The sequence below is a fragment of the Nocardioides sp. Soil_C_8 genome (assembly GCF_057656315.1).
In genome coordinates this window covers 1,289,788-1,343,404 of the sequence record NZ_JBDGKQ010000001.1, presented here as the reverse complement: position 1 = coordinate 1,343,404, position 53,617 = coordinate 1,289,788, and the positions used below count along the sequence as shown (strand labels likewise).

The window sequence follows — 53,617 nt, the reverse complement described above, 5'->3', positions numbered from 1 at the left end:
GCGGTGCGGCCGAAGCGGTCGGCGAGGTCGAGGAGCGCCTTGGCGACGCGGCCCGGGACGTCGGAGAAGACCAGGTCGGCGACGACGTCGTTGGACTTGCGCAGCCGCGAGGCGAGCTGGGAGAGCAGGCCGCGCGCGACCTGCGGGCGGCCGTCGAGCCAGCGCAGCAGGTCGTCGTGGGAGAGCGAGCCGAAGGAGGCGTCGGTGACCGCGGTGACCGTCGCCGAGCGCGGACCGGGGTCGAAGAGGGACAGCTCGCCGAACATCTGGCCGGGGCCCATGATCGCGAGCAGGTTCTCGCGGCCGTCGGAGGAGGAGCGGCCGAGCTTCACCTTGCCCTCGGTGACGATGTAGAGCTTGTCGCCCGAGTCGCCCTCGTGGAAGAGCACGTCGCCGCGACGGAGCTTGGTCTCGGCCATCGAACCGCCCAGTGCAGTCGCTGCCTCGTCGTCGAGCGAGCTGAACAGCGGTGCCTGCCGAAGCACGTCGTTGTCCACGTCAATCCTCCAAGTGGGGTGCGTCCCGACGGGTGCTGCCCGGGATCGCTGACGATCCTAGCCGTGGTCCGGCTCACAACCGCGACTCCGGGCGGGCGAGGCGCCGTTTGCGCCGGCTTCGGCGGTGTCGGATGCGGACCGTAGGCTGAGCGCGTGCCCGCCCCCGCCCGCAAGGTCGTCGAGATCCCGAAGCCCGACACGTCGCTGGTGCGACGGGCGCGCAAGGTCGACCGGATCCTCGCGGAGACCTATCCCGACGCCCGCGCCGAGCTCGACTTCACCAACCCGTTCGAGTGCCTGGTCGTCACTGTGGTCTCCGCTCAGACCACCGACCGCCGGGTCAACGCGGCCAGCCCCGCGCTCTTCGCGGCCTACCCCACCCCCGAGGCGATGGCGGCGGCGCCGCGCGAGCACCTCGAGCAGCTCCTCGGCCCGCTCGGATTCTTCCGGCAGAAGACCGACGCGCTGCTCAAGCTGAGCCAGGCGCTCGTTGACACCTTCGGCGGCGAGGTGCCTGCGCGCCTCGACGACCTGGTCACCCTGCCGGGCGTCGGTCGCAAGACGGCCAACGTCGTGCTGGGCAACGCCTTCGGCAAGCCCGGCATCACCGTCGACACCCACTTCGGCCGGCTGGCGCGACGCCTCGGCTGGACCGAGGAGACCGACCCGGTCAAGGTCGAGCACGCCGTCGGCGCCCTCTTCCCCAAGCGCGACTGGACGATGCTGTCCCACCACCTCATCTGGCACGGCCGCCGCCGCTGCCACGCCAAGAAGCCCGCGTGCGGCGCCTGCCCGGTTGCCCGCCTGTGCCCGTCGTTCGGCGCGGGCCCGACCGACCCGGTCGAGGCGGAGAAGCTCGTCACGACGCAAGGACCTGCATGAGGAAGCTCCTCCTGGTGCTGGCGCTGGTCGCGTGCGTCGCCGTGGGCGCCGTCGCCTGGTCTTCGATGAGCGACACCGGCCCCATCGACGTACGCCCTCCCGACGTGCAGGTCGACACACCGGCGCTGCGCGAGGCCAAGGCGCGCATCGGCATGGAGGACTGCACGCCCGGCACCGGCGAGCCGGTCGACGGCGGGCTGCCCGAGATGACGCTGCCGTGCCTCGGGGGCGGCCCAGACGTCGAGCTCTCCTCGCTCCGCGGTCCGATGCTGATCAACCTGTGGCAGGCACGCTGCGAGCCCTGCCGCCTCGAGATGCCCGCGCTGGAGGAGTTCCACCAGCAGTACGGCGACCGAGTGCGGCTCGTCGGCATCGACTTCAACGACGTCCACCCCGACGGCGCGCTCGCGCTGGCCGAGGAGACCGGGGCCACCTACCCCTCCATCGCCGACCCGGGCGGTGAGCTGATGGTCGAGGACGCCTTCGCCATCGCCCGGCGCGGGCTGCCCGCGTTCGTCTTCGTCGACGAGTCCGGCAAGGTCGTCGCGCAGGACTCCGGCGGCGTGGAGTCGGTGGACGAGGTCCGCGAGCTGGTCTCCGAGCACCTGGGCATCGACCTGTGACCACCTCTCTCCCGGGCTGGCTCGCGCCCGTCGTGGAGGCGGCCTCCACGATCACCGTCCACGAGCTGACCCGCTTCATGCCGCCCGAGGGCAGCGACCCCCGGCGCGGCGCCGTGCTGATGGTCTTCGCCGACCGCGACGCCGACCCGGCCGCTCCCGACGACCTCGCCCACCGCGGCGAGCTCCTGCTCACCGAGCGCAACCACCACATGCGCTCCCACCCCGGCCAGGTGTCGTTCCCGGGCGGCTCGCTCGACGAGGGGGAGACCCCGGTCGAGGCGGCGCTGCGCGAGGCCCACGAGGAGATCGGGCTGGTGCCGGCCGAGGTCGAGGTGTTCGGCGAGCTGCCCGAGCTGTGGCTCCCGCCCAGCAACTTCGCGGTGACGCCGGTCCTGGGCTACTGGCGCGACCGGGGGGAGGTGCGCATCGAGAGCCCCGACGAGGTCCACGAGATCCACCACGTCGCGATCGCCGACCTCCTCGACCCCGACAACCGCATCACCGTGCGCCACCCGAGCGGCTGGCTCGGCCCCGGCTTCCTCATCGGTCCGCGGCGCGACGTGATCCTGTGGGGCTTCACCGCCGGCATCATCGCGCGGCTGTTCAGCTATCTCGGGTGGGCGCAGGACTGGGACAGGGCGCGGGTGCGTGACCTGCCCGACCACATGCTGCAGGGTGTCCCCAGAGGCACCGACCTCGCGCCCAACACCCCGCACGACCCCGCCCAGAACACCCGGCTCGAGGAGTAGCCCAGCGATGAACGTCCTCGACTGGTGCCTCGTCGCACTCGTGGGGATCTATGCCCTCTCGGGCTACTGGCAGGGATTCATCACCGGCGCCAGCGCCACCGCAGGCCTGCTGCTCGGCGGCCTCGTCGGCATCTGGGTCGCGCCGCTCGCGCTGGGTGACGCCGCGCCGTCGCTGTGGGTCTCGCTGGGTGCGCTGTTCATCGTCATCATCTGTGCGTCGCTGGGCCAGGCGCTCTTCCAGTACGTCGGCGCGCGGCTGCGCGACCGCATCACCTGGCAGCCGATCCGGGCGGTCGACGCCATCGGCGGCTCACTCCTCAGCGCCGTCGCCGTGCTGCTCGTGGCCTGGGCGCTCGGCGTCGCCGTCTCCGGCACCCGCATCGGCGCGGTCACGCCGCTCGTGCGCGAGTCGACGATCCTCGCCGAGGTCGACAAGACGCTCCCGGCCGACTCCGGCAAGGTGCTGCAGGCCTTCAACAACGTGGTCGGCACGACGTTCTTCCCGCGCTACCTCGAGCCCTTCGCGCCCGAGCGGATCGTCGCGGTGCGCCCCGGCGACCCGCGGATGCTGACCGACCCCGACGTGCTCGCGGCCGAGGCCAGCGTCGTCAAGGTCCGCGGCACCAACGGCTGCGGTGGCGGCGTCGAGGGCACCGGCTTCTTCTTCGCCCCGGGCCGGCTGATGACCAACGCCCACGTCGTCGCCGGCGTCACGCGGCCCGAGGTCGAGGTCGGCGGCTCCACGGTCACGGCCTCGGTCGTGCTCTACGACCCCGACCTCGACATCGCCGTCCTGTCGCTGCCCGACACCGGGTCGGCCCCGCTCGCCTTCGACACCGAGGCGCAACCCCGCGACCCCGTCGCCGTGCTGGGCTACCCCGAGGACGGCCCCTACGACGTCGAGTCCGGTCGCATCCGCTCCGAGCAGCGGCTGCGCTCGCCCGACATCTACGGCGACGGCACCGTCATCCGCCAGGTCTTCTCGCTGCGCGCGCTGATCCGGCCCGGCAACTCCGGCGGCCCGATCGTGACGTCCGCCGGCGACGTGGCGGGCATGGTGTTCGCCGCGTCCGTCAGCGACCGCGACACCGGCTACGCCCTCACCGCGGACCAGGTGGCCGAGTCGGCGGCCGCCGGCGTCACGGCGACGTCCCCGGTCGACACCGGCACCTGCGTGCGCTGACCGTCGTACGCCCCCCCGGATCCGGAGGGCGCTCAGGCGTGGATCAGGGCTTGCCCTTGAGCGCCTGCGGGATCTGTCGGCCCTGCTCGATCGCGCGCTCGGGCGCCTTGACCTTCTTGACCTGCCGGAGGCCGATGAAGGCCAGGAGCGCGGCGACGAGGACGTAGAGGCCGAAGACGACGAGGAACGCCCACTGCAGGTCGAGGCCGTCGCCGTTCCAGTGGATGAAGTAGGCGAGCGCGACCGAGAACATGATGATCGCGAGCAGGACGAGGAACGCCGCCCCGGCGAAGAGGCCGATGCCGACACCGCCGCGCTTGACGCTGACCTTCAGCTCGCTCTTGGCGAGCTGGATCTCCTTGGAGATGAGCGAGGAGATGTCGCGCTGCGCGTCCATGACGAGCTTGCCGAGCGTCGGATCGGTGTCCTTGACCGGTTCGTTTGCCATGCGGAGCTGTCCTTCGGTGTACGCCGGGGGTGAGTGCTGCGACCCTACCAACGGGCCTGTCTACACTGGGGTCTCAGGTGAGCCGGGAAGTCTGGTCGGCCCGTGGCGAGTCTGTCCGCGGTGATGCTGCTTCGACCACCCCCGGAAGGACCACCTCGTGATGGCCACGCCCCCCGACCGCTCCCGCCTCGACGACCTGTGGAGGTCCGGCCCCGTCTACAGCGCCAGCGACAGGCCGCTCGCCCGGCTGGTCGCGCGGCCGGTGCGCGAGTTCCTACGCGTGGAGGCGGCCGGCTCGATCCTCCTCCTGCTGGCCGCGGCTGCGGCCCTGGTCTGGGCCAACAGCCCGTGGGCGTCGTCGTACGACACCCTGTGGCACACCCACCTCACCCTCGACGTCGGCCCGCTGCACCTCGACGAGTCGCTCCAGCACTGGGTCAACGACGCCCTGATGGTGATCTTCTTCTTCGTCGTCGGGCTCGAGATCAAGTACGAGCTGGTCAACGGAGACCTGCGTGACCCGCGGACGGCTGCCCTGCCGATCGTCGCGGCGGTCGGCGGGATGGTGGTGCCCGCCGGGATCTACCTCGCGCTCAACCCGCCCGGCAGCGCCGGCAGCGACGGCTGGGGCATCCCGATGGCGACCGACATCGCCTTCGCGGTCGGCGTCCTGGGGGTGCTGGGGCGCCGGATCCCCTCTGCCGCGCGGCTGTTCCTGCTGACGCTGGCGATCGTGGACGACATCGGCGCGATCCTGGTGATCGCGGTCTTCTACACCAGCGACCTGTCGTTGACCTGGCTCGCGATCGCCCTCGGCCTCCTCGGCCTGATGGTCGTCGCGCGCGTGCTGCGGATCTGGAGCCTGGTGGTCTACGCGGTCCTCGGCGTGGGCGTGTGGTTCGCCCTGCTCGAGTCCGGCGTGCACGCCACCCTCGCCGGTGTCGCGATCGGCCTGCTCGCCCCGGCGACTCCGCTGCTCAAGGAGGAGGTCGCCCGCGAGTTCGCGACGAGCGCCCTGGAGGACCGCCACCTCGACGCCGACGAGCTGGCCCGGTTGCGCTTCCTGCTGCAGGAGTCGGTGTCGGTGGTCGAGCGGCTCATCAGCGCGCTGCACCCGCTGTCGGCGTACGTCGTCCTGCCCGTCTTCGCGCTCGCCAACGCCGGCGTCGAGCTGGGAGCCATCGGGGAGGTCTTCACTGAACCGGTGGGCCTCGGCATCGTCCTCGGGCTGGTGCTCGGCAAGCCGATCGGCATCGTCGTGACCTCCTTCGTCGCCGTACGCCTCGGCATCGCGAAGCTTCCCGAGCACACGCCCTGGTCGATGATGGTGGGCCTCGGCGCCGTCGCCGGCATCGGCTTCACGGTCTCGATCTTCATCGCCGGGCTGTCGTTCCCGGGCGCGGAGCTGCTGACCGAGGAGGCGAAGATCGCGATCCTGCTGGCGTCCCTCCTCGCCGCGGTGGTCGGGATCGTGCTCCTGCTCGCCGCCACCCGCAACCGCGTACCTGAGGACGCCGTGGACGGCTGAGGAGCCGATTCCCGTACGCCGCGTCCTCAGATGTCGACCCCCGGACGTCATGCGAACCCGCACCCACAAGTACGGGTTCGCATGACGCAGTCGAGGGACGAGGGAGGGACGAGGGAGGGACGCGGTGGCGGGGGAGGTCAGTCCTCCGCCGGCGCCGAGGTCTCCTTCGACTTGATCAGGTCCATGACCGTCGAGTCGGCGAGGGTGGTCACGTCGCCGACCTCGCGGTGCTCGGCGACGTCCTTGAGCAGGCGGCGCATGATCTTGCCGGAGCGGGTCTTGGGCAGCTCGGGCACGACCATGATCTGGCGCGGCTTGGCGATCGCACCGATCTCCTTCGCGACGTGCTTGCGCAGCTCCTCGACGATGTCCTCGCCGCCGTCGCCGGCGGAGTCGCGGAGGATGACGAAGGCGCAGACCGCCTGGCCGGTGGTCTCGTCCGTCGCACCGACGACCGCCGCCTCGGCGACCTTCGGGTGCGACACGAGGGCGGACTCGATCTCGGTCGTCGAGAGCCGGTGGCCCGACACGTTCATCACGTCGTCGACGCGGCCGAGCAGCCAGATGTCGCCGTCGTCGTCGAGCTTCGCGCCGTCACCGGCGAAGTAGAGGCCCTTCCAGCGCGACCAGTACGTCTCCTTGAACCGCTCGTCGTCGCCCCAGAGCGTACGGAGCATGGCGGGCCACGGCTCCTTCAGCACGAGGTAGCCACCGTTGCCGTTGCCGACGGACTTCGCATCGTCGTCGACCACGTCGGCCGCGATGCCGGGCAGCGCCTTCATCGCCGAGCCGGGCTTGCCGGCGGTGACGCCGGGCAGCGGGCTGATCATGATCTGGCCGGTCTCGGTCTGCCACCAGGTGTCGACGACCGGGCAGCGGTCGCCGCCGATGACCTCGCGGTACCAGACGTAGGCCTCCGGGTTGATCGGCTCGCCGACCGACCCGAGCAGCCGCAGCGACGACATGTCGTAGCCGTCGGGGATCTCGCGACCCTGCTTCATGAAGGTCCGGATCGCGGTGGGCGCGGTGTAGAAGATCGTCACCTCGTAGTCCTGCACGATCTGCCACCAGCGGCCCTTCTCGGGCGTGCCCTCGTACATCACCTGCGTCGCGCCGTTGGCGAGCGGGCCGTAGACCATGTAGGAGTGCCCGGTGACCCAGCCGACGTCGGCGGTGCACCAGTAGACGTCGGTGTCGGCCTTGAGGTCGAAGACCTCCCAGTGCGTGAACGACGTCCCGGTGAGGTAGCCGCCGGTGGTGTGCAGGATGCCCTTGGGCTTGCCGGTGGTGCCGGAGGTGTACATGACGTAGAGGGGGTGCTCGGAGTCGTGCAGCTCGGCCTCGTGCTCGGTGGAGGCGGAGTCGACGACGTCGTGCCACCACACGTCGCGGCCACCCTCTTCTCGGCCGTGCCACGCGACGTCCTGGCCCGTACGACGTACGACGAGCACGTTGCGCACCAGGTCGCCGGTCTTCTCCACCGCCTCGTCGACCGCGGGCTTGAGCGCACTGGCCGCACCGCGGCGGTAGCCGCCGTCGGAGGTGATCACGACGTGGGCCTCGCAGTCGGTGATGCGCGAGGCGAGGGCGTCGGCGGAGAACCCGCCGAACACCACGGTGTGCGGGGCGCCGAGGCGGGCGCAGGCGAGCATCGCGACGACGACCTCGGGGATCATCGGCATGTAGATCGCGACCCGGTCGCCCTTCTTCACCCCGAGCTCGGTCAGCGCGTTGGCGGCCCTCGACACCTCGTCCTTGAGCTGGGAGTAGGTGATGTCGCGGGTGTCGTCCTCGGGCTCGCCGACCCAGTGCAGCGCGACCTTGTCGCCGTTGCCGGCGGCGACGTGGCGGTCGACGCAGTTGACGGCGGCGTTGATCGTGCCGCCGACGAACCACTTCGCGAAGGGCGGGTTCGACCAGTCGAGGACCTGGTCCCACTTCTGGCCCCACTCGAGCCGCTCGGCGGCCTCGGCCCAGAACGCCTCCCGGTCCGCGTCGGCGCGCGCGTAGGCCTCCTCCTTGACGTTGGCGTCGGCGGCCAGGTCGGCCGGGGGCTCGAAGCGCCGGTCCTCGTGCATCAGGTTCGACAGGGTCTGCTCGGACAAGGCTCTCTCCTCGGGCGGGGCAGGGTGCTGGGTCGGGTGCTGCTCAGGGGTGGGACGAGGGGTGGAACGAGGGACGGGGACGAAGGAGGTGACCCCCTCGCCGAACCTACTCCGGCTCGGCGAGGGGGTCACCGGTGCTGCTGATCTCGAGCTGGCGTCAGTGCTGGACGGCCTGCTCGGCGCCGGCGCCGGTGAGGGCGCGGACCTCGAGCTCGGTGAAGCGGTCCTCGGCGGCCGGCTCCCTGGAGGTGATGGTCCCGAGGTAGCCCAGCAGGAACCCGATCGGGATCGAGATGATGCCGGGGTTGTTGAGCGGGAAGATCGACCAGTCGGAGTCGGGGAACAGCGACGTCGGCAGGCCCGACATCACCGGCGAGAAGAACACCAGCCCGACGGCCGCGATGAGGCCGCCGTAGATGCTCCAGGTGGCGCCGCGGGTGTTGAAGCGCCGCCAGAACATGTTGTAGATGATCGCCGGCAGGTTCGCCGACGCGGCGACCGCGAACGCCAGCGCCACCAGGAACGCGATGTTGAGGCGCTGCGCCGGGATCGACAGGGCGATGGCCACCGCGCCGATGACGAACGCGGCGATCCGGGCGACCCTGACCTCGTCCTTCTCGGTCACCGACGAGTCCTTCTTGATGACGCCCTTGTAGAGGTCGTGCGCCACCGAGGAGGAGCTGGCCAGGGTGAGGCCGGCGACCACCGCGAGGATGGTCGCGAACGCGACCGCGGCGATCAGCGCGAGCAGGACCGCGCCGCCCGTGGATCCCTCGCCGCCACCCACGGCCTCGGCCAGGAGCGGGGAGGCGAGGTTCTGGTTGCCGCCGGCGACCGGGTCGACCTGGTCGCGGTCGAGCAGGGCCGCGGCGCCGAAGCCGAGGACCAGCGTCATCAGGTAGAACGCGCCGATGAGGCCGATGGCCCACAGCACCGACTTCCGCGCGTCCTGCGCGGTCGGCACGGTGTAGAAGCGGATCAGGATGTGCGGCAGACCGGCCGTACCGAGCACGAGTGCCAGACCGAGGGACAGGAAGTCGATCTGCGACGTCAGCGTGGCGCCGTACTGCAGGCCGGGCTGGAGGAACGCCTCGCCCTGCCCGGAGTTCTCGGCAGCCGAGCCGAGCAGCTCGGACAGGTTGAAGTCGAACTTCGCGAGCACGAGCACCACGATCAGCGCCGAGCCGAGCATCAGCAGGACGGCCTTGACGATCTGCACGTAGGTCGTGCCCTTCATGCCGCCGACGACGACGTAGAAGATCATCAGCGCACCGACGCCGACGATGGTGAGGTTCTTCAGCGCCTCGCTGTCGACGCCGAGCAGGAGGGCGACCAGCGAGCCCGCACCGACCATCTGGGCCAGCAGGTAGAAGATCGAGACGACGACGGTGGAGATCGACGCCGCCGTGCGCACCGGGCGCTGCTGCATCCGGAAGGCGAGCTGGTCGGCCATCGTGTAGCGACCGGCGTTGCGCAGCATCTCCGCGACGAGCAGCAGCGCGACGAGCCACGCCACGAGGAAGCCGATCGAGTAGAGGAAGCCGTCGTAGCCGTAGAGCGCGATGGCGCCGGAGATGCCGAGGAACGACGCCGCCGACATGTAGTCGCCGCCGATGGCGAGACCGTTCTGGAAGCCGGAGAACGAGCGACCGCCGGAGTAGAAGTCGGTGGCCGTCTTGGTCTGCCGGCTCGCCCAGAAGGTGATGCCGACCGTCAGCGCGACGACGGCGAGGAACAGGCACGTGGTGAGGACCTGGGTGTCCATCAGGCGTCGTCTCCCTTGCGGTAGTCCGCCTCGAGCTGGCGGGCCAGCGGGTCGAGCTTGGCGGCGGAGAAGCGGGCGTACATCCAGGCGAGGCCGAACGTCGTCACGAACTGGAGGAGGCCGAAGACCAGCGCCACGTTGATGTGGCCCCAGAGCTGCGTCGACATGAAGTCGTGGCCCCAGTTGGAGAGGATGACGTACAGCAGGTACCAGGCCAGGAACGCGACCGTGGCCGGGAAGACGAAGCCGCGGTAGCGGCGCCGCAGCTCGGCGAACTCGGGTGTCGCGTGAAGCCGGTCGTAGATGGGGTGGTGGCGCGCGGCCTGCTCTTGCTCTGTCACGGATGGGTCCTTCCGAGCGCGGGATGGCCACCGGGTGTGACCGCCGTCACCGTGACACCGGTCACTCGCCCCGCGGGAGGGGTGCGCGTCGCCGCGTCGGTCGATGGGCGTCGGCCGTCGCCCAGCGGTCGGTGTCGTACGACGAACGGTCGGAGCTCGCACGGGGTGAGGCGTGAGGTCGTGAGGAGAAGTTGACGGCTCCGCCACCGGACCGGCAGGCCGGGCGACACACCGGGAGCCCACGCTCGTCGGCATGAGCACCCCCGCCACGCACCCCCGCCGTACGCGCCGCTGGATCGAGGACTGGCGCCCGGAGGACGCCGAGTTCTGGGAGGGAGGCGGCCGCGCCGTCGCGCGCCGCAACCTGGTCTGGTCGATCTTCGCCGAGCACGTCGGCTTCTCGGTCTGGCTGATCTGGAGCGTCTCGTCGGCGTTCCTGCTCGCCCAGGGCTTCGCCTTCACCCCGCAGCAGCTGTTCCTGCTGGTCGCGCTGCCCAACCTCGTCGGCTCGCTGCTGCGGCTGCCCTACACCTTCGCGGTGCCGAAGTTCGGCGGGCGCAACTGGACGATCGTCAGCGGCGCGATGCTGCTGGTGCCGACGCTGCTGTTCGCGTACGCCGTCCAGGACCCGGCGACGCCCTACTGGGCCTTCTGCCTGATCGCCGCGACCGCCGGCGTGGGCGGCGGCAACTTCGCCTCGTCGATGGCCAACATCAACTTCTTCTACCCCTCCGACAAGAAGGGCGCGGCGCTCGGGCTCAACGCCGCCGGCGGCAATCTCGGCGTCTCGCTGATCCAGCTGCTGCTGCCCGTCATGGTCGGCGGTGCCGGGATCTTCGGCCTCGTGCAGGCCTCGGGCGGCGGCATCCACCTCGAGCGGGCGGCGTACGCCTATGCGGGGCTGGCCCTGCTGGCGACGGCCGCGGCGTGGCTCTGGATGGACAACCTGGCCACCGTGACGTCGTCGCCGCGGGAGCAGATGCAGGTCGTGAAGCAGCGGCAGACGTGGCTGCTGTCGCTGCTCTACATCGGCACGTTCGGGTCGTTCATCGGCTACTCAGCGGCGATGCCGCTGCTGATCCGGCTGAACTTCTGGGTGCCGGAGCCCGCCCCGCTCGGCACCGGCATCTACTTCGCGTTCTACGCCTTCCTCGGCGCCGGCGTCGGCTCGCTGACCCGTCCGCTCGGCGGGTGGATGGCCGACCGCTGGGGCGGCGCGCGGGTCACGCTGGCGTCGTTCGTCGCGATGGTCGTCTTCACCCTCGGCGTGCTCTGGACCGTCAACCAGCTCACGCCCAACCCGGGGGCCGACCCTGCCGTCGCGAGCGGGAACGCCGCGTGGTTCCCGTTGTTCCTCGGGTTCTTCCTCTGCATCTTCGCCGCCACCGGCATCGGCAACGGCTCGGTCTACAAGATGATCCCCGCCCTCTGGAAGGCGTCGGCGGAGCGCGCGACAGCGCCGGGCACGCCGGAACGCGCGGCCGCCCTCACCTCGGCCACCCGTCAGTCGTCCTCCGCGCTCGGCGTGATCGGCGCGGTCGGCGCGGTCGGCGGCTTCCTGGTGCCGCTCGCCTTCGCCGCACCGTGGGTGGGCGACCCGCTGGCGGCGACCCGCGCCGCCTTCACGGTCTTCACCGCCTACTACGTCGGCTGCGCAGCGCTCACGTGGGCGCTCTACCTGCGTCGGCCGGTGCGGGCCCACGGGCTCGCGACCGCGGAGATCTGAGCGGAGGACCCATGACCGAGACCCACTGCCCCTACTGCTCGCTGCAGTGCGGGATGCGGCTGGCGGGACGGCGTACCCCCGAGGTGTCCGCCTGGGAGGAGTTCCCCGTCAACCGCGGGGCGCTGTGCCGCAAGGGCTGGGCCGCGGCCGGGCTGTACGGCGGTCGCGACCGGCTGATCTCGCCGCTGGTCCGCGACCGGGAGACCGGCGAGTGGTCGGCCGTCTCGTGGGACGACGCGCTCGACCGGGTCGCCGACGGCATCCGCGCCGCCCAGGCGGCCGGGGGACCGGACGCGGTCGCTGTCTTCGGCGGCGGCGGTCTCACCAACGAGAAGGCCTACTCCCTCGGCAAGTTCGCCCGGGTCGCGCTCGGCACCTCGCAGATCGACTACAACGGCCGCTGGTGCATGAGCTCGGCCGCCTCGGCCGGGATCCGTGCCTTCGGCCTCGACCGCGGGCTGCCGTTCCCGCTGGCCGACGTCGAGGAGACCGACGTGCTGGTGCTGGTCGGCTCCAACCTCGCCGAGACGATGCCGCCGGCAGCGCGCCACCTCGACCGGCTGCGCGAGCGCGGCGGGAAGGTGGTCGTGATCGACCCGCGGCGCACGCCCACTGCGGACCGCGCCGACCTGCACCTCCAGCCGGTGCCGGGCACCGACCTCGCCCTGGCGCTCGGGGTGCTGCACCTGCTCGTCGCCGCCGGCGCAGTCGACACGTCGTACCTCGACGGGCGGACCACGGGGTGGGATGAGGTGCGCGACTCGGTCGCCTCCTGGTGGCCCGAGCGCGTCGAGCGGGTCACCGGGATCGACGCGCACGAGGTGCGGGCGCTGGCGGCGATGCTGGCGGCCCCCAAGGTCATGGTGCTCACCGCGCGCGGCGCGGAGCAGCACTCGACCGGATCCGACACCGTGCTGGCGTGGATCAACGTGGCGCTCTCGCTGGGGATGGTGGGCCGGCGCGGTGCGGGCTACGGCTGCCTGACGGGCCAGGGCAACGGCCAGGGCGGGCGCGAGCACGGGCAGAAGGCCGACCAGCTGCCCGGCTACCGGCGCATCGACGACCCCGCCGCCCGCGCGCACGTCGCCGGCGTGTGGGGCGTCGACCCCGACACGCTGCCCGGGCCGGGCCGGTCGGCGTACGAGCTGCTCGACGCGCTCGGCACGCCCGACGGGCCGTCGGCGCTGCTGGTCCTCGGGTCCAACATCGTGGTCAGCGCGCCCCGGGCGACCCACGTGACTCAGCGGCTGGAGGCGCTCGACCTGCTGGTGGTGTGCGACGTCGTGATGTCGGAGACCGCGGCTCTCGCCGACGTCGTGCTGCCGGTGACGCAGTGGGCCGAGGAGACCGGGACGATGACCAACCTCGAGGGCCGGGTGGTCCTGCGGCAGCGCGCGATCACGCCGCCGTCGGGCGTGCGGTCGGACCTCGAGGTGGTCGCGGGACTGGCCGAGCGGCTCGGCTCGGTGGCGGCGTTCGCGACGGACCCCGAGGAGGTCTTCGCCGAGCTCGGTCGCGCCTCGGCGGGCGGCCCGGCCGACTACTCGGCGATCACCTACGACCGGATCCGCGACGAGCAGGGTGTCTTCTGGGGCGGCGAGCGGCTCTTCGCCGAGTCCTTCGCGCACCCCGACGGCCGGGCCCGGATGCACGCCGTCGAGCACCGGGGAGCGGCCGAGCAGCCGTGCGCCGACTACCCCGTGCACCTCACCACCGGGCGAGTGCTCGCGCAGTACCAGTCCGGCGCCCAGACCCGGCGGGTGCGCTCGCTGCCCGACGACGGCCCGTTCGTGGAGATGCACCCCTTCCTGGCCGCACGCCTCGGGATCGCGACGGGAGAGGGTGTACGCGTCGCCACCCGGCGCGGCGAGATGACCGCCCCGGCGAGGGTGGTGACGACCATCCGGCCCGACACGGTCTTCGTGCCCTTCCACTGGGTGGGCGCCAACCGGCTGACCAACGACGCCCTCGACCCGGCGTCGCGGATGCCGGAGTTCAAGGTGTGCGCCGCACGCCTCTCGCCGGTCGAGGAGGTCGCGCAGCGACCGGGCTCCCCGCTGGTCGAGGAGGTCGCGCAGCGACCGTCACGAGACCCGGTTCCCCATGGTTGAGCGCATCGTCGTGGTCGGCGGCGGGATGGCCGCCGTCCGGCTGTGCGAGCACCTCGCCGGGGACGAGCGGTTCGCCGTCACCGTCCTTACCGACGAGGACGTGCCGCCGTACAACCGGATCCTGCTGTCGGCGGTGCTCGAGGGGACCCACGCCGCCGCCGCGCTGACCCTGCGGTCCGCGGAGTGGTACGCCAACCACGGCATCGACCTGCGCCTCGGAGCCCGCGTCCTCGAGATCGACCGGGACACCCGCGAGGTCGTGCTCGTCGACGGGGAACGCGTCGCCTTCGACCGGCTGGTCCTGGCCTGCGGGTCGATCCCCACACTCCCGCCGATCCGCGGGCTCGTCCGGCGCGACGGCACCCTCCACCCGAAGGTCCACGCCTTCCGCAGCCTCGCCGACTGCGGTCGGCTCGACACTGCCACGCGCTCGCTGGACCCGTCTGCTCGTGCCGTCGTCGTCGGCGGCGGCCTCCTGGGCCTCCAGGTCGCCCGCGCGCTCGCGGTCCGCGGCCTGGTGACCGAGGTGGTCGAGGGAGCCGACCACCTCCTCGCCAGCCAGGTCGGCCCCGGCGCGGGCGGCGTCCTGGCCCGGGACCTGCGGCGGCTCGGGACCGAGGTCTACACCGGCGCCCGCGCGGTCCGGCTGACCAACGACGGGCTGCAGCTCGACAACGGCTACGTCCTGCCCAGCGACCTGGTCGTCCTCACTGCCGGCGGTCGCCCGTCGACCGCCCTCGCACGGCGGGCGGGGCTGATGGTCCGCCGCGGGGTCGTGGTCGACGACACGCTCACCAGCGTCACCGACGACCGGGTGCACGCCATCGGCGACTGCGCCGAGCACCGCCGTCGGACGACCGGCTTCGTCCCACCGGCCTGGGAGCAGGCCGAGGTGCTCACCCGCGTGCTGCGCGGCGAGGAGGCGTCGTACGACGGCAGCCGCAGCGTCGCCCGCCTGCGTGCCACCGGCCTCGAGGTCGCCGTGCTCGGCGAGCCCGAGCGCGCCGCGGGCGAGGTGGTGGAGGTGACCAACCCGATCGCCGGCTCGCACCGTCGCCTCGTCGTGCGCGGAGGGCGGATCGTCGCCGCGGCACTCGTCGGCGACCTGTCCCGTGTCGGGCTGATCACCCAGCTCTACGACCGCGGCACCCTGCTCGGGCCCGACGAGCCCGGCCAGCTGCTCCTGCCCGAGGCGGCGGACGCCCCGGCGCCGCTGCCCGACGAGGCCGAGGTGTGCGCGTGCGCCGGTGTGACCGCGGGCGAGGTCCGGGCCTGCGTGTCCGTGCCGGACTGCGTCGACCGGACCCGCGCGACGACCGGCTGCGGCGGGTGCGCGGACGTCGTACGCCGCTTGGTCGAGGACAGCCCGACGCCGGTCGCGGTCGGCTGACAACTTCTCGGCGCGAGACTGCGTCCCACGGGGGTACCGGAGGAGGGTGCAGGTGAGCAGACGGGTCCTGGTCGGCGCGGTCGCGCTCCTCGTCGGCTTCCTCGGTGGCATGCAGCTGCACCAGGTCGTGGCGTCGCCCGACCAACCGCGGTCGGTGGTCCGCGCGATCGATCCGAGCGCCCATCGCGACGATGACGTGGTCTTCGAGGACTGCCCCGCGCAGGCGACGGCGCCGCCCTACCCGGTCAACGAGAACGGCATGTCCTACGGCTCGGGCGCCGACATCGACGAGGACGACCCGGGCCCCGACCTCGTCGCCGCGTACGGCACCAACGGCAGGTGCGGCTTCGTGCGCGCCTCCGACCGGGAGCAGGCCGTGCCGGCCGACCCGGAGGAGGCACTGGCCTACATGGCCGACCTCGACCCGGAGGGCCGGGACATCCCGCTCTACGCGCAGGACGGCGTCACCGTCATCGGCAGCTTCCACATCGGCCCGGGCCGGGGCTTGACCTCAGGTGCACCCGAGGCCCCACGATCGACTCCATGACCGACGCACAGATCACCGTCCAGGAGCTCCGGATCTCCCTGACGGTCGACGACTTCGACGCCGCCGTACGCCTCTACCGCGACGCGCTCGGACTGCCCGAGGTGGCCGACTGGAGCAGCGAGCAGGGGCGGGTCCTCCTGCTCGACGCCGGCCGCGCGACGCTCGAGCTCTTCGACGAGGCACAGGCCGCGATGGTCGACGACCTCGAGGTGGGGGAGCGGGTGTCGGGCACGGTGCGGTTCGCCCTCCAGGTGCCCGACGCCGACACCGCCGCCGCGACCCTCGTCGCCGCCGGCGCCACCGCCGTCGCCCCCGCCGTCGACACCCCGTGGGGCGACCGCAACGCCCGCGTCGCCGCGCCCGACGGCATGCAGCTGACGCTGTTCACGCCGGGGGAGTCCTGATCATCCAGAGGTCCGGGTCGGGCACGGGGTCGAAGCCGTGGCCGGCGTAGACGTCGTGGGCGTCCCTCGTCTTGAGCAGGGTGCGGCCGATGCCGAGGTCGTCGACGCGCTGCGCGACCGCGGCCACCAGCCGCGTGCCGAGCCCGAGGCCGCGGTGGTCGCGGTCGACGTACACGTCGCAGAGCCAGGCGAAGGTGGCGTGGTCGGTGACGATGCGGGCGTACGCAACCTGCCGGCCGTCGCCGGTGAAGGCGCCGAGGTTGAGCGAGTGCTCGGCAGCGGTGCCGACCGCCTCGCGGCTGCGTCCCAGTGACCAGTACGCGTCGGTGCTGAGCCAGTGGTGGACGAGGTCGAGGTCCATGTCGGCGAGGTCGCTGCGGATGGCGTAGTCGGTCACGCCAGCATCTTCCTCGATCGGGCTGGACCGGTCTTGAGCCGCGCTCGGCGCAGGCCGATCATGGCGGGATGGGCGTCGTCGAGTTCGAGGTCGAGCGCACCGTCGGGGCGCCGATCGGCGAGGTCTTCGCGCGCCTCGCCGACATCGAGGGGCACAACGGGTGGGTGCCCGGGCGCGGCAGCATCCTGCGCGGTTCCCGGCAGACGTCGCCCGGCCCGGTGGTGGTGGGCACGACCTACGAGGACCGCACCCGCATGGGGACCATGCCCGGTCACGTGGCCGAGCTCGACGCACCCCACCGGCTGGTCTACCACTGGTGGGACCGCAGCTCGTCGGGGACGACCAGGATGGAGGGCTGGCCCGGCTACACCCTCGAGGCGGTGGGGGATCGGGAGACGCTCGTGCGCCACGACGTGACGCTGCGGGCCAACGGCGTCCGCGCGCTCGGGCTCCCGGTGCTGAAGGTCATCGCCCGGCGCGAGCGGAACGCGACCATGGATGCGCTCGTCCGCTCGTCCGCTCGTTCGCCTAGCGCCGCGTGGGGTGCGGGCGCCGCAGGGAGTCGGGGAGCAGCCGGGCGCCCGACCCGCGCTCGCCGTGGACGTCGTCGGGGTTGGAGAAGGCGCACGACCGCAGGCTCAGGCAGCCGCAGCCGATGCATCCGTCGAGGCCGCTCTTGAGCCGCTGGAGCGCGGCGATCTGCTCGTCGAGCCGGCGGCCCCAGTGCCGGGAGATGCGCTGCCAGTCGGCCTTGGTCGGGGTGCGGTTGCCGGGTAGCCGGCCGAGCTCCTCGCGGATCTCCTCGATGGTGAGGCCGACGTTGGACGCCGCGCGGATGAAGGCCAGGCGTCGCAGCACGCTCCGCTCGAACCGGCGCTGGCCGCCGCCGGAGCGGTGGGCCTCGATGAGTCCCTCTGCCTCGTAGTAGCGGATCGCCGACGCCGCGAAGCCGCTGCGCCGCGAGATCTCGCCCATCGGTAGCAGGTCACGGCCATCCATCGACACCAGTCCCCTTGAACTCAAGTTCACTTCAACTTGAACCATGGTGCCATGCCAGACAAGACACACACTGTGAACACGACGGAACGGGTGGCACTGGTCACCGGGGGATCGACCGGCCTCGGGCTGGCGCTCAGCAGCGAGCTGGCCCGGCGGGGTTGGCGGGTGGTCACCGACGGACGCAGCGAGGCGAAGTTCAAGGGGGCCGGGCTTCCCGAGGTGGTGAGGGTGGTGGTCGGCGACCTGACCGACGCCGACCACCGCGACCGCCTGCGAGCGGAGGTGGAGCGTCACGGCCGGCTCGACCTCCTCGTCCACAACGCGAGCACGCTCGGTCCGCTGCCGATGCGCCCGCTCGCGGAGGCCGACGTCCCGGACCTCATGCACGTCTGGCGGACCAACATCGGCGGCCCGCTGGTCCTCACCTCCGCCCTCCTGCCGTGGCTGCGCGCGGCGGACGGCGTGCTGCTGTCGATCAGCTCGGACGCGGCCGTCCACCACTACGAGACGTGGGGGCTGTACGCCGCCAGCAAGGCCGCGCTCGACCACGTGACGCTGACCTACGGCGCCGAGACCGGCCTGCGGGCGTACGCCGTCGACCCCGGCGACATGCGGACGGCGATGCACCAGGACGCCTTCCCGGGGGAGGACATCTCCGACCGTCCGCTTCCCGAGACCGTCGTGCCGCGCCTCCTCGCGCTGCTCGACGCACGGCCGGAGTCGGGTCGCTACCAGGCCGAGGACTTCTCATGACGCTGCTCCACGAGACGCCCCGCACCCGCTTCGCCGCCTCGTCCTTCGCCCCGCAGCCCGCCGAGGCGCGCGGCCTCGCGCGCGACGAGGTGCGCCTGCTGGTCGCGACACCGGACGGACTGTCGCACGGCCGCTTCCGCGACCTGCCCGACCACCTGCGCGCAGGCGACGTGCTGGTGGTCAACACCTCGGCGACCGTCGCCGCCGAGGTCGACGCCGAGCTCGGCGGGACGCCGGTGGTGCTCCACGTCGCGCACCGCCTCGACGACGGCGACGCCGTCGTCGAGCTGCGGACCGCGCCCGACGCGGCGCGGGCGCTGCTGACCGCCACCGCCGGCGAGGTCGTGCGCGTCGGCGACGTACGCCTGGCCCTCCGCGGACCCTGGCCGGGAGACGCGTCGTCCCCGACGGGCAGCGGCAACCGGCTCTGGCGTGCGTCGGTGCGTGGCGACCTGGACCGCCAGCTGGACTGGAACGGCCGGCCCATCGCCTACGGCTACCTCGACCGGCACTACCCGCTGGCGGACTACCAGACCGTGTTCGGCACGCGTCCCGGCAGCGCGGAGATGGCCTCGGCAGGCCGACCGTTCACCCACGAGCTCGTCACCCGCCTCGTCACCGCGGGCGTGCAGCTCGCACCGGTGACGCTGCACACCGGGGTGTCGTCGCAGGAGGCCGGCGAGGCGCCCGGGCCGGAGTGGTTCGAGGTGACGCCGACCAGCGCTCGGGTGGTCAACCAGGCGCGGGCCAACGGCGGTCGCGTCGTCGCCGTCGGCACCACGGCGACCCGTGCCGTCGAGTCCAGCGTGCGCGGGTCGTCCGTCGTGGCGAGCCGCGGCTGGACCGACCGGGTCGTCTCCCCGGCCGCCCCGCCCAGGATCGTGGACGGTCTCGTCACCGGCTGGCACGACCCGATGGCCTCGCACCTCCTGCTCGTCGAGGCGGTCGCGGGCGCTCGCCTCACGCAGGCGGCGTACGACGCCGCGGTCGCTGAGGGCTACCTCTGGCACGAGTTCGGCGACTCGGCGCTGCTGCTGCGGAGATGAGCGCCGGAGCGAGAAAATTCGACGGAAACTGTGGGTCCCGCCACGCCACATCGTCCTAGATTGGGCAGATGATTCTCGGGGCACACCGCGCCTCCGCCGACCTGGGCTCGCTCGAGCCCGGGACCCACCTGTGCGCTCTCGAACGCGACGCGACCATGCTCGACCGCGTCGCGGCGACCTTCGTCGGGCAGGGCCTCGCCGCAGGTGACCAGTTGCTCTACATCGCCTCCGAGGGTCAGGTCCACGACCTCGTTGGCAGCCTCACCCAGCACCTGGACGCACGGCAGGCCCTCGCCACGGGACAGCTCCTCACCAGCTCGTTCGAGGACGCCTACGGCTCGTCGCGGCCCGAGCTCGCCACCGTCGCCGACGGGTTCCGGCTCGCGGCCCAGCAGACGCTGAAGAGCGGTTTCCCCGCCCTCCGCGTGGCCGCCCGGATGGACGACCTCGCCGGGCTGCTGGGATCCATGGACGACGTGGTGGCCTGGGAGCACGTCGCCACCGGCCTGCAGCGCGAGCTCCACGTGAGCTCGGTCTGCCTCTACGACACCCAACGGCTCGAGCCGGGCGAGGGCGCCTCGCTGGCCCGCGAGCACGACGGGCTCGCCCCCGACATCGAGGTCGCGCCCATCGCCACCTTCCTCGCGGTCGACGAGCCGTGGGGCGTGCAGGTCCGGGGTGAGGTCGACGTGTCCAACCGGCACCTCCTGCACCGCCTGGTGCTCTCGCGCGCCGCGGTGAAGCCGCGCCTGCGGCTCGACCTCGAGGGCGTGACCTTCGCCGACGCCTGCACGATCGCCCGCCTGCGCGCGATCGCGGCCGCCCTGCCGGAGGACGGCCACCTCGTGCTGGCGCGGGTGCCCGCCGTCGTACGCCGGGTCCTGGAGCTCACCGGGCTCGACCACCCACGACTCAAGGTGGAGCCGTGAGGCCGCCGTCGTGAGCGTGGCCCCGACCCACACCAGCCTGGTCTACGACGGCGACCTGGCCTACGCGACCGAGGCCGGCGGCTTCCTGCGCGAGGGCCTCGACCTGGGGCACCGGGCGCTCGTGATGGCGCCGCCGTCCCGCATGGAGCTCGTCGCGCGGGAGCTGGGCGCGTACGCCGACGCGGTCGACTTCGTCGACGAGGCCGTCGCCTACGAGCCCCAGTGGAACGCCTACCGCGTCCTGCTCGACCACCTCGACTCGACACCCGGGGCGCGCACGCGTGTCGTCGCCGAGCAGGCCCTCGCCCGACGCGCACCGGCCGAGCTGGTCGACTACCGCCGGCTGGAGTCGGCGGCCAACATCGTCTTCGCCGGGCGTTCGGTCGACCTCCTCTGCCCGTACGACGGCCGCGCGCTGCCGTCAGGCCTCCTCGACATCGCCCGGCGCGCCCACGACGGACTGCGCTCGCGCGGGTCGGTGGTGCCGAACGCCGACTTCCGCGACCCGATGGAGGAGCTCGCCGACCTGGCCGCGGTGGTCCATCCGCCCACGCACGCCACGACCCTCGACTGCTCCGACCAGTCCGACGTCTCGCTCGTGCGCCGCACGGTGCGCGCCCAGGGTGCGCGGGACGGGCTCGACCCCGAGACGGTCGGCGACCTCGAGCTGGCAGTGTCCGAGGTGCTGACCAACGCCCTCCTGCACGGCACGCCGCCCGCCCTCGTCCACCTCTACGAGGAGGCCGGCATGTGGGTGTGCCACGTCCACGACGGCGGCGGCCTGCCGGTCGACCCCCTCGCGGGCGTCGTACCTCCCGGCGACCCGTCGGACCACGGCTACGGGCTGTGGCTCGCGCGCCAGCTCGTCGCGGCCGTCGACGTGGGCAGCGACCTCACCGGCACCCACGTGCGGCTGCACGTGCGTGCGCCCGGCAGCAAGGGCCTGCGTCGCCCTCAGCCGGCCTGACCGTTCCGCGGCAGCCGCACCGCGACGACCGTGCGGCCAGGCTCCGACCGCACGTCGATGGCCCCGCCGTGGCGCTCGACGACGATCCGCCGCGAGATGTCGAGCCCGAGGCCGGTGCCCTTGCCGACCTCCTTGGTGGTGAAGAACGGCTCGAACGCATGGGCGGCGACCTCCTCGGTCATCCCCTCGCCGGTGTCGCACACCTCCACGACGACGTGACGCTCGTCCGCGGAGGTCCGCACGGTCAGCGTGCCCGTGCCGTCCATCGCGTCGACGGCGTTGTCCACGAGGTTGGTCCACACCTGGTTGAGCTCGCCGGGGTTCGCGGTGATGACCGGCACCGAGTCGTCGTAGTCGCGCACGACGGTGATGCCGTCGCGCAGCTTGTGGCCGAGCATGATGAGGGTGCTCTCCAGGCCGTCGACGACGCGGACGTCCTGCACCGCGGCGCGGTCGAGCTGGGAGTAGGACTTCACGGCCGAGACGAGGTCGGAGATGCGGCGCGTCGCGTCCTGGGCCTCGGCGATCAGCGCGGTGGTGGTCACCGCGCTGGCCACCCACTCGAGGCCGGCCTGCAGCTCCGCCCCGGACAGGGCTGCTGCGGCGCCGTCGAGCCACGCCGTCGAGGCTCCGGCCGCGGCCAGCGCCGGGGCGATCACCCAGTCACGGTCGACGTCGTGCTCGGTGAGCCAGTCGGTCAGCTCGTCCTCCCGCTGTGCGAGCTCGACGCCGGTCGGCGCCCCCGACGGGTCGATCGCCCGCCGCAGCCCGTCGAGCGCGACGAACTGCTCCGCGCTGATGCCATGGCCGGCGAGCCGCTGCAACGACGCGAACACGTCGTCGCTGCTCTGCTGCAGGGCGCCGACGGACCGCACGGCGGCGGACGCGGGGTTGTTGATCTCGTGGGCGAGGCCGGCGGCGAGGGTGCCGAGGGCGACGAGGGCCTCGCGCTGCCGGGCGTTCTGCTCGATGCGCCGGGCGGTGACGATGAGGCCGCACAGCAGGTGGACCGCGAACGGGAACCACTCCTGGCCGAAGCGCGCCAGCTCAGCAGCAGGCAGCCGGAAGACCCGGCTCGGCTCCATGACGCGCGCCGACCCCATGTAGACGCCGTGCTCGTCCCACGCGCGGAAGCCCCCGGCCCACTGCCCGGGGTTCTCGATGGTCACCATGACGGCTTCCTCGTGGCCGACGCGGCGCACGACGTCGATGCGGCCCTCGAGCATCACCCACCAGTGCTCGGCCGGGCGACCCTCCTCGAAGACGCGCTCGCCCGGGGCGTACGCCACCTCCTCGCCGGCAGCGGCCAGCTCGGCCACCTGCTCCTCGGTGAAGCCGTCCAGGATCGCGATCGCGCGCAGCTCGTCGGCGAGCATCACGTCGTCGCCAGGTAGCGGTGGACGAGGTAGACCGACATCGCGCCCTCGCCGACGGCCGATGCAACCCGCTTCATCGAGTCTCGGCGCACGTCGCCGGCGGCGAACACCCCGGGCACGCTGGTCTCCAGGGCGAACGGCCCGCGGTCGAGCGGCCAGCCGTCGTCGGCGGGCAGGTCCGGGCCGGTCAGCACGAAGCCGCGGTCGTCCCGGGAGACGGCCTCGCCCAGCCAGTCGGTGCGCGGAGCAGCCCCGATGAAGACGAACACCCAGCCGGTCTCGACCTCCTCGACGCGGCCCGCCGCCCGGTCGCAGAGCGTGATCGACTCGAGGTGCCCCTCGCCGCGGGCGCCGACGATCTCGGTCTGCAGCCGCACCTCGATGGTGGGGGCGGTCAGGATCCGGCCGACGAGGTACTGCGACATGGACGCCTCGAGCGAGTCGCCGCGGACGACGAGCACGACCCGGCTGGCGTAGCGGGCGAAGTTCAGCGCGGCCTGGCCGGCAGAGTTGGCCGCGCCCACCACGTAGACGTCCTCCCCGGCCGTCTGCGCAGCCTCGCTCGCGCTGGCGCCGTAGTAGAGCCCGCGCCCGACGACCTCGTCCGCCCCCGGTGCGCCGAGGCGCCGGTAGGACACGCCGCTGGCAACCAGCACCGCCCGTGCCTCGATGTCCGCCGAGCCGTCGAGGAGCACCGCGCGCACCGGGCCACGCGTCTCGAAGCCCACGACGTCGCGCGCGAGCACCATCTCGGCGCCGAAGCGGGCGGCCTGCGCCACCGCGCGGTGCGTCAGGTCGGCGCCCGAGAGCCCCTTCGGGAAGCCGAGGTAGTTCTCGATGGACGCGCTCTGCCCCGCCTGCCCGCCCGGCGCGTCACGCTCGACCACCACGGTCGCGAGCCCCTCGCTCGCGGCGTAGACCGCGGCGGCGAGGCCCGCCGGGCCGGCGCCGACGATGCAGAGGTCGTAGAGCGGCTTCTCCGCGCGGGTGCGCAGGCCGAGCGCGTCGGCGAGCTCGACCGTCGTGGGGGAGCGCAGCGCCGCCCCGTCGGGCAGCGCGACCACGGGCAGGTCGTCCGCCCCCGCGCCGGCGAGCTCGAGCAGCCGGGTGGCCTCCTCGGCCACCTCGTCGGTGCCGACCTCGAGCCAGCGGTAGGGGACGTGGTTGTGGGTGAGGAAGGTCTTCACGTCCACGGTCCGCTCCGACCACCGGTGACCGACGACGCGCACCTCCGAGTCACGGTCCGGGTGGCCGTTCGCCCAGTCGCGGAGCAGCTCGTCGAGCACCGGGTAGAGCCGCTCCTCGGGCGGGTCCCACGGCTTCATCAGGTAGTAGTCGAGCGCGATGTCGTTGATGGCGCGGATCGCGACGTCCGTGTCGGCGTACGCCGTCAGGAGCAGCAGGCGGGAGTCCGGTGACTGCCGGCGCACCTCCTGCAGCACCTCGATGCCCGTCATCCCCGGCATCCGCTGGTCGGAGACGACAGCCGCCACCGGCCGGTCCTTCAGCTGCTGCTCCGCAAGGATCTCGAGCGCCTCGGGCCCCGACATCGCCCTGAGGACGCGGTAGTCCTGGCCGTAGCGCTGGCGGAGGTCGCGCACGACGGCGGCCACCACGGCCGCGTCGTCGTCGACCGCGAGGATGGCGGGCTTCGCCATCGGCACCTCCCGTTGGTTGCCGTCCTCGGACGCTACTGCCGCGGGCGCACCGCGCACAGGTGGTCGAGACCAGTTCGAGCGGCGCTGCAGGGACTCTCCCTGGGGGTGGACGACGTCGGCCACGATGTGGGGCATCCTCAGCGACGTGAGCTCGTCCACGGAGCGGCGTGCCGCCGCGCGCACCTTGGCCCTCGTCTGGGTCGTCCTCGTGCTGGTGGCCCTGGGCCTCGGCTGGCTGCTCACCGGTCCGCTGGCGTCGACGGTCGATCCCCGGGACGACGGCGTCGTGCGCTGGCTCGCGGAGCGTCGTACGCCCGACCTCGACACGGCCGCGGCCGTCGGGAGCGCGATCGCCGACACGATCGTCGGCGTGGGCGTCGCTGCGGTCGTGGGCATCGCGGGCTCGTGGTGGCAGCGCTCCTGGCGACCCGTCGTCTACTTCACGGTGCTCGTCGGCGGCTACCTCGCCCTCTACGTCATCGTCACCCACCTGGTCCCGAGGGACCGACCGCCCGTCAGGATCCTCGACCCCGGGCTCATCCCCGACCACAGCTACCCGTCCGGGCACATGGCCACCTCGATCGTCGTCTACGGCGGGATCGTGCTGTGGGTGGCCGCCGTCGCGCCGCGCTGGCGTCGCTGGACCTGGCCGCTGCTGCTCGCCCCGCTGGTCGTCGCGCCGTCGCGGCTCTACCAGGGCGCGCACCACCCGACCGACGTGCTGGCCAGCCTGGTCCTCGCCACCGTGTGGCTCGTGGCGGTGGCCCGCGTGCTGCTGCCGGGGGAGGCGCGGGAGGAGCGTCAGGGCCGCGCTGTCATGGTGGAGGCATGACCTCCCTGCCGACCTCCCCGATCGTCGTCGTCACCGGTGCCAACGGACTCGTGGGCAGCCACGTCGTGGCGGCCCTGGCCGATCGCAGGGCGACGGTGCGCGCCGTCGTACGCCGGGTGGGCACCGCGCCGCAGCACCCCGGCGTCGAGGAGCACGTCGGCGACTTCGCCGACCCGGCCTTCGCGGCGACCGTGGTGGCCGGCGCCGACGCCCTCGTCACCACCGTCCACCCGCTCGGCAGCGGCCGCGACGACCAACGCCGGGTCGGCCTGGACGGCACGCTCGCCATCGCCGAGGCGGCGGTCGACGCCGGCGTGCCCCTCCTCGTGCACGTCTCGACCGCCGGGGTCTACGACCGCAGCCCGGGCGTCGGCGACGTCGACGAGTCCGCGGCCCTCGTTCCCGACGACTCGTCGGCGTACGGCGTGGTCAAGCGCGACGTCGACGCCGCCCTGGCACGGCTGGAGGGTACGACCCGGGTGCTGCTGCGCCCGCCGGCCGTCCTCGGCCCGGGCGACACCTCCGTGTGGAACGCCGTCCGTCCCGCGCAGGTCCGCGACGACGAGGCCGAGCGCCACGCCAACCCCGCGCAGACCTTCGCGTGGGTGCACGTCGACGACCTCGCGAGCATCGCCGCCGACCTCGCCACGGGCGCCATCGCGACCGCAGCCGACCCGGAGGCCGGGCCTGTCGCGGGCGGCTGCACGCCGGTCAACGTCGCCAGCGGCCCGGCCACGCAGCGCGACTACCTGGGCGCGGTCAGCGAGGCGCTCGACGTCGAGCCGACCTGGGACGACGGCCCGGCGTGGACCGGGCAGATCGTCGCCGAGCGCGCGCGGCGCTGGGGCTGGGCTCCGAAGGTCGACCTGTCGACCGCGCTCGAGGAGCTGAAGGACGGGCTGAGGGCCTGACCGCACTCGTGGGCTACACGGCCAGCGCCACCAGCGCCACGGCCGGGAGCACGGACGACGCCACGGTGCCGCGCACGCTGCCGCCGCGGGGACGCCAGTAGCCGAGCAGGTCGGCGACGCCCATGGCGAGCGACGACAGCAGCATGTAGGCGAGCGCCGTCACCACGACGGCGGTGCCGACGGTCTCGTCACCACGGTTGACGATCCACAGCCCGACCAGGCCGCCGATGCCGGCGAGCGCGTTGCGCACGCCGATGCAGAACGACCACAGGTGGACGTGGGCGATGCCGTGCGGCTCGATGCCCAGGAAGCGCTGCACCCACGGCCGGTCGACGAGGAACGCCTCGAACGGGAACACCACGATCAGGACGACCGCGGCCACGGCGGTGCAGACCTGCGCGAGGACGTCCATCTCAGGCCGCCGGCCTGGCCTCGACGAGCGAGATCGGTGAGATGGTCGGCACCACGCGCGTCAGCTCGAAGCCGGAGCGGCGGAGCAGGGCGGCGTACTCCTGCTCGGAGCGCTCGCGGCCACCCACGAAGAGCAGCATGTCGAGGTCGAGGCTCTTGGCGAAGTGGGGCCCGCCGCCCGGGGGCACGATGCTCTCCAGGAGCAGCAGGGTCGCGCCGGTGGGCATGTCGCGACGGAGGGTGGCCAGGATCGCGAGGGCCTGGTCGTCGTCGAAGTCGTGGAGGACGCGGCGCAGCACGTAGAGGTCGCCGTCACCCGGCACCTGCTCGAAGAACGTCCCGGCCTCGAGGCGGCACCGCGCCAGCACCCCGGCCTGCCCCAGCCTCTCCGTCGCGTCCGGCAGCAGCGACTCCTGCTCCAGCAGCACGCCCTCGGCGCCCGGCGCGACCTCGAGCATCGACGCGAGCAGCTGGCCGTGGCCGCCGCCGACGTCGACGATGCGACGGAACGGGGTGAAGTCGTACGCCGCCGCAACGGTCGGCCAGTCGAGCGCGGTGAGCCGCGACATCGCCTCGTTGAAGGTGGCGGCGTAGTCCGGGTCGCGCTCGAGCAGCCCCCACATCGACACCCCGTGCACGGCCTCGGCCTGCGCCTCCCCGGTGGTGACGGACTCGGGCAGCCGGCCCCACACCGACTGGTAGCGCGGGTCGCCGATCATCAGCACGACCGCCCGCATCGAGTCGGGGGCGTCGGACCGCAGTGTGCGCCCGAGCGCGGTCAGCGTGAACCGGTCGCCGTCCTGGCGCAGCAGGCCACAACCGGCGGCCGCCCGCAGCAGCCGGTAGGTCGCGTCGGGGTGCGTGCCCAGCTCGGCGGCGACGTCGGCGGCGGTGCGGGTCCCGTCGGCGAGGACGTCGGCCACCCCGAGCCTGGCGACGGTGTAGAGCGTGTTGGCCTCGATCAGCCCGGACACCAGCTCGAGCACCCCGACGGGCGGCGGCACCATCCGGCGGGTGAGCCCCTGGACCGCGGTGCGGACGGTCGAGGCCGCGCGGGCGACCGGGACGGGAGGAAGTCTGGTCATGGCAGCCCCTCTATGATCGTCAGGGATGCTGACCATAATGGTCAGTGAGGCTGACTACGTCAAGGGGAGCGATGGACCTCGCCACACTGATGTTCGTCTCCTACCGCGCCATGGACGAGCGCGTACGGCAGGCGATGCGCGACGCCGGGTACGACGTCACGGTCGCGCAGGCACGCCTCGCGCAGCGGATCGCCGAGGACGGGACCCGGCTCACCGAGCTGGCGGACCGGGCGCAGGTCACCAAGCAGACCGCCAGCCTCCTGGTCGCCGCCCTCGAGCGCGAGGGCCTCGTCGAGCGCGTGCCGGACCCCGACGACGGCCGCGCCCGCCTGATCCGGCTGTCCGCGCGGGGACGCGAGGCCGCGCAGCGGGCGATGGAGGTCGTCATCGGGGTCGAGCGGGAGTGGACCGAGCACCTCGGCCCCGAGCTCACCGACCGCCTGCGCGAGGGGCTGGTCCGCCTGCGGGAGGTCACCGACCCGTACGCCTGAGCGGAGCGACTGGCACCGTCCCGGCGTAGCCAGCCGTCCGCCTGCTCGTTGGTCCGGTGACCCCGTCGCAGGAGAGATGCCATGTCCATGCCGCTGCCCACGCTGCCGCACCGTCCCACCGCCCGCGTCCTCGCGCTCGCCGTCGCCGGCCTGCTCGCGGCCGCGACCGCGCCGCTCACCAGCGCCCCCGCCGGGGCCGCCGACGCGGTCACCACGACGGATGGCTGCCTGCGGAGCGTCCCGGACCCGGGCACGACCGCGCCGGTCGACATCTGCTTCACGATCTTCCGGCCGGCGGGCGCCACGTCGGACCGCCCGGTGCCGATGGTCCTGCACAGCCACGGCTGGGGCGGCAGTCGTACGACGGACCCCGCGGCGTTCTCCTACCTGACCGACGCCGGGTTCGGCGTGCTGAGCTTCGACCAGCGCGGTTTCGGCGAGAGCGGCGGCAAGGCACACATCGAGAACCCGGACGTGGAGGGCAAGGACGTCCAGGCCGTCGTGGACCTCGTCGCCGCGCAGCCATGGGTGCAGAAGCAGCGCCCCGGAGACCCTGTGCTGGGTGCGATCGGCGGGTCCTACGGCGGCGGCTACCAGTTCGTCGGCGCGCTCAGCGAGATCCGCGACCGGGGTGCGACGCGCTTCGACGCCCTCGTCCCCGAGATCACCTGGTTCAACCTGACCGAGAGCCTGTTCCCGCAGGGCGTGCCGCGCACGGAGTGGGCGACGGCGCTGACCGCGGCCTCGCTGCCGAGCGACGCCCTCCCGCCCCGGGTGGTGCAGGGCTTCGTCGAGGCGGCCGCGACCGGCAACGTGCCGACGTACCTCCACGAGTTCCTGGACCGCAACGGCCCCGAGTGGCACCTGCGGCAGGGCCGGCGGCTCGACGTGCCGGTGCTCTTCGGGCAGGGCGCGACGGACAACCTCTTCCCGCTCGACCAGGGACTGGAGAACTTCAGCCGGGTGCTGACCGACAAGGCGCGCTCACGCAGCATCTTCGTCGGCTACAACGGCGGCCACACGCTGCCGGCCGTGCTGCCGGCCGGGACCAACCTCGACATCCCGCTGGCGACGACCGACGCGTGCTCCCCGACGCTCGGCAGCCCCACCTTCGCCGACCTCGGCCTCCGCTTCCTCCAGCAGAACCTGCAGGGCCGCCGGACCGGGCTGACCGGGTTCGGGCGCTACCACCTGACCACCGCGTCCGGCGACCGCTGCGTCAGCGTCCCCACGGTCGCGCCCGACACGTCCGTCGAGCTCGGCGAGGTCGTCACCACGGTGGCCGCCGGCGCCCCGATCGCCTACCCGGTCGCGCAGGGCCCGCTCACCATCGCCGGGTCGCCCACCCTCGACGCCCGGCTCACTGCGCTCGGTCTCGACAACCGCGCCTTCCTCGGGCTGTCGGTCGGGACCAGCCCGCTCGACGCGCGGGTCGTGCAGAACAACATGCTGCCCATCCGCGAGAACGGCATCGTGATCGACAAGCCGCGGCGCGGCGTCGAGCTGCCGTCGGTCGCCGTCGACGTCCCGGCCGGGCAGACCCTCTTCCTCACCGTCGCGCCCATCTCGGACATGTCGGTGGGCTTCGGCAGCCGGGTGGTCGGCGCGATGCGGATGAAGGACGTCGTGCTCCACCTGCCGGTGGCCAGCCCGTGACGGACTGAGGTCGCCCGTGGTCGTCGCCGCCCCTCCGGAGTCCCCGGATATCCGGTGACTCCGCCGACACCGTGGAGGATCCGAGCCACCAGGTGACTCGGATCCTCCACGATCTTGCTGTCCACGGACCCGCGTCCGGGTGGTCAGAAGTCCGTCGTGCCGCGCAGCCGCCGCGGCCGGCCGTCGGGGTCGTAGGCGTAGCGGTAGGCCGGCCGGGCCCACAGCGTCGTACGACGTGGGAGTCGGGGCGGCTCGTGCACCCCGATGTGGCTGCCGGGCGCGCCGACGCGCGACGTCCACAGGCGCACCGGGTCGTCGAGGTCCTCGAGGGGCCCGAGCCGTGGGTCGTCCTCGGGCAGGCCGAGGTGCTCGGCCCACAGGGACGTGCGCAGCTCGCGCGGGAGCTCGCCGTCCGGGTCGACGACGGCACAGGTGAGCTCCGAGTCGTGGGTCCACGAGCGGAGGTTGAGGTTGTCGGAGCCGATCGTCATCCACTCGTCGTCGACGATGCAGACCTTGGCGTGCACGTAGACCGGGGTGCCCGAGGCGTTGTTCAGGTCGAACATCTGGAAGCGGTCGCCCCCCGCCTCCTTCAGCCGCTCCCACGCGACGCGCTGGCCGTGCTTCATCGGCGGGCCACCCACCCGGCTGTCCTCCTCCGGGTGGCGCGGCACCACCGCAATCACCTGCAGCCCCGGCTCGCGGCGCAACGCGTCCGCCAGCGTCGTGGCCACGAGGTCGGACCAGAAGTATTGGTCCTCGACGTAGACCAGCCGGCGCGCCCTGCTGAAGGCGCGCGAGTAGGCCCGCGCGATCGACCGCTCGCCGTCGGGTGCGAACGGGTAGCGGGGGCGCTTGAACGGGTAGGTCCGCAGGATCTGCACCTGGTGCCGGCCCGCCTCGGGCGGTGGGTCCCAGCGCTCGGGCAGCTGCTCGGGGCGGCGCGGCATCCGCGCGATGCGGTGCGCCACGGCCCGGTACGGGTTGCGGTGGTCGAGCGGGGTGGAGTCGTCCCACCGCTCCGTGAAGGTGTCGAGCACGTGCGCCACGGCGGGTCCGCGGATCTCGGCCATCGCGTCGTGCCACGGCGGGGAGTCGCCGTACCGGTCGTCGAGCGGCGGGGCCTGCGGGTCGCCGGCGTGGTCGGCGTCGTCGCGCCGCCCGTGGCAGAGGTCGATGCCGCCGACGAACGCCACGTCGTCCTCCGGCCGGCCCTTGCGACGTACGACGAGCAGCTTCTGGTGGTGCGAGCCGCCCTTGCGCACGCGCTCGTCGAGCAGCGCCTCGCCGCCGCACTCGTTGAGGATCCGGCCGAGGTGGCTGTTCTCCTCGCTGTTGAGCCGGCCCGGGTGGGAGCGCCACATCAGTGCCCGGACCTCGACGTCGCGCGCGGCGGCGTCGCGGAGCAGCTCGGCGACGGTCGGCCCGTCCTCGGTCAGCCGTTCGTCGGAGTCGCCGCGCCAGTCGGTGAAGTAGATGCGGTCACCGGCGCCGGTGGCGGCGACCAGCTCGACGAGGCGGGCGAAGTACGCGGCGCCGTGCACGCGGGGGACCACCAGGTTGCCGGAGGTCCAGGGGCGCTCCGTCTCCGGCAGAAACCACTCGCTCACCACCACAGGTTCCCAGCACTCCCCGTTTCAGTCACCGTTTCAGTCACCGTGCGACGCTCGGGGCGTGCCGGACCGCGCCCTGACGACCGCGACGCTCGGTGCCTGGCTGGTCAAGGCCAGCGGTGCCGCGCCCTCGACCCGCGAGCACGTCCGAACCGGCTTCGCGGGTGTCGACACCTGGTGTGCGCGGCCGACCTACCGCACCGACCTCGCCGTCGCCGGTCAGCCGGTGCTGCTGTGGGTCAGCGGCACCGAGCCCGGACTTCCGGCCGGCATCCACGCCCGCGGTCGCACCACCGGGCCCGCACGGGACGGCGTGATGCCGATGGTCCTGGTCCCGCTCGAGCAGCCGCTCCTGCGCTCGGAGCTCGTCGGCCACCCGGAGCTCGGCGCGCTGGAGGTGCTGCGGATGCCGGCCGGCAGCAACCCGTCGTACGTCACGCCGGCGCAGCTCGAGGCGCTCGTCGGCATGTGCGAGGAGCTGTCGCGCCCGATGTGACGGCGTGCGAGCCAGTTTTCACGCCCGAAACATGAGCGAACGCCGCCGACAACATGGTGTTCCTAGGTTCGACGCCATGACCAAGCGCCAGCGGATCGTCGTCGTCGGGCACGGCATGGTGGGCCACCGGTTCGCCCAGGCCGCGATCGAGCGCGGCCTCACCGAGACCCACGACATCGTGGTCTTCGGCGAGGAGCCGCGCGCCGCCTACGACCGGGTCGCCCTGACGAGCTGGTTCGGCTCCGGCTCCGACGCGCTGTCGCTCCTGCCGGGCGGTGAGTACGACGACCCGCGCGTGCGGCTGGTGCTCGACAGCGTCGTGACCGAGGTCGACCGCGCGGCGCGGACCGTCACCGTCGTGTCGCCGCCGTCGGCAGTCGGCGACCTCCTGGCGAACCCGGGGGCCGTCACCGTCCACGAGTACGACGTCCTGGTGCTCGCCACCGGTGCGGCACCGTTCGTCCCACCGGTCGAGGGTCGCGGCAAGGACGGCTGCTTCGTCTACCGCACCATCGAGGACCTCGAGGCGATCCGGGCGGCGAGTGCCGCTGCCACCAGCGGCGTGGTGATCGGTGGCGGGCTGCTCGGGCTGGAGGCGGCCAACGCCCTGGTCCAGCTCGGCCTCGACACCCACGTCGTCGAGATGGCGCCGCGGCTGATGCCGGTGCAGCTCGACGCCGCCGCCGGCTCGACCCTGGTGCGGCACGTCGAGCGGCTCGGCGTCACGGTTCACACGGACGTCGTGACCGAGGAGATCGAGGGCGGGGCATCGGTCACCGGGCTCCGGCTGCGGCAGGCCGGCACCGACCAGGGCGCGCCGACGGAGGTCGTCGACGCCCAGGTCGTGGTGTTCTCCGCCGGGATCCGGCCGCGCGACGCACTCGCCCGGGAGTGCGACCTCGAGGTGGCCCCGCGCGGCGGCGTGCTGGTCGACGAGCAGTGCCGCACCGCGGACCCGCACGTCTTCGCGATCGGCGAGTGCGCTGCCCCCGGCGGCACGATGTACGGCCTCGTCGCCCCGGGCTACGCGATGGCCGAGGTCGTCGTCGACGCCCTGCTCGACGGGCCCGGCGCGTTCACCGGGGCCGACATGTCGACCAAGCTCAAGCTCCTCGGCGTCGACGTGGCGAGCTTCGGCGACGCGTTCGCGACCACCGACGGCGCCCTCGAGCTGACGTACGCCGACGCCGTCGCCGGTGTCTACAAGAAGCTCGTCGTGAGCGAGGACGGGACGAGGCTGCTCGGCGGGATCCTCGTCGGGGACGCGTCGGCGTACGGCGTGCTGCGGCCGATGGTCAGCAGCGGGCTCGCGCTGCCCGACAACCCCGAGCAGCTGATCCTGCCGGTCGGCACCGGCGCCGGGATGCAGCTCGGCATGCCCGACGAGGCGCAGGTGTGCTCGTGCAACGACGTGACGAAGGCCGACATCCTCCACGCGGTCACCGACCAGGGCTGCGAGTCCGTGGCCGACGTCAAGCAGTGCACCCGGGCGGGCTCGACGTGCGGCTCGTGCGTGGCGACGGTCAAGAACATCATCGAGGACCACTTCGCGAGCGTCGGCAAGGTCGTCGACAAGGGCCTGTGCGAGCACTTCCGGCTCACCCGGCAGGAGCTCTTCGACGTGGTCGCGGTGCACGGCTACCGGCGCTTCGACGACATCGTGGCCGCGCACGGCACGGGCCGCGGCTGCGACGTCTGCAAGCCCGCGATCGCGAGCATCCTCGCCAGCCAGACCAGCACCCACATCCTCGAGCCGGCCACCGCCGAGCTGCAGGACACCAACGACGCCTACCTCGCCAACATCCAGCGCAACGGCACCTACTCAGTCGTCCCGCGCATCCCCGGCGGTGAGATCACGCCCGACAAGCTGATCGTGATCGGCGAGGTGGCGCGCGACTACGGGCTCTACACCAAGATCACCGGCGGGCAGCGGATCGACCTCTTCGGCGCCCGGATGGAGCAGCTGCCCGCGATCTGGCGACGGCTGGTCGACGCCGGCTTCGAGTCGGGCCACGCGTACGGCAAGTCGCTGCGCACCGTGAAGTCGTGCGTCGGGTCGACCTGGTGCCGCTTCGGCGTGCAGGACTCGGTGGGGCTCGCGATCGCGCTCGAGCTGCGCTACCGCGGCCTCCGCAGCCCCCACAAGCTCAAGGGCGGCGTCAGCGGCTGCGCCCGCGAGTGCGCCGAGGCGCGCGGCAAGGACTTCGGCGTGATCGCCACCGAGAAGGGGTGGAACCTCTACGTCGGCGGCAACGGTGGCGCGACCCCGGCCCACGCGCGGCTGCTCGCGGGCGACCTCTCCACCGCCGACCTCGTCTCCTACCTCGACCGCTTCCTCATGTACTACGTCCGCACCGCCGACCGGCTCCAGCGAACGTCGACCTGGATCGAGCAGCTCGACGGCGGGCTCGACCGCGTGCGCGAGGTCGTCGTCGACGACTCGCTCGGCCTCGGCGCGGAGCTCGAGGCCGAGATGGCACGCCACGTCGGCGGCTACGAGGACGAGTGGCGCGCGACCCTCGAGGACCCGGCCAAGCTCGCCAGGTTCGTCTCGTTCGTCAACGCACCGGACACCCCCGACCCGACCATCGCGTTCACGACCGAGCGCGACCAGATCCAGCCGATCGCCCCGGCCCTCATCCCGGTGGGAGCACCCGCATGAGCACCGTCGCCCTCTCCCTGACCCCGGTGTGTGCGCTCGACGCGATCCCGCTCGAGGGTGGGGTCGCCGCGCTGGTCGCCGGCGAGGCGGTGGCGGTCTTCCGCTCGTTCGACGGGACCGTGTTCGCTCTCTCCAACGTCGACCCCTTCAGCGGCGCGTCGGTGCTCTCCCGCGGGATCGTCGGCACCCGGGGCGAGGCGCCGGTCGTGAGCTCGCCGATGTACAAGCAGGCCTTCGACCTCCGCACCGGTGCCTGCCTCGACGACGAGGCGGTGCGGGTGACGTCGTACGACGTCGCGGTGGTCGACGGAGTCGTGCACGTCGGGCCCGCCCGGGAGGTCTCGTGAGCCTTCCTCTCTCGGGATTCCGGATCGGGGTCACGGCTGCTCGCAAGGCCGAGGAGCAGGTGGCCCTGCTCGAGCGCCGTGGCGCCACGGTCGAGTGGGCGGCGGCGCTGTCGCTCGAGCCCAACCACGTCGACCTCGGCGAGCTGCTGGCCGCGACCAAGGAGGTCGTCCTCGGGCCGGTCGACCTCTTCCTCGCCACCACCGGCATCGGCATGAAGACCTGGCTCGCGGCCGCCGCCGACGCCGGGATGTACGACGACCTGGTCGCCGCGCTCGGCTCCGCGGAGATCCTCGCCCGCGGCCCGAAGAGCGTGGGCGTGCTGCGGGCCAACGGCCTGCGCGAGCTGTGGGCGCCGGAGTCGGAGTGCTTCGAGGACGTGCTCGCCCACCTCCGGGGCCGCGACCTCACCGGCAAGCGGATCGTGGTGCAGGAGCACGGCCAGTCGCTGTCGATGGCCGCCCACGCGCTGCGCCGGCAGGGCGCGTCGGTGGTGACGGTGCCGATCTACCGCGTGGCGTCGGCCGACGACCCGTCGCCGATGTTCCACCTGATCGACCTGATCGCCGACCGCGAGCTCGACGCGGTCACCTTCACCTCGGCGCCCGCGGTCGCCGCCCTGATGGAGGCGGCGTACTCCGTCGGCCGCCGAGACGACGTGATCAGCGCCTTCCAGTCCGACGTCGTCGCGTCCTGCGTCGGCCCGGTCACCGCCGCCGCCTTCGAGATGTGGGGCGTCCCGACGATCGTCCCCGACCGCTCCCGCCTGGCGGGGATGGTGAAGCAGCTGGAGACCGAGCTCCCGACCCGGCGCGACGGCATCGACGTACGCCTGGCGGACGGGCGGACGCTGATCGTCCACACCGACTCGATCCTGCTCGACGGGGTGCCGGTCGAGCTGTCGCCCGCGCCCCTGTCGGTGCTCGACTCGCTGCTCGTGAACCCCGGCCACGTCGTCCCCCGCCGCGCGCTCCTGGCGGCCCTGCCTTCGGGGCAGGCCGGTTCCGAGCACGCGGTCGAGATGGCGGTCGCCCGGCTGCGCGCGGCGATCGGGACGAAGGCGGTCGTCACCGTGGTGAAGCGGGGCTACCGGCTCGCGGTGGGGTGAGGTCTCGTCTCAGGTCTCGCCACCGATGTCGACCTCGTACGCCTCGAACACGAGGTCGGAGCCACGCTGCCGGTGCCGCACGAGCCGTCCGAGCAGTGCCGTCGCCGAGCGGCGTACGTCGTCCGCTGCCGCGCCGTCCGGACCGGCCACCCGGGCCAGCAGGTCGTCGACCTGACTACCGATCAGCACGTGGTCCCGCGTGAGCTCGTCCACCGGACCGGCCAGCCGTGGCATGGTCCCGAGGAGCTCGAGGTAGAGCCCCTGCGGTCCCTCGGTGATCTCGACATGAGCACGGAAGTCACCGGAGACCTCGACCAGGGCGGCCTCGACGCGCTGCGTCCACCGCGGGTGGTCGGAGGTGGCGGGCGCCGCCAGGGCGTCCTCGAGCGCACTCATCGACTCGCGCAGCTCGGCGCGGTGTCGCCGCAGCTCCTCGAGCAGCTCCGGGTCCGACCTGGACGAGTCCTCTTCCACCGGCGCCTCCGGTCTGCGGCGCGCCCCCGGCAGTGAGCCGACGCCGGTCGTGCGTGTTCCGTCTACTGCTGGGATGCCATCTGGTCGGCCGTGAGGCCGAGCTGAGCCATCATGGATCCAGTGTCGAAGTACGTCGTCTGACTCTGGACCTTGCCGTCCTTGAACTCCATGACGTCACAGAGCTGCAGGGTCATCGACCGCCCGGTGGCGGGGATGTCGCCCATGCTCGTCCTCAGGGTGCCGGTGTGGGTGCCCCGTCCGGTGAACTCGACCACCGCGAAGTCGCCCGAGGCGATCACCCGGTCCACCGTCACCCTGCCGTCCGGGAACCCGTCGGCCCACATCGTGTTGTACGCGCGCGAGCCCTCGATGCCCTCGAACGTGTCTCCCGAGCCCACGATGGTGATCGTCGCGTCCGGGGCTGTCGCCTCGGCCATCTCGTCGAAGCTCCGCTCGTTCCATGCTTCGTGCAACCTGCGTGCGAGGTCTGCGTTGTCTGCCATCTGAGCCTCCGCTCTGGCGCCAGCTCACTCGACCTCACGCTAGACCCGGCACCACGCGATTTGAAGGCTGGAATCCGTCGTAGTGGGTACCGTCGAGAAGAATGAGGTGAAGGTGATGTTCAGGTCCCGATACATGCCCTGCGACGCGTGCGGAGCGTCCGTTGACCGGACGGTGCTCCGGGAGCACCACTGTTCACCCGAGCGCCGCGCCGACTTCGAGATGTTCGGGCTGAGGGGCGAGATCGCGCAGCTGGAGTCGGGCGTACGCCGCTACCTCACGACTGCCGCCGGGCGCTTCGAGACCTGGCTCGCCGCGCGGCACGTGCGCGGGCGGGCCTGACGCGCTCCTGGTCCTGACCGGCCTTGCCGACCGTCTGGCTGCGGACGACCATGGTGTCGATCCGCCGACGGGGAGGTGCGTGATGGTCGACGCCCGGGTCGTGGCGCCCAGCGCGGAGGACGTGCTGGCCCTCGCGGGGCGCTCCGTGGGGCCGACCGACTGGCTGGTCGTCGAGCAGGACCGCGTGGACGCCTTCGCCCGTGCGGTCGACGACTGGCACTGGGCGCACAACGACGTCGAGCTCGCGTCGCGCGGACCGTTCGGCGGCCCCATCGGCCACGCACACCTGACGTTGGGCCTGGTCCCCCACCTCTTCGCGTCCCTCGTCGGCTTCGCCGAGGGCGAGGACGCGATGTTCTACGGCTACAACCGGGTGCGCTTCCCCACCGCTGTGCCCGTCGGCTGCTCAATCCGGATGCGCGCCGACATCGCAGACGTGGTCGACGTGGGCGGCGGGGAGCAGCTGACCGTGGACCTCACCATCGAGATCGATGGCGTCGAACGTCCGGCCTGTGTCGCCCAGGCGCTCTTCCGCCACTACCCGGTGCGCGCGCCGGACTGAGGGCACGACGGGCGGGAGCAGTCGTACGCTCGGCGGGTGAGCAACGACGTGCTGGACGAGGGGCCGTTCTTCCACGGCACGAAGGCCGACCTGCAGCCGGGCGACCTGCTGACCGCGGGCTTCCGGTCGAACTACCGGCCCGAGGTCGTGATGAACCACATCTACTTCACCGCCCTGCGCGACGGCGCGGGGCTGGCCGCCGAGCTCGCCGCCGGCCACGGCGAGCCGCGCGTCTACGAGGTCGAGCCGACCGGCGCCTTCGAGGACGACCCGAACGTCACCGACAAGAAGTTCCCCGGCAACCCGACGCGCTCCTACCGCAGCACCGACCCCATCCGGGTCGTCCGGGAGGTGGACGACTGGCCTCGGCTGGCACCAGAGGACCTGCAGGCGTGGCGCGACCGGCTGGCGGTCCTGCTCTCGGACGAACGCGGCGAGATCATCAACTGATGGTCGTACGACTCCACTCGCTGACCGTCCTCGCCTCGGATCCCGAGGCCCTCGCCTCGTTCTGGGGCGGCCTGCTCGGCTGGGAACGTTCGGGTCTCGACCTGCTACCGGACGCCGATGCGCCGATGCGGCTGTCGTTCGAGGCCGCGGACCTGCCCCGGGCGCGGCTGAACCAGATCCACCTCCACCTCACCAGCTTCACCCGGTCGCAGGAGGCGAACGTCGCCCGCGTGCTCGAGCTGGGCGGGTCGCACCGCGACGTCGGTCAGCTGCCCGAGGAGGACCACGTGGTGCTCGCCGACCCGGAGGGCAACGAGTTCTGCGTGATCGAGGAGACCAACAACTGGCTCGCTGGGACGGGGTTCCTCGGCGAGGTGGCCGCGGACGGCACGCGCGAGGTCGGCCTCTTCTGGGCCGCGGCGCTCGACTGGCCGCTGGTCCACGACGACGACGGCGAGACCGCGATCCAGCCGCCCGGGGGCGGGATGAAGATCGCCTGGGGCGGCCCGCCGCTCAACGAGCGCGCCGCCCGCAACCGGATGCACTTCGTCCTCGTCGCCGACGACCTCGACGCCGAGGTGTTGCGGCTGGAGTCGCTCGGGGCCTCCCTCGTCGCGCGCGGCGACGACGTCGAGATGGCCGACCCGGACGGGAACGAGTTCCGCGTGCGCCGGGCCTGACCCGCGCACGTGCGGCGGATGTGGCCCCTGCAGGCCCCGATCGAGGGCCACAACCGCCGCACGTGTGGGGGTGCCGGCCACCAATGTAGGCAGTTCGCGGCTCGGGCTCCCCGGTCCAGCGTCACCAGCGCGGGCCCCGGCCTGAACTGCCTGCGTTGGTGAGCACCACCATGCATGCAGTTCGCGGCTCGGACGGCCCGGCTGAGCGTGGCCTCGGCAATCGAACTCGCGAACTGCCTTCATGGTGCATCCGTGGTCGCGATACTGACGGCATGCCAGAGTCCGAAGAGCCGACGTTTGCTGGGGTACCGGACTCCGACACAGCGCGGATCTTCATCGAGCTGGGAAGTGTTGCCGCCGACCTAGAGGATGCGGCCCACGCGCTGGACTGGGTTGCCGCCTAGCGGATGGATCGCTCTTCGACGTCCCAGGGCCGGTCTACCGAGCATGTTTTGCCTGAGGCCGCCACAGGTGCGGAGGCGGCGGCGACCGAGGTAGGCAGTTCGCCGGCCGGTCAGCGCTGGAGCTCGACGGCCTCGGGGGTGTGGAGGCGGACCATGAAGCGCCCGGCGTGGGCGGGCACGGAGGCCCGGGTCAGGCGGGAGACCACGACCATCGTGAGGAAGGACGCCGGCACCGACCAGGCGGCAGGCTGGCCGAGCATGGCGGAGGCCCAGCCGGGGGAGGGGGAGGTGGCAAGGGTCCAGGCCACCGCGAAGCCCGAGCCCAGCCCGCCGACCAGCAGCCCGGCGACCGCGCCGACGGGCGTCAGCCCGCGCCACCAGATGCCGAGCATCAGCAGCGGCGCGAAGGTGGAGGCGGTCACCGCGAAGGCGAGGCCGACGGTGCGCGCGACGGCGACGTCCTGCGCGGGCAGCGACAGCAGGAGGGGTACGACGACCGCGATCGCGGCCGCGACGCGGAAGGCCGCCACCCCGCCGAGCCGGTACGACCCCCACCGCCGCCCGGTCACGTCCTGCGACAGCACGCCGGCCACCGCGATCGTGAGGCCCGAGCTCGTGGACAGGAAGGCGGCGAAGGCCCCGGCGGTGACGAGGCCCGTCAGCACCGCGCCCACCGCGCCGCCGACCATCAGCGACGGCAGCTCGAGCACCAGCACGTCCGACCTGCCGTCGATGAGCGACGGGGCGTAGATGCGACCGAGGGCGGCGTACACCGGCGGCAGGACGTAGAAGATGCCGAGCAGCCCGAGGACCGCGAGCGTCGTCCGACGAGCCGCCCTGCCGTCGGGGTTGGTGTAGAACCGCACGACCACGTGGGGCAGGCCCATCGTGCCGAGGAACGTCGCGACGATGAGGGAGTACGTCGTGTAGAGCCCGATCCCGCCACCGGGCGAGGCCAGCGGGATCGACCACGAGTGCGGCGCCGCTGCTGCGGGGTCGGCCGCGCCATCGGCCATCCACACCGCCAACAGCACGAACACCGGCACCAGCAGGGCGGTCAGCTTGAGCCAGTACTGGAAGGCCTGCACGAAGGTGATCGACCGCATGCCGCCCGGGCTCACCGACGCCAGGACCACGACCGCGACGACCAGCGAGCCCGCCCACGTCGGTGCGCCGATCGTCGAGCGCAGCGTCACGCCGGCGCCCTGGAACTGGGGCAGCAGGTAGAGCCAGCCGATGCCGACGACCAGAACCGAGCAGAGCTTGCGCACGCCCCGCGACCCCAGCCGGGCCTCGGCGAAGTCGGGGAGCGTGTAGGCGCCGGAGCGGCGCAGGGGAGCGGCGACCAGCACCAGCAGGACGAGGTAGCCGGCGGTCCAGCCGATCGGGTACCAGAGCATCTCCGCGCCGAAGGTCAGCAGCAGCCCGGCGACGCCGAGGAACGAGGCCGCGGAGAGGTACTCCCCGCCGATCGCGCTCGCGTTCAGCCGCGGTCGCACGGTGCGGGAGGCGACGAAGAAGTCGCTCGTCGTGCGGGAGATGCGCAGCCCCCAGGTGCCGATCACCAGGGTCGCGATCGAGACGAGGACGACGGCGACGACGCCCGGCACGACGTCGGTGCTCACGACGTGGCCTCGTCGGTCTCGCCCGACCCGACCGACCCCACGAGGTCGGCGAAGTCGCTCTCGTGGTCCTCGGCGCGCCGGATGTAGAACCAGCCGAGCACCACCAGCCACGGATAGGCGAGCACCCCGAGCAGCAGCCACGCCAGCGGCATCTGCCCCATCCGCACGTCACCCAGGGACGGGAAGAGGTGGAACAGCAGCGGCAGCAGCCCGAGCGTGAGGCCCAGGGCCGCCAGCACCCGCAGTGCCAGGTAGAGCTGCTCGCGCAGCAGCGAGCGCATGAAGACCTCGCCCAGCGCCGTCTCCGCGTCGATCTCCCGCGTTCCCACAGGGCGTACGACGTCCGCGCGCCGCCGCGGCGGTCCGGTCACCCGGACCCGGGGGGGCGGCTGGTCGCTCACGTCGGGCTCACGCGTCGCGTCGGGTGAGCACCGAGCGCAGCTCGCGGGTGTGGCGGCGGCTCACCGGCAGCTCGGCGCCGGCGATGACGACGCTGACCCGGCCGCCCTCGCTGCGCACCTCCTCGACGTGGGTGAGCGCGACGAGCACCGAGCGGTGGATCCGGACGAAGCCGGCTGCCGCCCACTGCTCGGCCAGCGAGGACAGCGGGGTGCGCACGAGGTGCGACCCGTCGGCGGTGTGCAGGCGTGCGTAGTCGCCCTGCGCCTCGACGTGGGTGATCTCGGACCGGCTGATGAAGCGGGTCACCCCACCGCGCTCGACGGGGATCTGCACGTCACCCGACGGCGCGGGACCGCCGGCCTCCACCACGCGGCGTACGGCCTCGGCGAGGCGCTCCTCGCGCACCGGCTTGAGGACGTAGTCGACGGCGCGCAGCTCGAAGGCGGCGACCGCGTGCTCCTCGTGGGCGGTCACGAACACGACCGGAGGCGGTGACTTGAAGCGCGACAGCACCTGCGCGAGGTCGAGCCCGGTGAGGCCGGGCATCTGGATGTCGAGGAAGACCGCGTCGACCTCCTCGGCCTGCAGCACCCGCAGCGCCTCGGTCGCGGAGTCGCTGCCCATCACCTCGCCGATGCGCGGGTCTCGACCGAGCAGGAAGGTGAGCTCGTCGAGCGCCGGGCGCTCGTCGTCGATGACGAGGACCTTGAGCTGCGTCATACGTGAACTCCGGGGGCGAACTTCGGGACCCGGACGACCACCTTCGTGCCGGCGCCGGGTGCGGTCTCGACCACCAGACCGTAGTCGTCGCCGTACGCGTTGCGCAGCCGCGCGTCCACGTTGCCCAGCCCGACGGAGTCCATCGAGGCGTCGCCGGCCAGCGCCTGGCGTACGCGCTCGGGGTCCTCGCCGGTGCCGTCGTCCTCGACCTCGAGGACGCACTCCTGGTCGTGGTCGCGCGCGACGATCGACAGCCGGCCGACGCCGTCGGCCTTGTCGGCGCTGGCCTCGAGCCCGTGGCGTACGGCGTTCTCGACGAGCGGCTGGATGCACAGGAACGGCACCGCGACGGGCAGCACCTCGGGGGCGACCTGCAGCGTGACCTGCAACCGGTCGCCGAAGCGGGCCTGCTCGAGCAGGAGGTAGCGCTCGACGGAGCGGAGCTCCTCGGCGAGCGTCGTGTACTCGCCGTGGCGGCGGAAGGAGTAGCGGGTGAAGTCGGCGAACTCGAGCAGCAGCTCGCGGGCCCGGTCGGGGTCGGTGCGGACGAAGCTGGCGATCGCGCCGAGCGAGTTGTAGATGAAGTGGGGGCTGATCTGGGCCCGCAGCGCGCGGACCTCGGCCTCCATCAGCCGGGTGCGCGACAGGTCGAGCTCGGCGAGCTCGAGCTGGCCGCTGACCCACGACGCCACCTCGTCGGCCGCGCGGACCAGGCCCCCGGTGGTGTGGGGGGCACCGACCACCAGCGCCCCCACGAGCGTGTCCTCGACGACGAGCGGGCTCACGATGGCCTGCCGGACCTGGCAGCCGCCGTCGTCGCAGACCAGGGTGCGCTGGTCGACGATCATCGTGCGCCCGGTCTCCGCGACCTGCCCGATCGTGGCGGCGAGCTGTGAGCGGTGGTGGCTGCCGAGGCCGTCCCACGCCAGCAGCCCGCTGGTGTCACCCAGGCCGGCGGCCGGCGTGCCGAGCAGCGCGCGCAGGTGGCGTACGGACCGCTCGGCGCTCGCGGTGGTCAGGCCCTCGCGCAGGGCCGGGCTGGCGAGCGAGGCGTTGTGCAGGGCGCGGAAGGCGGCGCGGTCGGCCTCTCCGCCGAGCGACGTACGCCGCCACCGCCATCTCGCCATGGCGCGACACTAGTCGCGGGATCAGCGCTCGCAGCGCTTCTCGCGCTCGGCGACGCAGCGGTCGCGGCCCTGTCCGCCGTCGGCCCGGTCGCGCCCCGGCCCGCCGACCAGGCGGTCGGCGCCGTTCTTGCCCTCCAGGACGTCCTTGCCGGTCCCTCCGTTGAGCCGGTCGCCACCGTTGTGGCCGTCGAGGTCGTCGGCGCCGGAGCCGCCGTCCAGGGTGTAGCGCTCCGTGCAGCCCGGTCCGGTCTCGAACCAGTGGTCGTAGCGGCGGCCGAGGAAGTCGTCGCCCCCGCGGCCGACGATCGTGCCGCGGCACGCGGACACGCCGAGGTCGTTCCCGGCGTTCGTGCCCTTGAGGACGACCTCCCGGGCGTGCAGGTCGGCGTCCTCGAACGAGATGGCGCCCGCGACGTTCGTGGCTGTGCCGTCGACGGTGGCGAGGCGGCCCTTCTGGAGGTCGAGGGCGAGGTTCCGGTCGCGGTCCATGGCGTAGAAGTGGTCACGCCCCGGTCCGGCGTCGACCGTGCTGCCGGTGAGGAGGACCGAGCCGCTGACGAACTCGTCCCTGCCGCCGCCGAGTGCGACGTCGACCACGCCACTGGCGGTGTAGGTGACGAGCTGCTCGTCCGCGTCGGTGCCGGTGAACTCCAGTGCCACAGGGTGGTCGTGGGTGGACCACACCGTGAAGGCCTCCATCCCCGACCAGGTCAGGGTCGGCAGGCCGTCCTGGGTCAGGCGCCCGGCGGCGTTGTCGAGGCCGAGCGCGAGGGCGCCGGTGGACACGGAGAGCACGTCGTCCCGGCCGCGGCCGCCGGTCACCGTGCTGCCGTCGCTGGCGACCCCGGCATAGCTGACGTAGTCGCGCCCGGACCCGAGGTCGATCACGTCGGTGTTGGGCTGGCCGTCCTGGCCGCTGGTGAACGAGTCGCCGCCGCCACCCCCGACCAGCACGTCGTGCTCGGTGTCGAGGTGCGTCCTGAAGTCGTCGGACACGGTGCCGGCCTCGACGTCGTCGTCGCCGGCACCACCGTAGAACGTGTCCGACCCGGTCCCGAGGCGCCCGGACATCGGCCAGTCCGGTGCGGCGGTGCCGTCGACGACGTCGTCGCCCGGGCCGGCCTCGATGTCCACCGGGCGGTAGCCCACGCGCTGGTCGGGCCCGGTGATGCAGATCAGGTCGTCGCCGCCGAGGGACTTCACGTCCTGGCTGCGGTTGGTGACGATCACGTCGCGGCCCTCGGTGCCGACGACGTCGCGGTTCGGCGTCCCGACGATCGTCGCGGCCTCGCCGCGGCAGGTCTCACCGGCGGCGGTCGCCGGGGCCGCCCACGCGGCCGGTGCGAGCAGGGCCAGGCCGAGGAGGCCGGCAGTGGGCAGGGCGGTCGTGCGACGCATGGTGTCTCCCCCGAGATCGGTGTGGTGTGTCCGGGGTGGGACGAGGCGGAGTGCCGGGAAGTTGTGACCGGGGTCAGCGGAAGTCGATGAGCAGCATGTCGGTGTCGGTGCCGTCGCTCACGACCGGTCCGTCGGGCTCCTCGTCGTCGGGGGCCGGGCCGGTGGCGTCGTCGTCGACCACGACGGCGCGGTAGCAGCGCGTCACGTAGGGGATCTGCATCCCGTCCATGCCGCGGCCGTAGTCGTCGTAGAACGCCAGCACGCGGGCGAGGTGGTCCTCCCGCTCGTCGTCCGCCATCGTCGTGACGGTGGAGCGGGAGCGGGCCAGGTCGAGGATCGTCTCGCGGTTGACCTCCTGCCAGTGCTTGAAGGTCGCCTCCTCCACGAAGCCGAAGTGCTCGCTCTGCACCACGTGGTCGGCCGAGCTGGTGTCGAGGTCCTGACGGCCCAAGATGTCGCCCATCCGCCGCACCCACGGGATGCGCTCGTCGCGGCTGTTCCAGACGAGCGCGAGGTGGCCGCCGGGCCTGAGCACCCGTGCGATCTCGGCGAGCGCGAGCTGGTGGTCGAACCAGTGGAACGCCTGCGCGACGACGACCACGTCGACCGACCGGTCGTTGGCCGGGATCGACTCGGCGGTCGCGACCTTGGCGCTCACCTCGGGCACCCGCTGGCGCAGCACCTCGAGCATCGCCTCGTCGGGGTCGGTCGCGAAGACCGCGTGGCCCTGGTCGACCAGCTCGCGCGTCAGCTTGCCCGTGCCCGCGGCGAGCTCGAGGACGACCTTCGCCTCGCCGCCGGCGAGCCACGCGGCTGCCTCGGCGGGATAGGTGGGCCGGCCCCGGTCGTACGCCTCCGCGACGGAGCCGAAGGACCGCGCACGGCCGGTGGTGGCTGGGGTCTCGGGGTGGTCGTCGCTCATCGGTCTCACCGTATCCCGCGATCGGGCGCGGCCGTCACCGCGACTACCGTCCTCCCCATGACCGACCCGCTCGCCTGGCTCACCGACCTCGAGGGGGTCCGCTCGGCCTATGCCGGGACCCGCGACGGGATCGACGTGATGCTGCGCGACCGCGGCCTGAGACGTACGTCGCCGGAGCTGACCGCGGAGTCCCTGCTGCGCGGCGCCCACGCGAGCGCCGTCCTGGAGGGGTCCGCCGCCTCGCTGGAGCAGGTGCGCGCCGGGGAGGGCGACGAGATCGCCGGCGACGCGGTCCGGCTGTCCGCCTCGATGCTGGCCCTCGCGCCGCTGCTCAAGACCGCGCCCCTGCAGGCCATCGCGCGCCTGCACGCCGTCGTCGGCGCCTCGGCCCTCGCGCCCGACGAGCTCGGACGGCCGCGCGACGCCGCGTCCGCCGACCGGCTGCGCGGGGTGGCCGAGCTGCTGCTGTCCGGCAGCGAGGCGCCCGCCCTGCTCGTCGCCGCCGTGGCACACGCCGACGTCGCGACTGCTGCGCCCTTCGCGTCGCACAACGGGATCGTGGCCCGGGCGCTCGAGCGGCTCGTGCTGGTCTCGCGCGGCGTGGACGCGAAGTCGCTCGTCGTTCCGGAGGCCGGGCACCTCGCCCACCAGGCGGCGTACGAGTCGAACCTGCGCGCCTACAGCCAGGGTGGGCCCAGCGGGGTCCACGCCTGGGCGCTCTACGGGGCCGAGGCCTTCAGCGCGGGGGCCGAGGCCTCTCCGCTGCGCGGGTAGCCGCATCAGCACGTGCGAGCGGCACCCGCTCACGTGGATCGGGTGCCGCCGCTGACACGTGATGCCCTGGCTACCAAGCGTGCTCTTCTCAATCGCTGCCTCGGGCAGATCCCGATCGGCCAGCACCCCATCGGATGGGTGGATCGCCGCGTGGGTACCCGGATCACGTGCTGCTGTGTAGTTCTACGTCCGTTCTATCCCGGTCCCCGGCCACCTTCAAGGGTTGACTTTGGCGCTCGCGGGTGGGTCCCGCTCAGGTGCCGGTGATCCTCTTGCGACGGCTCGACCAGATCAGCCCACCGGCCGCGACGGCGCCGCCCACGGCCAGCGCCGCGAGGGTCGGCCGGGCCGGCGGCACGGGCAGCCGGCGGCGCAGGGCGACGGGGCGGACGAAGAGCAGGACGGGCCACTCGCGGGTGGTCGCGATGCGCCGCAGCTCGCGGTCGGGGTTGACCGCGAAGGAGTGGCCGACGACCTCGAGCATGTGCACGTCGGTCACCGAGTCGCTGTAGGCGTAGCACTCGTCGAGGTCGTAGCCGACGGTCTCGGCGAGGTGCTGGATGGCGCGCGCCTTCTCCTCGGCGTAGGCGTAGTAGTCGATGTTGCCGGTGTACTTGCCGTCGGCGATCTCCATCCGCGTGGCGATCACCCGGTCGGCACCGAGCATCTCGCCGATCGGCTCGACCACCTCCACGCCCGACGCCGAGACGATGACGATGTCACGGCCGGCCGCGCGGTGCTCCTCGATCAGCGTCACGGCCTCGTCGTAGACGAGCGGCTCGACGATCGTGGTGAGGGTCTCGTGGACGATGTCGCGCACCGTCGCGACGTCCCAGCCGGCGCACAGCTGGGACATGAACTCGCGCATCTTGTCCATCTGGTCGTGGTCGGCGCCGCCGGTGAAGAAGACGAACTGGGCGTACGCCGAGCGCAGCATCGCGCGTCGCGAGATCAGGCCACCCGCCTGGAACTCGCGGCTGAACGCCAAGGTGCTCGACTTGGCGATGATCGTCTTGTCGAGGTCGAAGAAGGCCGCTTGGGGGCGGGGCATGCGGCCATCGTAGGCGGCCCGATCGACCGGGCCGGGTGCTTCTGCAGGCTGCCAGGTGTCCACAGGGGTCGCCGTGCCGGGGTTCTCCACAGCCCGGGCCGGGCGGGGCTGTCGGGCGTCGGGGCGTACGCCGACGCTCGGGGCATGCCCGTCCTCCTGATCACCCGGTCCCCGTCCGTCCACGACTCGGTCGTCCCCCTCTGTGCGGCGGCGGGGGTCGGGGCCGAGGTCTGTGCCGAGCCGTCCCTGTCACTCGCCGCCTGGCGGGAGGCCGACCTCGTGCTGGTCGGTGACGACCTCGCCGGGTCGCTCGTCGCCCTCGCGCCGTCGAGGCGGACGGGGGTCCACGTCGTCGGGGTCGGAGTCGGCGACTCCGCCTTCCGGCACGCGGTCGAGCTGGGCGCGGCGTCGGTGGTCGACCTGCCCGCGGGCGCGGACTGGCTCTCCGACGAGCTGGCCGACGTCGGCGAGCGGGCTTCATCGGGGCGCCTCGTCGGGGTGGTGGGCGGGGCGGGCGGCGCGGGAGCCACGACGCTGGCGTGCGCGCTCGCCCAGCGCCACGCCGCGACCGCGTCGACGCTGCTCGTCGACGGCGACCCCCTCGGGCCCGGCATCGACCGGTTGCTCGGCATGGAGGACCTTCCCGGCGCGCGGTGGGAGGCCCTCGCCGAGACCGCCGGTCGGCTCGGCGCCCGAGCCCTGCGCGAGGGGGTGCCGCGGCGCGACCACCTCGGGGTCCTCACCTGGTCCGGGCTGCGACGCCGCCTCGACGTGGGAGCGGCCCGGCGGGTCCTGCCCGCTGCCGTGCGCGGCCACGACCTCGTCGTCCTCGACCTCGCCCGGCAGGGCGGCCCGCTGCTGGCCGAGCTGGTCGACCGCTGCGACGACCTGCTCGTGGTGACCCCGGCGACGGTGCCGGGGCTGGCTGCGGCCGCGCGGATGGTCGCCGACCTCGGGCGTGACGGCCGCGCGGGGCTGGTGCTCCGTCCGGGCGGTCTGGGCGACGCCGACGCCGAGCGGGTGACGGGCCTGCCCGTCGTCGCCGCGGTCGCCGACCAGCGCGGGCTGGCCGCCTCGGTCGACCGCGGCCTCGGCCCCCTGGCCGGCAGGGGCCCGCTCGCCCGGGCAGCCCGCGACCTGCTCGCGGACGCCGCATGAGCGCCACCCCCGTCCCGACCGCGGTCCCCACCCCGGTCCCCACCCCCGTCCCGACCGCGGTGCTCGACGACGTGCGCCGCCGGCTCGCGGTGTCCGCCGGCGAGCTGACGCCCCACCGGGTGGCCGAGGCCCTGCGGGCGTCCGGTGCCCCGGTCGGCGATGCGACGGGTCATCGCTGTCCACGACCTGCTCCGCCGTGACGTGCTCGGCGCCGGGCCGCTCGAGGAGCTGCTCCGGCTCCCCGACGTCACCGATGTGCTGGTCAACAGCCCCGACGAGGTCTGGATCGATCGCGGCTCCGGGCTCGAGCGCGCCTCCGTGTCCTTCCCCGACGACGCCGCTGTGCGTCGCCTGGCGCAGCGCCTGGCCGCCTCGGCCGGTCGGCGCCTGGACGACGCGACGCCCCACGCCGACGTGCGCCTCCCCGACGGCACTCGCTTCCACGCCGTGCTCGCACCCGTGGCCCGGTCGGGCACCGTCCTCTCGTTGGGGTCCCGCGCGGGCGGGTGTGGACCCTTCCCGAGCTGGTCACGCCGGCGCGGTGCCGCCCGACGGCGCGTTCCTGCTGGAGGAGATCTCGACTCGCGATGTGCCTTCCTCGTCACCGGCGGCACACGCCCGCAAAGGAAACAGCTAAACCTTCACTCGTCCACTTCGTCGATCGGAGTATCGCCTTCGTCGTCGACGCCGATAACGCCACCTTTGGCCTCGAATCGACGCTTGGAGAGGTCGACCAGCCGCTGAGTCTGAACGACCAGGGTGCGACGGAGCCCGGGCTTCACTTGGCGCTCGGAGATGTTCTTAGCCAGCAGCGAGACGGTGGTGGCGCGGCGGGCAATGCGGATGTCCGGGTGCGCGCGGTCCGGGAAGATCTCGTTCGGGATGATGACTCCACCGACGGCCTCAGGCAGTTCCTGGAGCTCGCAGACCGGGATGTCGCCCTCGTTCAAAACGGCCTTGAACTTCGACTGCTGCGTCAGGGTCTCGTGCACGGTGTACTCGTACGGGTACAGCGCCTGCTTCTTTGCGGCGGCCCCCTTGTAGTCCGTGGTGATGTGCGGGAGTGACCACATAGCGATTGCGTATACCTCGAACGGGTCGAGCACGTACTTGGCAACCGCGTCCGAGCGCATGCCCGTCAAGTGCCGCCCAACGCGCGTCGAGAACGACTCAGACGTCTGGCCGACATAGATGGGCTCGCCGTCGTAGTCGAAGAACGCATAGATGCCGGACTTGGCGGAGCCGATGGTCTTGCCCTCACGCTGTGGATCGGGCTGCCGCATGACTTTGCCGATCGCCTTGCGGATCGCGTCGACTTCGCGCGGCAACACATTCGTGGACAGGTCCAGACCCTTGAACCAATCTCCCGGCACAATCTCCGACACGCTCGCCCCCTCGTCAGTTGAGGGGCCGAGAGTATCCGGCTAGTGCGCGGCTGGTCTGAGAAGTGGCAGAAGGTAGTGGTCTGCAAGCCAGGCGATGACGTCGACCACGACTGCGTCGCCGAAGCCGAACAGCGCCTGGTTGTCGGTCCGCGCGCGGGTCTTGAACTTGTCCGCGCCCATCAGCCGGGCGTACTCGACGGGCGTCATCCACCGAACGCGCACCTGACCTCGTCCGGCCTCGATCAGCGCCTGCTTGGACGAGCCGCCACCGGTGGTCCGGAGGCACCCGGCGATACCGTCGGCCCGAATCTCCCAGGTTGCGACACCCCGCCGCGTACGTCGGTAGGCCGTCCGCCAGGACGGTGCCTTGCCCTCCTTCATCTGACGCAGCCGCTCGACGTGCAGGGGACCCAGGCTCGACAGGAATCGCTCGGTGCGGTCCTCGTCCCACCAGCGGGCGTCTGTCGAGTCCAGCCGCTGGACGATGCCGCGCAGGTCGTCAGGGCCGTCAGGGAGGGCCGGGAGGTCCACGTAGTGCATCGGCAGGTCGGCGTTGGCCTCGTGAACGGCGCGAACCCAAGCTGGCCGCACGTCCGAGATCGGCGGCACGCCCAGGCGTGCGTCCTTGGGTAGATCGCCACGTACGCCGACGACGAACATGCGTGGACGGCTCTGCGGAACGAAGTGCTTGGCGTTGATCGCGACCACGTCGCACGAGTAGTCGAGTTCCGTCATGCGCTCTAACGCAGCCCGGAGGTCCTTGCCCCCGTGGCTGGTGGCGAAGCCGTGGACGTTCTCTAGGAGTACGGCGCGGGGGCGCTGCTCACCCATCTGCTCCAGGATGCGGGCGAACTCCCAAAACATGCCGCTCTGACCCCCGGCGAGACCCTTGCGGTTGCCCGCGAGGCTCAGGTCGATGCAGGGGAATGAGGCGGTCGCGAGTTCGACAGCGGGTAGGTCGTCGCCCAGCACTCCGCGGACGTCGCCCAACTTGAACGCGTCCACCGCGTGCGGACGATTGGCAAGGTACAGGTCGTACTTCGCCCGCTCGATGTCGTTCGCCCACTGCACGGCGAAACCGCGCGGTTCAAGAGCGGCGGCCATGAGGCCGATCCCGGCGAAGAACTCGGCGGTCGCGATGGGCTGGGGCGGGGCGATCGTCACGACCCGAATACTGCCACCCGGCACCGACCTTCCGGTCGTAGGTTCTCGGCGTGGCGCCATAGTTTCTGGCGCATACACTCGCGCCATGCCTCGCGAAACCCAGTTGGCGGACGACGATCCCCGTCACGGCACCCCGAACGGGTACGGGAACCTCGGCTGCCGGTGCGACGCCTGCAAGGAAGCGAACCGGATCAACCATGCCAAGTACATGGCCAAGGTGCGGAGGACGGGGCAACTGGCCAAGGGCGACGACGTCTTGCACGGCACGTCGTACAGGTATGACGTCGGCTGCCGGTGTGACGAGTGTCGGGAGGCTCACAACGCGAAGTCCCGCGAGACCAAGGCTCGGCTGCGCGAACGCCGCACATGACCACTCCCGCCACCCGCAAGGCGATGCAGGGCAACCGCAGCCGGGACACGAAGCCCGAACTGCTCCTGCGCTCGATCCTGCATAGGCGCGGCCTTCGCTATCGGGTGGCAGCTAGGCCCATTCCCGGCGTCCGCCGGACGGCTGACGTCGTGTTCACGAGGGCGCGGGTCGCTGTGTTCGTGGACGGCTGCTTCTGGCACGGATGCCCAGAGCACTACAGGCGACCCGGCAGCAACCGGGACTACTGGGACGCGAAGGTGCAGCGGAACATTGCCCGAGATGAGGAGGTGGACAGGCTCCTAGAGGACGCGGGCTGGACCGTCGTGCGCATCTGGGAGCACGACGATCCGCAGGGGGCGGCGGATCGCCTCGAGGCGTTGGTTCGGTCGACGTGACTGTCCTGAACCTAGCCCGCAACCCTGAACCTAGCCCGCAACCCTGGTTGCAGTCAGCGGCGTGGCGCTGACTTAGAAGTCTCCGCCGCGCCAGTACTCGGACACCGCATCCCGGGCTGCCTCGGCTTCTACAAGGTCTCGTTCAAGAGCGGCGATCTCGCTCTCGATCGTGCTGATCGTGTGGTGCAGTTGAGCCTGCGTCTTGCCGGGATCCACCTTGTCCTGAAAGCGCTCCAACATCTCCCTCGCGTTGTCGAGGTCGCTCCTCACGCGGTCAACCTCAGCGTTCACCGGCTCCATGGCGGCGATCGCTTCGTCGGGCGAGTCTTGGAATCGTGGCATGAAGCCTCCTTGGTTCGATGCTGGCCGCAAGAGTAGGTGTTCGGCACGTCGAGAGTTAGCCGTACTGACAACTCTCGGGGTCATAGTCCGAGGTCGCCGGTTCACCGCTCCTAGAAATGAAGCAGACACGCCTACTAACCACAGCGCCGGGGCGTCTCTTCGCGGAAGATGCAGATCCGTCACTCCGCCCCGGCACCTGACGCCGCCGGGGGTTGAGCGGGTTCAAGGCGTCACAATCACCGTGCGATGCTTCTCGGCAACGCGAGACCGCACAATCGACTCCAGGTGGTCAAGCCGAAACCAGCGGCGCCGGTTGTGCACCGTGTAGGGCACCTGCCCGCGCGCTGCGCGACCTTTCAGTGCAATCGGTGTACACCTGAGGACGGCTGCTGCCTCTGGCTCGAGCAACCAGACGCGCTCGCTGTCTGGTGGGCGCGGACGCCACCGCTCTGACTTTTCAAGGCGTCGGCGTTCGCGCTCTCGCTGAGCCGCCGCGCGGAAGGCTGCTAGTTCAACAACTTGCCTGCGGGAGAGTGACGGCCGCTGTCCTCGACGCGGCGTTAGGTCGCCGCGTCGGACCATCTTGGGCACCGCCGACACATGAACGTCGAGGATCTGGGCCGCTTCTCGGAGCGTGATCCATGCCTCCATGGCAGAAACCTTCGCGTGTGTGCCGGCCGTCTCGCAAGAGCGATGCTGCCAAGGCGCGGGAAGCCACATAGTCGTGGTGGGCTGGGCCAGTTGGTCCAAAAAGGTTGCATTTGAGTCGCATCGGGGTACCGTGTGCATATGTACAGCGCAGATGACTTCATCCATGCTGCCGGTCGCGTCGCGAGGCAGCTCGAGTCACCACGAAACTGTACCCGCGCGCGAACCAGGTGAAGGATCCCGGGACTCTCTCCGCGGTCCTGAAGGCCCGAATCGGACGCCCTGACACCCGTTTGCGGGTGTCCCTTACACTCACGTGCCTACCCTGATTACACCACAGGGACCACCTCAGGCCCCCTCTCCAACAGGCACCCCTCCAACGGGAACTTTGTCCCAGACACGAGAAGTGACGTCGCTATGGCATCCAACGACATTTACATCGAGACTCACGAACACTCAACGCGCCTAGATATCCACGAGCTGGTTCGGCAACTGAATGGCCATCTCGGACCGACGCTGGTCGCAACCCTGGCGCAGGTCAACGATCGAAAGCTTCCGCACAAGTGGGCCAAGGCTGGCGGAGTCACGCCGCGCCCGGAATCAGTCCGCCGGCTCAACGCTGCGCACCGAGCATGGATGGTGATTAGCAGCGCCGAGAGCGATCACGTCGCTCGGGCCTGGTTTATAGG

Annotated in this window: 58 protein-coding genes and 1 pseudogene (2 of these 59 running past the window's edge); 34 read left to right on the top strand and 25 right to left on the bottom strand. The window is 72.3% G+C overall.

Translation table 11 applies throughout. The features are described from left to right. A protein-coding gene (locus AC3A3L_RS06575) for a Crp/Fnr family transcriptional regulator (RefSeq protein ID WP_299931229.1) crosses the window boundary here: on the bottom strand, window positions 1-497 show its 5' portion. Its footprint begins 181 nt before the window's first position; the window shows 497 of its 678 coding nt (coding positions 1-497); it begins with the start codon at window positions 495-497; the stop codon falls past the left edge of the window. A gap of 153 nt (window positions 498-650) precedes the next feature. Between AC3A3L_RS06575 and nth the strand changes: the two genes are divergently transcribed. Genes nth through AC3A3L_RS06555 form a run of 4 tightly spaced genes read left to right on the top strand, consistent with a single transcriptional unit; the run spans window position 651 to window position 3,934 of the window. Beyond that, window positions 651-1,379 (top strand): endonuclease III, encoded by a 729-nt coding sequence (gene nth / locus AC3A3L_RS06570; RefSeq protein WP_487639203.1) that lies wholly within the window; start codon window positions 651-653, stop codon window positions 1,377-1,379. After that, window positions 1,376-2,002, top strand: a complete 627-nt coding sequence (locus AC3A3L_RS06565) for a TlpA family protein disulfide reductase (RefSeq protein ID WP_487639202.1) — start codon at window positions 1,376-1,378, stop codon at window positions 2,000-2,002. The genes nth and AC3A3L_RS06565 overlap by 4 nt, the downstream gene beginning before the upstream one ends. Then, entirely contained in the window at window positions 1,999-2,751 is a 753-nt protein-coding gene (locus tag AC3A3L_RS06560) for an NUDIX hydrolase (protein ID WP_487639201.1), read from the top strand. Before AC3A3L_RS06565 ends, AC3A3L_RS06560 begins: the two co-directional genes overlap by 4 nt. A gap of 7 nt (window positions 2,752-2,758) precedes the next feature. After that, on the top strand, window positions 2,759-3,934 hold the full coding sequence (locus AC3A3L_RS06555; RefSeq protein WP_487639200.1) for a MarP family serine protease: 1,176 nt from the start codon (window positions 2,759-2,761) through the stop codon (window positions 3,932-3,934). A gap of 43 nt (window positions 3,935-3,977) precedes the next feature. On the opposite strand, the gene AC3A3L_RS06550 is transcribed toward AC3A3L_RS06555, so the two are convergent. Continuing rightward, window positions 3,978-4,382 carry a phage holin family protein gene (locus AC3A3L_RS06550; protein ID WP_487639199.1) on the bottom strand — a complete coding sequence of 135 codons (405 nt, stop codon included), beginning with the start codon at window positions 4,380-4,382 and terminating at the stop codon, window positions 3,978-3,980. Window positions 4,383-4,542: 160 nt separating this feature from the next. On the opposite strand from AC3A3L_RS06550, the gene nhaA reads away from it, so the two are divergent. Further along, window positions 4,543-5,910, top strand: coding sequence for a Na+/H+ antiporter NhaA (gene nhaA, locus AC3A3L_RS06545; protein WP_487639835.1), 1,368 nt, complete (start codon window positions 4,543-4,545; stop codon window positions 5,908-5,910). 137 nt (window positions 5,911-6,047) lie between these two features. On the opposite strand, the gene acs is transcribed toward nhaA, so the two are convergent. The 3 genes from acs to AC3A3L_RS06530 all read right to left on the bottom strand — a co-directional run bounded on the left by acs (window position 6,048) and on the right by AC3A3L_RS06530 (window position 10,121). Further along, a complete protein-coding gene (acs, locus tag AC3A3L_RS06540) occupies window positions 6,048-7,988 on the bottom strand; it encodes an acetate--CoA ligase (RefSeq protein ID WP_487639834.1) in 1,941 nt (646 codons plus the stop codon). A 184-nt stretch (window positions 7,989-8,172) separates the two neighbouring features. Next, window positions 8,173-9,780 (bottom strand): solute symporter family protein, encoded by a 1,608-nt coding sequence (locus AC3A3L_RS06535; protein WP_487639198.1) that lies wholly within the window; start codon window positions 9,778-9,780, stop codon window positions 8,173-8,175. Next, the gene (locus tag AC3A3L_RS06530; RefSeq protein ID WP_487639197.1) at window positions 9,780-10,121 is read right to left on the bottom strand and encodes a DUF485 domain-containing protein; all 342 of its coding nucleotides are present in this window, start codon (window positions 10,119-10,121) and stop codon (window positions 9,780-9,782) included. Before AC3A3L_RS06530 ends, AC3A3L_RS06535 begins: the two co-directional genes overlap by 1 nt. A gap of 253 nt (window positions 10,122-10,374) precedes the next feature. On the opposite strand from AC3A3L_RS06530, the gene AC3A3L_RS06525 reads away from it, so the two are divergent. Genes AC3A3L_RS06525 through AC3A3L_RS06505 form a run of 5 tightly spaced genes read left to right on the top strand, consistent with a single transcriptional unit; the run spans window position 10,375 to window position 16,299 of the window. After that, window positions 10,375-11,847 (top strand): MFS transporter, encoded by a 1,473-nt coding sequence (locus AC3A3L_RS06525; RefSeq protein WP_487639196.1) that lies wholly within the window; start codon window positions 10,375-10,377, stop codon window positions 11,845-11,847. A gap of 11 nt (window positions 11,848-11,858) precedes the next feature. Further along, complete coding sequence (locus tag AC3A3L_RS06520) at window positions 11,859-13,958, top strand: molybdopterin oxidoreductase family protein (protein WP_487639195.1); 2,100 nt, start codon at window positions 11,859-11,861, stop codon at window positions 13,956-13,958. Further along, window positions 13,951-15,348, top strand: coding sequence for an FAD-dependent oxidoreductase (locus AC3A3L_RS06515; protein ID WP_487639194.1), 1,398 nt, complete (start codon window positions 13,951-13,953; stop codon window positions 15,346-15,348). The genes AC3A3L_RS06520 and AC3A3L_RS06515 overlap by 8 nt, the downstream gene beginning before the upstream one ends. A gap of 52 nt (window positions 15,349-15,400) precedes the next feature. After that, window positions 15,401-15,895, top strand: coding sequence for a hypothetical protein (locus AC3A3L_RS06510; protein ID WP_487639193.1), 495 nt, complete (start codon window positions 15,401-15,403; stop codon window positions 15,893-15,895). Continuing rightward, window positions 15,892-16,299, top strand: coding sequence for a VOC family protein (locus AC3A3L_RS06505; protein ID WP_487639192.1), 408 nt, complete (start codon window positions 15,892-15,894; stop codon window positions 16,297-16,299). The genes AC3A3L_RS06510 and AC3A3L_RS06505 overlap by 4 nt, the downstream gene beginning before the upstream one ends. Here the strand turns inward: AC3A3L_RS06505 and AC3A3L_RS06500 are convergent. Further along, window positions 16,280-16,696 (bottom strand): GNAT family N-acetyltransferase, encoded by a 417-nt coding sequence (locus tag AC3A3L_RS06500; protein WP_487639191.1) that lies wholly within the window; start codon window positions 16,694-16,696, stop codon window positions 16,280-16,282. The genes AC3A3L_RS06505 and AC3A3L_RS06500 overlap by 20 nt on opposite strands. Beyond that, complete coding sequence (locus AC3A3L_RS06495; protein WP_487639846.1) at window positions 16,693-16,851, bottom strand: hypothetical protein; 159 nt, start codon at window positions 16,849-16,851, stop codon at window positions 16,693-16,695. The genes AC3A3L_RS06500 and AC3A3L_RS06495 overlap by 4 nt, the downstream gene beginning before the upstream one ends. Between AC3A3L_RS06495 and AC3A3L_RS06490 the strand changes: the two are divergent. Next, a pseudogene (locus AC3A3L_RS06490) lies at window positions 16,810-17,148 on the top strand (SRPBCC family protein); the annotation flags it as partial. The gene AC3A3L_RS06495 and the pseudogene AC3A3L_RS06490 overlap by 42 nt on opposite strands. A gap of 76 nt (window positions 17,149-17,224) precedes the next feature. Here the strand turns inward: AC3A3L_RS06490 and soxR are convergent. Then, a complete protein-coding gene (gene soxR, locus AC3A3L_RS06485) occupies window positions 17,225-17,671 on the bottom strand; it encodes a redox-sensitive transcriptional activator SoxR (protein ID WP_487639190.1) in 447 nt (148 codons plus the stop codon). Between the two features lie 75 nt (window positions 17,672-17,746). Between soxR and AC3A3L_RS06480 the strand changes: the two genes are divergently transcribed. The 4 genes from AC3A3L_RS06480 (at window position 17,747) to AC3A3L_RS06465 (ending at window position 21,390) form a co-directional block, all read left to right on the top strand. Then, complete coding sequence (locus AC3A3L_RS06480) at window positions 17,747-18,448, top strand: SDR family NAD(P)-dependent oxidoreductase (protein ID WP_487639189.1); 702 nt, start codon at window positions 17,747-17,749, stop codon at window positions 18,446-18,448. Then, window positions 18,445-19,494, top strand: a complete 1,050-nt coding sequence (locus AC3A3L_RS06475) for an S-adenosylmethionine:tRNA ribosyltransferase-isomerase (protein WP_487639188.1) — start codon at window positions 18,445-18,447, stop codon at window positions 19,492-19,494. Before AC3A3L_RS06480 ends, AC3A3L_RS06475 begins: the two co-directional genes overlap by 4 nt. Window positions 19,495-19,562: 68 nt before the next feature. Continuing rightward, window positions 19,563-20,423: an MEDS domain-containing protein gene (locus tag AC3A3L_RS06470; protein WP_487639187.1), complete on the top strand. Its 861-nt coding sequence runs from the start codon at window positions 19,563-19,565 to the stop codon at window positions 20,421-20,423. A gap of 10 nt (window positions 20,424-20,433) precedes the next feature. Next, entirely contained in the window at window positions 20,434-21,390 is a 957-nt protein-coding gene (locus AC3A3L_RS06465; RefSeq protein ID WP_487639186.1) for an anti-sigma factor RsbA family regulatory protein, read from the top strand. Here AC3A3L_RS06465 and AC3A3L_RS06460 read toward each other — a convergent pair. Together AC3A3L_RS06460 and AC3A3L_RS06455 are read right to left on the bottom strand one after the other, a co-directional pair. Next, window positions 21,378-22,766 carry a sensor histidine kinase gene (locus tag AC3A3L_RS06460; RefSeq protein ID WP_487639833.1) on the bottom strand — a complete coding sequence of 463 codons (1,389 nt, stop codon included), beginning with the start codon at window positions 22,764-22,766 and terminating at the stop codon, window positions 21,378-21,380. The two genes, AC3A3L_RS06465 and AC3A3L_RS06460, sit on opposite strands and share 13 nt — an antisense overlap. Then, the gene (locus AC3A3L_RS06455; RefSeq protein ID WP_487639185.1) at window positions 22,766-24,424 is read right to left on the bottom strand and encodes an NAD(P)/FAD-dependent oxidoreductase; all 1,659 of its coding nucleotides are present in this window, start codon (window positions 24,422-24,424) and stop codon (window positions 22,766-22,768) included. The genes AC3A3L_RS06460 and AC3A3L_RS06455 overlap by 1 nt, the downstream gene beginning before the upstream one ends. A gap of 145 nt (window positions 24,425-24,569) precedes the next feature. Between AC3A3L_RS06455 and AC3A3L_RS06450 the strand changes: the two genes are divergently transcribed. Both AC3A3L_RS06450 and AC3A3L_RS06445 read left to right on the top strand, forming a co-directional pair. Further along, entirely contained in the window at window positions 24,570-25,256 is a 687-nt protein-coding gene (locus tag AC3A3L_RS06450; RefSeq protein WP_487639184.1) for a phosphatase PAP2 family protein, read from the top strand. Further along, on the top strand, window positions 25,253-26,167 hold the full coding sequence (locus AC3A3L_RS06445) for an NAD-dependent epimerase/dehydratase family protein (RefSeq protein WP_487639183.1): 915 nt from the start codon (window positions 25,253-25,255) through the stop codon (window positions 26,165-26,167). Before AC3A3L_RS06450 ends, AC3A3L_RS06445 begins: the two co-directional genes overlap by 4 nt. Window positions 26,168-26,180: 13 nt before the next feature. On the opposite strand, the gene AC3A3L_RS06440 is transcribed toward AC3A3L_RS06445, so the two are convergent. Together AC3A3L_RS06440 and AC3A3L_RS06435 are read right to left on the bottom strand one after the other, a co-directional pair. Next, the gene (locus AC3A3L_RS06440) at window positions 26,181-26,579 is read right to left on the bottom strand and encodes a DUF1304 family protein (RefSeq protein WP_487639182.1); all 399 of its coding nucleotides are present in this window, start codon (window positions 26,577-26,579) and stop codon (window positions 26,181-26,183) included. Window position 26,580: 1 nt separating this feature from the next. Then, window positions 26,581-27,663 (bottom strand): methyltransferase, encoded by a 1,083-nt coding sequence (locus AC3A3L_RS06435; RefSeq protein WP_487639181.1) that lies wholly within the window; start codon window positions 27,661-27,663, stop codon window positions 26,581-26,583. 71 nt (window positions 27,664-27,734) lie between these two features. Here AC3A3L_RS06435 and AC3A3L_RS06430 point away from each other — a divergent pair, with 71 nt between their 5' ends. Continuing rightward, a complete protein-coding gene (locus AC3A3L_RS06430) occupies window positions 27,735-28,154 on the top strand; it encodes a MarR family winged helix-turn-helix transcriptional regulator (RefSeq protein WP_487639180.1) in 420 nt (139 codons plus the stop codon). Between the two features lie 81 nt (window positions 28,155-28,235). Then, window positions 28,236-29,810: an alpha/beta hydrolase gene (locus AC3A3L_RS06425; RefSeq protein WP_487639179.1), complete on the top strand. Its 1,575-nt coding sequence runs from the start codon at window positions 28,236-28,238 to the stop codon at window positions 29,808-29,810. Window positions 29,811-29,953: 143 nt separating this feature from the next. Here AC3A3L_RS06425 and AC3A3L_RS06420 read toward each other — a convergent pair whose 3' ends face one another. Continuing rightward, window positions 29,954-31,420 (bottom strand): phospholipase D-like domain-containing protein, encoded by a 1,467-nt coding sequence (locus AC3A3L_RS06420; protein ID WP_487639178.1) that lies wholly within the window; start codon window positions 31,418-31,420, stop codon window positions 29,954-29,956. A gap of 64 nt (window positions 31,421-31,484) precedes the next feature. On the opposite strand from AC3A3L_RS06420, the gene AC3A3L_RS06415 reads away from it, so the two are divergent. The 4 genes from AC3A3L_RS06415 to AC3A3L_RS06400 all read left to right on the top strand — a co-directional run bounded on the left by AC3A3L_RS06415 (window position 31,485) and on the right by AC3A3L_RS06400 (window position 36,034). Next, complete coding sequence (locus AC3A3L_RS06415; protein WP_487639177.1) at window positions 31,485-31,919, top strand: hypothetical protein; 435 nt, start codon at window positions 31,485-31,487, stop codon at window positions 31,917-31,919. A 76-nt stretch (window positions 31,920-31,995) separates the two neighbouring features. Further along, complete coding sequence (gene nirB / locus AC3A3L_RS06410) at window positions 31,996-34,581, top strand: nitrite reductase large subunit NirB (protein WP_487639176.1); 2,586 nt, start codon at window positions 31,996-31,998, stop codon at window positions 34,579-34,581. Beyond that, window positions 34,578-34,928 (top strand): nitrite reductase small subunit NirD, encoded by a 351-nt coding sequence (gene nirD / locus AC3A3L_RS06405; protein WP_487639175.1) that lies wholly within the window; start codon window positions 34,578-34,580, stop codon window positions 34,926-34,928. Before nirB ends, nirD begins: the two co-directional genes overlap by 4 nt. Next, entirely contained in the window at window positions 34,925-36,034 is a 1,110-nt protein-coding gene (locus AC3A3L_RS06400; protein ID WP_487639174.1) for a uroporphyrinogen-III synthase, read from the top strand. Before nirD ends, AC3A3L_RS06400 begins: the two co-directional genes overlap by 4 nt. A 9-nt stretch (window positions 36,035-36,043) precedes the next feature. On the opposite strand, the gene AC3A3L_RS06395 is transcribed toward AC3A3L_RS06400, so the two are convergent. Both AC3A3L_RS06395 and AC3A3L_RS06390 read right to left on the bottom strand, forming a co-directional pair. Next, window positions 36,044-36,508 (bottom strand): hemerythrin domain-containing protein, encoded by a 465-nt coding sequence (locus AC3A3L_RS06395; protein WP_487639173.1) that lies wholly within the window; start codon window positions 36,506-36,508, stop codon window positions 36,044-36,046. 62 nt (window positions 36,509-36,570) lie between these two features. Further along, on the bottom strand, window positions 36,571-37,011 hold the full coding sequence (locus AC3A3L_RS06390; RefSeq protein ID WP_487639172.1) for an ester cyclase: 441 nt from the start codon (window positions 37,009-37,011) through the stop codon (window positions 36,571-36,573). Window positions 37,012-37,126: 115 nt separating this feature from the next. Between AC3A3L_RS06390 and AC3A3L_RS06385 the strand changes: the two genes are divergently transcribed. The 4 genes from AC3A3L_RS06385 (at window position 37,127) to AC3A3L_RS06370 (ending at window position 39,043) form a co-directional block, all read left to right on the top strand. Continuing rightward, window positions 37,127-37,351, top strand: a complete 225-nt coding sequence (locus AC3A3L_RS06385) for a hypothetical protein (RefSeq protein ID WP_487639171.1) — start codon at window positions 37,127-37,129, stop codon at window positions 37,349-37,351. 82 nt (window positions 37,352-37,433) lie between these two features. Next, window positions 37,434-37,913 carry a MaoC family dehydratase gene (locus tag AC3A3L_RS06380; RefSeq protein ID WP_487639832.1) on the top strand — a complete coding sequence of 160 codons (480 nt, stop codon included), beginning with the start codon at window positions 37,434-37,436 and terminating at the stop codon, window positions 37,911-37,913. 36 nt (window positions 37,914-37,949) lie between these two features. Then, window positions 37,950-38,363, top strand: coding sequence for an NAD(+)--rifampin ADP-ribosyltransferase (arr, locus tag AC3A3L_RS06375; protein ID WP_487639170.1), 414 nt, complete (start codon window positions 37,950-37,952; stop codon window positions 38,361-38,363). Beyond that, the gene (locus tag AC3A3L_RS06370) at window positions 38,363-39,043 is read left to right on the top strand and encodes a VOC family protein (protein WP_487639169.1); all 681 of its coding nucleotides are present in this window, start codon (window positions 38,363-38,365) and stop codon (window positions 39,041-39,043) included. The genes arr and AC3A3L_RS06370 overlap by 1 nt, the downstream gene beginning before the upstream one ends. Window positions 39,044-39,557: 514 nt before the next feature. On the opposite strand, the gene AC3A3L_RS06365 is transcribed toward AC3A3L_RS06370, so the two are convergent. The 6 genes from AC3A3L_RS06365 to AC3A3L_RS06340 all read right to left on the bottom strand — a co-directional run bounded on the left by AC3A3L_RS06365 (window position 39,558) and on the right by AC3A3L_RS06340 (window position 45,641). Further along, window positions 39,558-41,072 (bottom strand): sodium/solute symporter, encoded by a 1,515-nt coding sequence (locus AC3A3L_RS06365; protein WP_487639168.1) that lies wholly within the window; start codon window positions 41,070-41,072, stop codon window positions 39,558-39,560. Next, window positions 41,069-41,401 (bottom strand): hypothetical protein, encoded by a 333-nt coding sequence (locus tag AC3A3L_RS06360; protein ID WP_487639167.1) that lies wholly within the window; start codon window positions 41,399-41,401, stop codon window positions 41,069-41,071. The genes AC3A3L_RS06365 and AC3A3L_RS06360 overlap by 4 nt, the downstream gene beginning before the upstream one ends. 79 nt (window positions 41,402-41,480) lie before the next feature. Continuing rightward, window positions 41,481-42,194: a LytR/AlgR family response regulator transcription factor gene (locus AC3A3L_RS06355; protein WP_487639166.1), complete on the bottom strand. Its 714-nt coding sequence runs from the start codon at window positions 42,192-42,194 to the stop codon at window positions 41,481-41,483. Then, window positions 42,191-43,321 carry a sensor histidine kinase gene (locus AC3A3L_RS06350; RefSeq protein WP_487639165.1) on the bottom strand — a complete coding sequence of 377 codons (1,131 nt, stop codon included), beginning with the start codon at window positions 43,319-43,321 and terminating at the stop codon, window positions 42,191-42,193. The genes AC3A3L_RS06355 and AC3A3L_RS06350 overlap by 4 nt, the downstream gene beginning before the upstream one ends. Before the next feature lie 21 nt (window positions 43,322-43,342). Then, window positions 43,343-44,719, bottom strand: a complete 1,377-nt coding sequence (locus tag AC3A3L_RS06345; protein ID WP_487639164.1) for a calcium-binding protein — start codon at window positions 44,717-44,719, stop codon at window positions 43,343-43,345. Window positions 44,720-44,792: 73 nt separating this feature from the next. Beyond that, window positions 44,793-45,641, bottom strand: a complete 849-nt coding sequence (locus tag AC3A3L_RS06340) for a class I SAM-dependent methyltransferase (RefSeq protein ID WP_487639163.1) — start codon at window positions 45,639-45,641, stop codon at window positions 44,793-44,795. 57 nt (window positions 45,642-45,698) lie between these two features. On the opposite strand from AC3A3L_RS06340, the gene AC3A3L_RS06335 reads away from it, so the two are divergent. Beyond that, the gene (locus tag AC3A3L_RS06335) at window positions 45,699-46,415 is read left to right on the top strand and encodes a Fic family protein (protein WP_487639162.1); all 717 of its coding nucleotides are present in this window, start codon (window positions 45,699-45,701) and stop codon (window positions 46,413-46,415) included. Window positions 46,416-46,668: 253 nt separating this feature from the next. Here AC3A3L_RS06335 and AC3A3L_RS06330 read toward each other — a convergent pair whose 3' ends face one another. After that, window positions 46,669-47,466 carry an HAD family hydrolase gene (locus AC3A3L_RS06330; protein WP_487639161.1) on the bottom strand — a complete coding sequence of 266 codons (798 nt, stop codon included), beginning with the start codon at window positions 47,464-47,466 and terminating at the stop codon, window positions 46,669-46,671. Window positions 47,467-47,610: 144 nt separating this feature from the next. Here AC3A3L_RS06330 and ssd point away from each other — a divergent pair, with 144 nt between their 5' ends. Genes ssd through AC3A3L_RS06315 form a run of 3 tightly spaced genes read left to right on the top strand, consistent with a single transcriptional unit; the run spans window position 47,611 to window position 49,368 of the window. After that, entirely contained in the window at window positions 47,611-48,624 is a 1,014-nt protein-coding gene (gene ssd, locus AC3A3L_RS06325) for a septum site-determining protein Ssd (RefSeq protein WP_487639160.1), read from the top strand. Then, complete coding sequence (locus AC3A3L_RS06320) at window positions 48,621-48,824, top strand: hypothetical protein (RefSeq protein WP_487639159.1); 204 nt, start codon at window positions 48,621-48,623, stop codon at window positions 48,822-48,824. Before ssd ends, AC3A3L_RS06320 begins: the two co-directional genes overlap by 4 nt. Further along, on the top strand, window positions 48,784-49,368 hold the full coding sequence (locus tag AC3A3L_RS06315) for an ATPase, T2SS/T4P/T4SS family (protein ID WP_487639158.1): 585 nt from the start codon (window positions 48,784-48,786) through the stop codon (window positions 49,366-49,368). The genes AC3A3L_RS06320 and AC3A3L_RS06315 overlap by 41 nt, the downstream gene beginning before the upstream one ends. Here AC3A3L_RS06315 and AC3A3L_RS06310 read toward each other — a convergent pair. Then, window positions 49,266-50,009, bottom strand: coding sequence for a GIY-YIG nuclease family protein (locus AC3A3L_RS06310; protein WP_487639157.1), 744 nt, complete (start codon window positions 50,007-50,009; stop codon window positions 49,266-49,268). The two genes, AC3A3L_RS06315 and AC3A3L_RS06310, sit on opposite strands and share 103 nt — an antisense overlap. A 39-nt stretch (window positions 50,010-50,048) precedes the next feature. Next, window positions 50,049-51,173 carry a DNA cytosine methyltransferase gene (locus AC3A3L_RS06305; protein WP_487639156.1) on the bottom strand — a complete coding sequence of 375 codons (1,125 nt, stop codon included), beginning with the start codon at window positions 51,171-51,173 and terminating at the stop codon, window positions 50,049-50,051. 85 nt (window positions 51,174-51,258) lie between these two features. Here AC3A3L_RS06305 and AC3A3L_RS06300 point away from each other — a divergent pair, with 85 nt between their 5' ends. After that, complete coding sequence (locus AC3A3L_RS06300) at window positions 51,259-51,543, top strand: hypothetical protein (RefSeq protein WP_487639155.1); 285 nt, start codon at window positions 51,259-51,261, stop codon at window positions 51,541-51,543. Further along, entirely contained in the window at window positions 51,540-51,938 is a 399-nt protein-coding gene (locus AC3A3L_RS06295) for a very short patch repair endonuclease (protein WP_487639154.1), read from the top strand. Before AC3A3L_RS06300 ends, AC3A3L_RS06295 begins: the two co-directional genes overlap by 4 nt. Window positions 51,939-52,010: 72 nt before the next feature. On the opposite strand, the gene AC3A3L_RS06290 is transcribed toward AC3A3L_RS06295, so the two are convergent. Next, window positions 52,011-52,280 (bottom strand): hypothetical protein, encoded by a 270-nt coding sequence (locus AC3A3L_RS06290; protein ID WP_487639153.1) that lies wholly within the window; start codon window positions 52,278-52,280, stop codon window positions 52,011-52,013. A 1,065-nt stretch (window positions 52,281-53,345) separates the two neighbouring features. Here AC3A3L_RS06290 and AC3A3L_RS06285 point away from each other — a divergent pair. Next, window positions 53,346-53,617: the 5' portion of a hypothetical protein gene (locus tag AC3A3L_RS06285; RefSeq protein WP_487639152.1), read on the top strand. The gene runs 109 nt beyond the window's last position; 272 of the gene's 381 nt are visible here — the first part of the coding sequence; the start codon lies at window positions 53,346-53,348; the stop codon falls past the right edge of the window.

What these genes read in the sequence shown, in the direction of transcription:
- AC3A3L_RS06330 (WP_487639161.1), bottom strand. Translation starts at nt 47,466, where the DNA reads ATGCCCCGCCCCCAAGCGGCCTTCTTCGACCTCGACAAGACGATCATC.
- AC3A3L_RS06295 (WP_487639154.1), top strand. Translation starts at nt 51,540, where the DNA reads ATGACCACTCCCGCCACCCGCAAGGCGATGCAGGGCAACCGCAGCCGG.
- AC3A3L_RS06350 (WP_487639165.1), bottom strand. Translation starts at nt 43,321, where the DNA reads ATGGCGAGATGGCGGTGGCGGCGTACGTCGCTCGGCGGAGAGGCCGAC.
- AC3A3L_RS06385 (WP_487639171.1), top strand. Translation starts at nt 37,127, where the DNA reads ATGTTCAGGTCCCGATACATGCCCTGCGACGCGTGCGGAGCGTCCGTT.
- AC3A3L_RS06340 (WP_487639163.1), bottom strand. Translation starts at nt 45,641, where the DNA reads ATGAGCGACGACCACCCCGAGACCCCAGCCACCACCGGCCGTGCGCGG.
- AC3A3L_RS06515 (WP_487639194.1), top strand. Translation starts at nt 13,951, where the DNA reads ATGGTTGAGCGCATCGTCGTGGTCGGCGGCGGGATGGCCGCCGTCCGG.
- AC3A3L_RS06370 (WP_487639169.1), top strand. Translation starts at nt 38,363, where the DNA reads ATGGTCGTACGACTCCACTCGCTGACCGTCCTCGCCTCGGATCCCGAG.
- AC3A3L_RS06290 (WP_487639153.1), bottom strand. Translation starts at nt 52,280, where the DNA reads ATGCCACGATTCCAAGACTCGCCCGACGAAGCGATCGCCGCCATGGAG.
- AC3A3L_RS06550 (WP_487639199.1), bottom strand. Translation starts at nt 4,382, where the DNA reads ATGGCAAACGAACCGGTCAAGGACACCGATCCGACGCTCGGCAAGCTC.
- AC3A3L_RS06355 (WP_487639166.1), bottom strand. Translation starts at nt 42,194, where the DNA reads ATGACGCAGCTCAAGGTCCTCGTCATCGACGACGAGCGCCCGGCGCTC.
- AC3A3L_RS06430 (WP_487639180.1), top strand. Translation starts at nt 27,735, where the DNA reads ATGGACCTCGCCACACTGATGTTCGTCTCCTACCGCGCCATGGACGAG.
- AC3A3L_RS06505 (WP_487639192.1), top strand. Translation starts at nt 15,892, where the DNA reads ATGACCGACGCACAGATCACCGTCCAGGAGCTCCGGATCTCCCTGACG.
- AC3A3L_RS06475 (WP_487639188.1), top strand. Translation starts at nt 18,445, where the DNA reads ATGACGCTGCTCCACGAGACGCCCCGCACCCGCTTCGCCGCCTCGTCC.
- AC3A3L_RS06380 (WP_487639832.1), top strand. Translation starts at nt 37,434, where the DNA reads ATGGTCGACGCCCGGGTCGTGGCGCCCAGCGCGGAGGACGTGCTGGCC.
- AC3A3L_RS06555 (WP_487639200.1), top strand. Translation starts at nt 2,759, where the DNA reads ATGAACGTCCTCGACTGGTGCCTCGTCGCACTCGTGGGGATCTATGCC.
- ssd (WP_487639160.1), top strand. Translation starts at nt 47,611, where the DNA reads ATGCCCGTCCTCCTGATCACCCGGTCCCCGTCCGTCCACGACTCGGTC.
- AC3A3L_RS06335 (WP_487639162.1), top strand. Translation starts at nt 45,699, where the DNA reads ATGACCGACCCGCTCGCCTGGCTCACCGACCTCGAGGGGGTCCGCTCG.
- AC3A3L_RS06440 (WP_487639182.1), bottom strand. Translation starts at nt 26,579, where the DNA reads ATGGACGTCCTCGCGCAGGTCTGCACCGCCGTGGCCGCGGTCGTCCTG.
- AC3A3L_RS06390 (WP_487639172.1), bottom strand. Translation starts at nt 37,011, where the DNA reads ATGGCAGACAACGCAGACCTCGCACGCAGGTTGCACGAAGCATGGAAC.
- AC3A3L_RS06300 (WP_487639155.1), top strand. Translation starts at nt 51,259, where the DNA reads ATGCCTCGCGAAACCCAGTTGGCGGACGACGATCCCCGTCACGGCACC.
- AC3A3L_RS06535 (WP_487639198.1), bottom strand. Translation starts at nt 9,780, where the DNA reads ATGGACACCCAGGTCCTCACCACGTGCCTGTTCCTCGCCGTCGTCGCG.
- AC3A3L_RS06425 (WP_487639179.1), top strand. Translation starts at nt 28,236, where the DNA reads ATGTCCATGCCGCTGCCCACGCTGCCGCACCGTCCCACCGCCCGCGTC.
- nirD (WP_487639175.1), top strand. Translation starts at nt 34,578, where the DNA reads ATGAGCACCGTCGCCCTCTCCCTGACCCCGGTGTGTGCGCTCGACGCG.
- AC3A3L_RS06565 (WP_487639202.1), top strand. Translation starts at nt 1,376, where the DNA reads ATGAGGAAGCTCCTCCTGGTGCTGGCGCTGGTCGCGTGCGTCGCCGTG.
- soxR (WP_487639190.1), bottom strand. Translation starts at nt 17,671, where the DNA reads ATGGGCGAGATCTCGCGGCGCAGCGGCTTCGCGGCGTCGGCGATCCGC.
- AC3A3L_RS06455 (WP_487639185.1), bottom strand. Translation starts at nt 24,424, where the DNA reads ATGGCGAAGCCCGCCATCCTCGCGGTCGACGACGACGCGGCCGTGGTG.
- AC3A3L_RS06320 (WP_487639159.1), top strand. Translation starts at nt 48,621, where the DNA reads ATGAGCGCCACCCCCGTCCCGACCGCGGTCCCCACCCCGGTCCCCACC.
- nhaA (WP_487639835.1), top strand. Translation starts at nt 4,543, where the DNA reads ATGGCCACGCCCCCCGACCGCTCCCGCCTCGACGACCTGTGGAGGTCC.
- acs (WP_487639834.1), bottom strand. Translation starts at nt 7,988, where the DNA reads ATGCACGAGGACCGGCGCTTCGAGCCCCCGGCCGACCTGGCCGCCGAC.
- AC3A3L_RS06435 (WP_487639181.1), bottom strand. Translation starts at nt 27,663, where the DNA reads ATGACCAGACTTCCTCCCGTCCCGGTCGCCCGCGCGGCCTCGACCGTC.
- AC3A3L_RS06315 (WP_487639158.1), top strand. Translation starts at nt 48,784, where the DNA reads ATGCGACGGGTCATCGCTGTCCACGACCTGCTCCGCCGTGACGTGCTC.
- AC3A3L_RS06470 (WP_487639187.1), top strand. Translation starts at nt 19,563, where the DNA reads ATGATTCTCGGGGCACACCGCGCCTCCGCCGACCTGGGCTCGCTCGAG.
- nirB (WP_487639176.1), top strand. Translation starts at nt 31,996, where the DNA reads ATGACCAAGCGCCAGCGGATCGTCGTCGTCGGGCACGGCATGGTGGGC.
- AC3A3L_RS06460 (WP_487639833.1), bottom strand. Translation starts at nt 22,766, where the DNA reads ATGCTCGCCGACGAGCTGCGCGCGATCGCGATCCTGGACGGCTTCACC.
- AC3A3L_RS06520 (WP_487639195.1), top strand. Translation starts at nt 11,859, where the DNA reads ATGACCGAGACCCACTGCCCCTACTGCTCGCTGCAGTGCGGGATGCGG.
- AC3A3L_RS06345 (WP_487639164.1), bottom strand. Translation starts at nt 44,719, where the DNA reads ATGCGTCGCACGACCGCCCTGCCCACTGCCGGCCTCCTCGGCCTGGCC.
- AC3A3L_RS06525 (WP_487639196.1), top strand. Translation starts at nt 10,375, where the DNA reads ATGAGCACCCCCGCCACGCACCCCCGCCGTACGCGCCGCTGGATCGAG.
- AC3A3L_RS06480 (WP_487639189.1), top strand. Translation starts at nt 17,747, where the DNA reads ATGCCAGACAAGACACACACTGTGAACACGACGGAACGGGTGGCACTG.
- AC3A3L_RS06445 (WP_487639183.1), top strand. Translation starts at nt 25,253, where the DNA reads ATGACCTCCCTGCCGACCTCCCCGATCGTCGTCGTCACCGGTGCCAAC.